General features: G+C 61.5%; 58 protein-coding genes and 1 tRNA gene (2 of these 59 running past the window's edge). 37 read left to right on the forward strand and 22 right to left on the reverse strand.

The window, feature by feature from the left end:
- The 5 genes in view from lolA to cysG are tightly spaced (at most 27 nt apart) and all read left to right on the forward strand, a layout consistent with a single transcriptional unit that may run on beyond the window.
- Positions 1-563, forward strand: the 3' portion of a protein-coding gene (gene lolA, locus BM017_RS13710; RefSeq protein ID WP_071491890.1) for an outer membrane lipoprotein periplasmic chaperone LolA. The gene continues 61 nt to the left of window position 1, outside the view; only the last 563 of its 624 coding nucleotides appear in the window; its start codon lies off the left edge, out of view; the stop codon is at positions 561-563.
- A gap of 27 nt (positions 564-590) precedes the next feature.
- Positions 591-1,913 carry a replication-associated recombination protein A gene (locus BM017_RS13715; protein ID WP_071491889.1) on the forward strand — a complete coding sequence of 441 codons (1,323 nt, stop codon included), beginning with the start codon at positions 591-593 and terminating at the stop codon, positions 1,911-1,913.
- Entirely contained in the window at positions 1,913-2,287 is a 375-nt protein-coding gene (crcB, locus tag BM017_RS13720) for a fluoride efflux transporter CrcB (protein WP_071491888.1), read from the forward strand. Before BM017_RS13715 ends, crcB begins: the two co-directional genes overlap by 1 nt.
- A 16-nt stretch (positions 2,288-2,303) precedes the next feature.
- Complete coding sequence (gene serS / locus BM017_RS13725) at positions 2,304-3,584, forward strand: serine--tRNA ligase (protein WP_092245098.1); 1,281 nt, start codon at positions 2,304-2,306, stop codon at positions 3,582-3,584.
- Positions 3,585-4,979, forward strand: a complete 1,395-nt coding sequence (gene cysG, locus BM017_RS13730; protein WP_092245101.1) for a siroheme synthase CysG — start codon at positions 3,585-3,587, stop codon at positions 4,977-4,979.
- A 105-nt stretch (positions 4,980-5,084) separates the two neighbouring features.
- Here cysG and BM017_RS13735 read toward each other — a convergent pair whose 3' ends face one another.
- From BM017_RS13735 to tusD, 6 genes are all read right to left on the reverse strand, one after another.
- Positions 5,085-6,080: a glutathione S-transferase family protein gene (locus BM017_RS13735; RefSeq protein ID WP_092245104.1), complete on the reverse strand. Its 996-nt coding sequence runs from the start codon at positions 6,078-6,080 to the stop codon at positions 5,085-5,087.
- Positions 6,081-6,168: 88 nt separating this feature from the next.
- Positions 6,169-7,170 (reverse strand): glycosyl transferase family protein, encoded by a 1,002-nt coding sequence (locus BM017_RS13740; protein WP_092245107.1) that lies wholly within the window; start codon positions 7,168-7,170, stop codon positions 6,169-6,171.
- A complete protein-coding gene (locus BM017_RS13745) occupies positions 7,167-7,502 on the reverse strand; it encodes a TusE/DsrC/DsvC family sulfur relay protein (protein ID WP_071491883.1) in 336 nt (111 codons plus the stop codon). The genes BM017_RS13740 and BM017_RS13745 overlap by 4 nt, the downstream gene beginning before the upstream one ends.
- A complete protein-coding gene (gene tusB / locus BM017_RS13750; RefSeq protein WP_071491882.1) occupies positions 7,499-7,777 on the reverse strand; it encodes a sulfurtransferase complex subunit TusB in 279 nt (92 codons plus the stop codon). Before tusB ends, BM017_RS13745 begins: the two co-directional genes overlap by 4 nt.
- Positions 7,777-8,127 carry a sulfurtransferase complex subunit TusC gene (gene tusC, locus BM017_RS13755; protein ID WP_071491881.1) on the reverse strand — a complete coding sequence of 117 codons (351 nt, stop codon included), beginning with the start codon at positions 8,125-8,127 and terminating at the stop codon, positions 7,777-7,779. The genes tusB and tusC overlap by 1 nt, the downstream gene beginning before the upstream one ends.
- 1 nt (position 8,128) lies before the next feature.
- Positions 8,129-8,521, reverse strand: a complete 393-nt coding sequence (tusD, locus tag BM017_RS13760) for a sulfurtransferase complex subunit TusD (protein ID WP_092245110.1) — start codon at positions 8,519-8,521, stop codon at positions 8,129-8,131.
- Between the two features lie 157 nt (positions 8,522-8,678).
- On the opposite strand from tusD, the gene BM017_RS13765 reads away from it, so the two are divergent.
- Positions 8,679-9,842, forward strand: a complete 1,164-nt coding sequence (locus BM017_RS13765) for a CaiB/BaiF CoA transferase family protein (protein WP_071491879.1) — start codon at positions 8,679-8,681, stop codon at positions 9,840-9,842.
- A gap of 91 nt (positions 9,843-9,933) precedes the next feature.
- Here BM017_RS13765 and BM017_RS13770 read toward each other — a convergent pair whose 3' ends face one another.
- The gene (locus tag BM017_RS13770; RefSeq protein ID WP_071492040.1) at positions 9,934-10,428 is read right to left on the reverse strand and encodes a SprT family zinc-dependent metalloprotease; all 495 of its coding nucleotides are present in this window, start codon (positions 10,426-10,428) and stop codon (positions 9,934-9,936) included.
- Between the two features lie 127 nt (positions 10,429-10,555).
- Positions 10,556-11,158, reverse strand: coding sequence for a Yip1 family protein (locus BM017_RS13775; protein ID WP_092245113.1), 603 nt, complete (start codon positions 11,156-11,158; stop codon positions 10,556-10,558).
- Between the two features lie 270 nt (positions 11,159-11,428).
- On the opposite strand from BM017_RS13775, the gene ttcA reads away from it, so the two are divergent.
- Positions 11,429-12,253: a tRNA 2-thiocytidine(32) synthetase TtcA gene (gene ttcA / locus BM017_RS13780; protein WP_058425451.1), complete on the forward strand. Its 825-nt coding sequence runs from the start codon at positions 11,429-11,431 to the stop codon at positions 12,251-12,253.
- Between the two features lie 67 nt (positions 12,254-12,320).
- Positions 12,321-12,992, forward strand: a complete 672-nt coding sequence (locus BM017_RS13785; RefSeq protein ID WP_071491878.1) for a DNA-3-methyladenine glycosylase I — start codon at positions 12,321-12,323, stop codon at positions 12,990-12,992.
- A 94-nt stretch (positions 12,993-13,086) separates the two neighbouring features.
- Here the strand turns inward: BM017_RS13785 and BM017_RS13790 are convergent, their stop codons facing one another.
- The 3 genes from BM017_RS13790 to arsC are packed head-to-tail and all read right to left on the reverse strand — an operon-like array spanning position 13,087 to position 14,442.
- Positions 13,087-13,494 (reverse strand): DUF2069 domain-containing protein, encoded by a 408-nt coding sequence (locus BM017_RS13790; RefSeq protein ID WP_092245117.1) that lies wholly within the window; start codon positions 13,492-13,494, stop codon positions 13,087-13,089.
- The gene (wrbA, locus tag BM017_RS13795) at positions 13,478-14,092 is read right to left on the reverse strand and encodes an NAD(P)H:quinone oxidoreductase (protein WP_071491876.1); all 615 of its coding nucleotides are present in this window, start codon (positions 14,090-14,092) and stop codon (positions 13,478-13,480) included. The genes BM017_RS13790 and wrbA overlap by 17 nt, the downstream gene beginning before the upstream one ends.
- Positions 14,089-14,442 carry an arsenate reductase (glutaredoxin) gene (gene arsC, locus BM017_RS13800; RefSeq protein WP_092245120.1) on the reverse strand — a complete coding sequence of 118 codons (354 nt, stop codon included), beginning with the start codon at positions 14,440-14,442 and terminating at the stop codon, positions 14,089-14,091. The genes wrbA and arsC overlap by 4 nt, the downstream gene beginning before the upstream one ends.
- Positions 14,443-14,557: 115 nt before the next feature.
- Here arsC and BM017_RS13805 point away from each other — a divergent pair, with 115 nt between their 5' ends.
- Positions 14,558-15,019, forward strand: a complete 462-nt coding sequence (locus BM017_RS13805) for a TlpA disulfide reductase family protein (RefSeq protein WP_071491874.1) — start codon at positions 14,558-14,560, stop codon at positions 15,017-15,019.
- A 140-nt stretch (positions 15,020-15,159) separates the two neighbouring features.
- On the opposite strand, the gene BM017_RS13810 is transcribed toward BM017_RS13805, so the two are convergent.
- From BM017_RS13810 to BM017_RS13825, 4 genes are all read right to left on the reverse strand, one after another.
- A complete protein-coding gene (locus BM017_RS13810; protein WP_071491873.1) occupies positions 15,160-15,564 on the reverse strand; it encodes an META domain-containing protein in 405 nt (134 codons plus the stop codon).
- Complete coding sequence (locus BM017_RS13815) at positions 15,561-16,001, reverse strand: hypothetical protein (RefSeq protein ID WP_071491872.1); 441 nt, start codon at positions 15,999-16,001, stop codon at positions 15,561-15,563. The genes BM017_RS13810 and BM017_RS13815 overlap by 4 nt, the downstream gene beginning before the upstream one ends.
- A gap of 71 nt (positions 16,002-16,072) precedes the next feature.
- Positions 16,073-17,062, reverse strand: coding sequence for a 2-hydroxyacid dehydrogenase (locus BM017_RS13820; protein ID WP_092245123.1), 990 nt, complete (start codon positions 17,060-17,062; stop codon positions 16,073-16,075).
- 153 nt (positions 17,063-17,215) lie between these two features.
- Positions 17,216-19,969, reverse strand: a complete 2,754-nt coding sequence (locus tag BM017_RS13825; protein WP_092245126.1) for a response regulator — start codon at positions 19,967-19,969, stop codon at positions 17,216-17,218.
- Between the two features lie 205 nt (positions 19,970-20,174).
- Here BM017_RS13825 and BM017_RS13830 point away from each other — a divergent pair, with 205 nt between their 5' ends.
- Entirely contained in the window at positions 20,175-20,903 is a 729-nt protein-coding gene (locus BM017_RS13830) for a response regulator transcription factor (RefSeq protein ID WP_092245129.1), read from the forward strand.
- Positions 20,890-22,260, forward strand: coding sequence for a sensor histidine kinase (locus tag BM017_RS13835; RefSeq protein ID WP_092245132.1), 1,371 nt, complete (start codon positions 20,890-20,892; stop codon positions 22,258-22,260). The genes BM017_RS13830 and BM017_RS13835 overlap by 14 nt, the downstream gene beginning before the upstream one ends.
- Here BM017_RS13835 and BM017_RS13840 read toward each other — a convergent pair.
- On the reverse strand, positions 22,257-22,772 hold the full coding sequence (locus BM017_RS13840; RefSeq protein WP_092245135.1) for a DUF2062 domain-containing protein: 516 nt from the start codon (positions 22,770-22,772) through the stop codon (positions 22,257-22,259). The two genes, BM017_RS13835 and BM017_RS13840, sit on opposite strands and share 4 nt — an antisense overlap.
- A 135-nt stretch (positions 22,773-22,907) precedes the next feature.
- Here BM017_RS13840 and BM017_RS13845 point away from each other — a divergent pair, with 135 nt between their 5' ends.
- The 8 genes from BM017_RS13845 to murB all read left to right on the forward strand — a co-directional run bounded on the left by BM017_RS13845 (position 22,908) and on the right by murB (position 29,738).
- Positions 22,908-25,133 (forward strand): DNA internalization-related competence protein ComEC/Rec2, encoded by a 2,226-nt coding sequence (locus BM017_RS13845; RefSeq protein WP_092245138.1) that lies wholly within the window; start codon positions 22,908-22,910, stop codon positions 25,131-25,133.
- Positions 25,134-25,216: 83 nt separating this feature from the next.
- Positions 25,217-25,852: a MotA/TolQ/ExbB proton channel family protein gene (locus tag BM017_RS13850; RefSeq protein ID WP_058425437.1), complete on the forward strand. Its 636-nt coding sequence runs from the start codon at positions 25,217-25,219 to the stop codon at positions 25,850-25,852.
- Positions 25,849-26,277 carry an ExbD/TolR family protein gene (locus tag BM017_RS13855; RefSeq protein ID WP_058425436.1) on the forward strand — a complete coding sequence of 143 codons (429 nt, stop codon included), beginning with the start codon at positions 25,849-25,851 and terminating at the stop codon, positions 26,275-26,277. The genes BM017_RS13850 and BM017_RS13855 overlap by 4 nt, the downstream gene beginning before the upstream one ends.
- On the forward strand, positions 26,277-27,287 hold the full coding sequence (gene lpxK / locus BM017_RS13860; protein WP_092245141.1) for a tetraacyldisaccharide 4'-kinase: 1,011 nt from the start codon (positions 26,277-26,279) through the stop codon (positions 27,285-27,287). Before BM017_RS13855 ends, lpxK begins: the two co-directional genes overlap by 1 nt.
- A gap of 24 nt (positions 27,288-27,311) precedes the next feature.
- Positions 27,312-27,497 carry a Trm112 family protein gene (locus BM017_RS13865; RefSeq protein ID WP_003174668.1) on the forward strand — a complete coding sequence of 62 codons (186 nt, stop codon included), beginning with the start codon at positions 27,312-27,314 and terminating at the stop codon, positions 27,495-27,497.
- Complete coding sequence (gene kdsB, locus BM017_RS13870; protein ID WP_092245144.1) at positions 27,494-28,258, forward strand: 3-deoxy-manno-octulosonate cytidylyltransferase; 765 nt, start codon at positions 27,494-27,496, stop codon at positions 28,256-28,258. The genes BM017_RS13865 and kdsB overlap by 4 nt, the downstream gene beginning before the upstream one ends.
- Entirely contained in the window at positions 28,258-28,722 is a 465-nt protein-coding gene (locus BM017_RS13875; RefSeq protein WP_071491863.1) for a low molecular weight protein-tyrosine-phosphatase, read from the forward strand. The genes kdsB and BM017_RS13875 overlap by 1 nt, the downstream gene beginning before the upstream one ends.
- Positions 28,719-29,738 carry a UDP-N-acetylmuramate dehydrogenase gene (gene murB / locus BM017_RS13880; protein ID WP_092245147.1) on the forward strand — a complete coding sequence of 340 codons (1,020 nt, stop codon included), beginning with the start codon at positions 28,719-28,721 and terminating at the stop codon, positions 29,736-29,738. The genes BM017_RS13875 and murB overlap by 4 nt, the downstream gene beginning before the upstream one ends.
- Positions 29,739-29,800: 62 nt before the next feature.
- Here the strand turns inward: murB and BM017_RS13885 are convergent, their stop codons facing one another.
- The gene (locus tag BM017_RS13885) at positions 29,801-30,472 is read right to left on the reverse strand and encodes a Bax inhibitor-1/YccA family protein (RefSeq protein WP_071491861.1); all 672 of its coding nucleotides are present in this window, start codon (positions 30,470-30,472) and stop codon (positions 29,801-29,803) included.
- Between the two features lie 152 nt (positions 30,473-30,624).
- On the opposite strand from BM017_RS13885, the gene BM017_RS13890 reads away from it, so the two are divergent.
- From BM017_RS13890 to BM017_RS13925, 8 genes are all read left to right on the forward strand, one after another.
- Positions 30,625-30,715, forward strand: a tRNA-Ser gene (locus BM017_RS13890).
- 1,068 nt (positions 30,716-31,783) lie between these two features.
- Entirely contained in the window at positions 31,784-32,350 is a 567-nt protein-coding gene (locus BM017_RS29345; protein ID WP_256575358.1) for a hypothetical protein, read from the forward strand.
- 510 nt (positions 32,351-32,860) lie between these two features.
- Entirely contained in the window at positions 32,861-33,178 is a 318-nt protein-coding gene (locus tag BM017_RS13900) for a hypothetical protein (RefSeq protein WP_170856081.1), read from the forward strand.
- A gap of 421 nt (positions 33,179-33,599) precedes the next feature.
- The gene (locus tag BM017_RS13905; protein WP_071491796.1) at positions 33,600-34,349 is read left to right on the forward strand and encodes a hypothetical protein; all 750 of its coding nucleotides are present in this window, start codon (positions 33,600-33,602) and stop codon (positions 34,347-34,349) included.
- A 136-nt stretch (positions 34,350-34,485) separates the two neighbouring features.
- The gene (locus BM017_RS13910; RefSeq protein ID WP_092245155.1) at positions 34,486-34,755 is read left to right on the forward strand and encodes a hypothetical protein; all 270 of its coding nucleotides are present in this window, start codon (positions 34,486-34,488) and stop codon (positions 34,753-34,755) included.
- 190 nt (positions 34,756-34,945) lie between these two features.
- Complete coding sequence (locus BM017_RS13915; RefSeq protein ID WP_092245158.1) at positions 34,946-37,057, forward strand: TonB-dependent receptor family protein; 2,112 nt, start codon at positions 34,946-34,948, stop codon at positions 37,055-37,057.
- A gap of 81 nt (positions 37,058-37,138) precedes the next feature.
- Positions 37,139-37,681 (forward strand): sigma-70 family RNA polymerase sigma factor, encoded by a 543-nt coding sequence (locus BM017_RS13920; protein WP_071491793.1) that lies wholly within the window; start codon positions 37,139-37,141, stop codon positions 37,679-37,681.
- Entirely contained in the window at positions 37,678-38,610 is a 933-nt protein-coding gene (locus BM017_RS13925) for a FecR family protein (RefSeq protein WP_092245161.1), read from the forward strand. Before BM017_RS13920 ends, BM017_RS13925 begins: the two co-directional genes overlap by 4 nt.
- Here the strand turns inward: BM017_RS13925 and BM017_RS13930 are convergent.
- Positions 38,607-40,424 carry a sigma-54-dependent Fis family transcriptional regulator gene (locus BM017_RS13930; RefSeq protein ID WP_092245164.1) on the reverse strand — a complete coding sequence of 606 codons (1,818 nt, stop codon included), beginning with the start codon at positions 40,422-40,424 and terminating at the stop codon, positions 38,607-38,609. The two genes, BM017_RS13925 and BM017_RS13930, sit on opposite strands and share 4 nt — an antisense overlap.
- A 255-nt stretch (positions 40,425-40,679) precedes the next feature.
- Between BM017_RS13930 and BM017_RS13935 the strand changes: the two genes are divergently transcribed.
- Genes BM017_RS13935 through BM017_RS13960 form a run of 6 tightly spaced genes read left to right on the forward strand, consistent with a single transcriptional unit; the run spans position 40,680 to position 46,603 of the window.
- Positions 40,680-41,774, forward strand: coding sequence for an ABC transporter ATP-binding protein (locus BM017_RS13935; RefSeq protein WP_071491790.1), 1,095 nt, complete (start codon positions 40,680-40,682; stop codon positions 41,772-41,774).
- Complete coding sequence (locus BM017_RS13940; protein ID WP_071491789.1) at positions 41,774-42,871, forward strand: ABC transporter ATP-binding protein; 1,098 nt, start codon at positions 41,774-41,776, stop codon at positions 42,869-42,871. Before BM017_RS13935 ends, BM017_RS13940 begins: the two co-directional genes overlap by 1 nt.
- Positions 42,868-43,734 (forward strand): carbohydrate ABC transporter permease, encoded by an 867-nt coding sequence (locus BM017_RS13945; protein WP_010209674.1) that lies wholly within the window; start codon positions 42,868-42,870, stop codon positions 43,732-43,734. The genes BM017_RS13940 and BM017_RS13945 overlap by 4 nt, the downstream gene beginning before the upstream one ends.
- A 10-nt stretch (positions 43,735-43,744) precedes the next feature.
- Entirely contained in the window at positions 43,745-44,545 is an 801-nt protein-coding gene (locus BM017_RS13950) for a carbohydrate ABC transporter permease (RefSeq protein ID WP_071491788.1), read from the forward strand.
- Between the two features lie 10 nt (positions 44,546-44,555).
- Complete coding sequence (locus BM017_RS13955) at positions 44,556-44,828, forward strand: DUF2160 domain-containing protein (protein ID WP_003232363.1); 273 nt, start codon at positions 44,556-44,558, stop codon at positions 44,826-44,828.
- A 32-nt stretch (positions 44,829-44,860) separates the two neighbouring features.
- Positions 44,861-46,603: an ABC transporter substrate-binding protein gene (locus BM017_RS13960; protein ID WP_092245167.1), complete on the forward strand. Its 1,743-nt coding sequence runs from the start codon at positions 44,861-44,863 to the stop codon at positions 46,601-46,603.
- A 45-nt stretch (positions 46,604-46,648) separates the two neighbouring features.
- Here the strand turns inward: BM017_RS13960 and BM017_RS13965 are convergent, their stop codons facing one another.
- Genes BM017_RS13965 through BM017_RS13975 form a run of 3 tightly spaced genes read right to left on the reverse strand, consistent with a single transcriptional unit; the run spans position 46,649 to position 49,631 of the window.
- Entirely contained in the window at positions 46,649-47,515 is an 867-nt protein-coding gene (locus tag BM017_RS13965) for an alpha/beta fold hydrolase (protein ID WP_092245170.1), read from the reverse strand.
- Positions 47,512-48,393 (reverse strand): class I SAM-dependent methyltransferase, encoded by an 882-nt coding sequence (locus tag BM017_RS13970; protein ID WP_092245173.1) that lies wholly within the window; start codon positions 48,391-48,393, stop codon positions 47,512-47,514. Before BM017_RS13970 ends, BM017_RS13965 begins: the two co-directional genes overlap by 4 nt.
- Positions 48,390-49,631: a YcaO-like family protein gene (locus BM017_RS13975; protein WP_092245176.1), complete on the reverse strand. Its 1,242-nt coding sequence runs from the start codon at positions 49,629-49,631 to the stop codon at positions 48,390-48,392. The genes BM017_RS13970 and BM017_RS13975 overlap by 4 nt, the downstream gene beginning before the upstream one ends.
- A gap of 902 nt (positions 49,632-50,533) precedes the next feature.
- Between BM017_RS13975 and BM017_RS13980 the strand changes: the two genes are divergently transcribed.
- Genes BM017_RS13980 through BM017_RS13990 form a run of 3 tightly spaced genes read left to right on the forward strand, consistent with a single transcriptional unit; the run spans position 50,534 to position 53,992 of the window.
- Positions 50,534-51,913, forward strand: coding sequence for an iron-containing redox enzyme family protein (locus BM017_RS13980; RefSeq protein WP_092245179.1), 1,380 nt, complete (start codon positions 50,534-50,536; stop codon positions 51,911-51,913).
- 10 nt (positions 51,914-51,923) lie between these two features.
- Complete coding sequence (locus BM017_RS13985) at positions 51,924-52,868, forward strand: methyltransferase (protein ID WP_092245182.1); 945 nt, start codon at positions 51,924-51,926, stop codon at positions 52,866-52,868.
- 5 nt (positions 52,869-52,873) lie between these two features.
- Positions 52,874-53,992: a carboxylate-amine ligase gene (locus BM017_RS13990; protein ID WP_092245185.1), complete on the forward strand. Its 1,119-nt coding sequence runs from the start codon at positions 52,874-52,876 to the stop codon at positions 53,990-53,992.
- A 16-nt stretch (positions 53,993-54,008) separates the two neighbouring features.
- On the opposite strand, the gene BM017_RS13995 is transcribed toward BM017_RS13990, so the two are convergent.
- The gene (locus BM017_RS13995; protein WP_092245188.1) at positions 54,009-54,437 is read right to left on the reverse strand and encodes a hypothetical protein; all 429 of its coding nucleotides are present in this window, start codon (positions 54,435-54,437) and stop codon (positions 54,009-54,011) included.
- Positions 54,438-54,600: 163 nt separating this feature from the next.
- Between BM017_RS13995 and BM017_RS14000 the strand changes: the two genes are divergently transcribed.
- On the forward strand, positions 54,601-55,112 hold the 5' portion of the coding sequence (locus BM017_RS14000) for an ABC transporter substrate-binding protein (protein WP_092245191.1). Its footprint extends 490 nt past the window's final position; 512 of the gene's 1,002 nt are visible here — the first part of the coding sequence; its start codon is at positions 54,601-54,603; the stop codon falls past the right edge of the window.

Here is a 55,112-nt window from a genome sequence, read left to right on the forward strand (position 1 = left end):
CTGACCCGGCCTCCGTCGCCAGCCTGAAGAATCTGCTCGACAAATCCCAGACCCTGACCGCGCGCTTCTCCCAGTTGACCCTGGATGCCGGCGGCACCCAGTTGCAGGAAACCGCCGGCGAAATGGCCGTGCAGCGTCCTGGCCTGTTCTACTGGCACACCGAGGGCAAGGCCGAGCAGACCATCGTGTCCGATGGCCAGAAGGTCACCCTGTGGGACCCGGACCTGGAACAGGCGACCATCAAGAAGCTCGACCCGCGCCTGAACCAGACCCCGGCGCTGTTGCTCTCAGGTGACGTGTCGAAGATCAACGACAGCTTCGACATCACCTCCAAGCAGACCAGCAACGTGATTGAATTCACCCTCAAGCCGAAATCCAAGGACACGCTGTTTGACACCCTGTCCTTGTCGTTCGGTAACGGCGTGATCAACAACATGCGCCTGATCGACAGCGTCGGCCAGCGCACCGATATCCTGTTCTCCGGGGTCAAGGCCAACCAGCCGGTACCGGCGTCCAAGTTCAAGTTCGACATCCCCAAGGGTGCCGACGTGATCCAGGAATAAATTCCCCAGAGGTTTCAAACGCTGCCCATGGACCTGTTTCGAAGTGACCCGATTGCCCAGCCACTGGCCGCACGTCTGCGTTCGACCAACCTGGATGAGTACGTCGGTCAGGAACACCTGCTCGCTCGCGGCAAGCCCCTGCGTGAAGCCCTGGAGCAGGGTGCGCTGCACTCGATGATTTTCTGGGGGCCGCCGGGGGTGGGCAAGACCACCCTGGCGCGGCTCTTGGCAAAAGTCTCCGATGCACACTTCGAAACGGTCTCGGCGGTACTCGCCGGGGTCAAGGAGATCCGCCAGGCGGTGGAAGTCGCCAAGCAGCAGGCCGGGCAGTACGGCAAGCGCACCATCCTGTTCGTCGACGAAGTGCACCGTTTCAACAAGTCGCAGCAGGATGCGTTCCTGCCCTATGTGGAAGACGGCACGCTGATCTTCATCGGCGCCACCACCGAAAACCCTTCGTTCGAGCTCAACAACGCCTTGCTGTCGCGGGCGCGGGTCTATGTGCTCAAAAGCCTGGACGAGGCGGCGATGCAGAAGCTGCTGCAGCGCGCCTTGAACGAAGACAAGGGCTTGGGCAAGCGCCAACTGAGCGTGAGCGAAGAGGGCTTCAAGATCCTGCTGACGGCTGCCGATGGCGATGGTCGTCGTTTCCTCAACCTGTTGGAAAACGCCTCCGACCTGGCCGAAGACGGCGGTGAGATTGGCGTCGACCTCCTGCAAAGCCTGCTCGGCGACACGCGCCGCCGCTTCGACAAGGGCGGCGAGGCCTTCTACGACCAGATCTCGGCACTGCACAAATCCGTGCGCGGCTCCAACCCCGACGGTGCGCTGTACTGGTTTGCACGCATGATCGATGGCGGTTGCGACCCGCTGTACCTCGCTCGCCGTGTGGTGCGCATGGCCAGCGAAGACATCGGCAACGCCGACCCGCGTGCACTGAGCCTGTGCCTGGCGGCATGGGACGTACAGGAACGCCTCGGCAGCCCGGAAGGCGAGTTGGCGGTGGCCCAGGCCATCACCTACCTGGCCTGCGCGCCAAAAAGCAACGCGGTGTACATGGGCTTCAAGTCCGCACTGCGCGCCGCCGCCGAATATGGCTCGCTCGAAGTGCCGATGCACCTGCGCAACGCGCCGACCAAGCTGATGAAGCAGCTGGGTTATGGCGATGAATACCGTTACGCCCACGATGAGCCGGATGCCTACGCGGCCGGTGAAGACTATTTTCCCGATGAGCTTGAACCGTTGCCGCTCTATCAACCGGTGCCCCGTGGCCTGGAGCTGAAGATCGGCGAAAAGCTCAATCACCTCGCGCAACTTGATCGACTCAGCCCCAGACAGCGGAGAAAGTAGTGTTCAAGACGATTCTTGCCGTGTCCGCAGCCGGCATCGCTGGTACATTATTGCGTTTCGCCACCGGCACCTGGGTCAGCGCCAATTGGCCCAGGCATTTTTACGCGGCGACCCTGGCGGTCAACCTGGTGGGCTGCCTGATCATCGGGCTGTTGTACGGCTGGTTCCTGTTGCGCCCGGAAGTACCGATTGAAATTCGCGCCGGCTTGATTGTCGGCTTTGTAGGCGGTCTGACGACCTTTTCATCCTTTTCACTGGATACGCTGCGCCTGCTGGAAAGCGGGCAGGCCCTGATAGCCTTCGGGTACCTGGGCATCAGCGTATTCGGCGGGCTGCTCGCTACCTGGGCCGGCCTGTCCTTGACCAAACTTTGATAAACGAGAGACCGACATGCTCGATTCCAAACTGTTACGTAGCAACCTTCAGGACGTAGCGGACCGCCTGGCATCCCGTGGCTTTGCCTTGGATGTTGCGCGCATCGAAGCGCTGGAAGAACAGCGCAAGACCGTCCAGACCCGCACCGAAGCACTGCAGGCTGAGCGTAATGCGCGTTCCAAATCCATCGGTCAGGCCAAGCAGCGCGGCGAAGACATCGCACCGTTGATGGCGGATGTCGAGCGCATGGGCACCGAGCTGTCCGAGGGTAAAGTCGAGCTGGAAAAAATCCAGTCCGAGCTGGATTCGATCCTGCTGGGCATCCCCAACATCCCCCACGAATCGGTGCCGATCGGCGCAGACGAAGACGGCAACGTCGAAGTGCGTCGCTGGGGCACGCCGAAGGCCTTTGATTTCGAGATCAAGGACCACGTCGCCCTGGGCGAACTGAGTGGTGGCCTGGATTTCGAAACTGCCGCCAAGATGTCCGGCGCGCGCTTTTCGCTGTTGCGCGGCCCGGTTGCGCGCCTGCACCGCGCACTGGCGCAGTTCATGATCAACCTGCACACCGGCGAGCACGGTTACGAAGAGGCCTACACCCCGTACCTGGTGCAGGCGCCGGCGCTGATGGGCACCAGCCAGTTGCCGAAATTCGAAGAAGACCTGTTCAAGATCAGCCGCGACGGCGAAGCCGACCTGTACCTGATTCCGACCGCCGAAGTGTCGCTGACCAATATCGTCTCCGGCGAGATCCTCGACGCCAGGCAACTGCCGATCAAGTTCGTCGCCCACAGCCCGTGCTTTCGCAGTGAAGCCGGCGCATCGGGCCGCGACACCCGCGGCATGATCCGCCAGCACCAGTTCGACAAGGTCGAGATGGTGCAGATCGTCGAGCCGTCGACCTCGATGGACGCCCTGGAAGGCCTGACCGCCAATGCTGAGCGCGTCCTGCAACTGCTGGAGCTGCCGTACCGCGTGCTGGCCCTGTGCACCGGTGACATGGGTTTCAGCGCCGTGAAGACCTACGACCTCGAAGTGTGGGTGCCGAGCCAGGACAAGTACCGCGAGATTTCGTCTTGCTCCAACTGCGGTGATTTCCAGGCCCGTCGCATGCAGGCGCGTTTCCGCAACCCGGAAACCGGCAAGCCGGAGCTGGTACACACCCTCAACGGTTCCGGCCTGGCCGTAGGCCGTACCCTGGTGGCGGTGCTGGAAAACTACCAGCAGGCTGACGGTTCGATCCGCGTACCGGAAGTGCTCAAGCCTTACATGGCGGGCGTTGAGGTCATTCGCTAAATGGAATTTCTGCCGCTGTTTCATAACCTGCGCGGCAGCCGTGTGCTGGTCGTCGGTGGCGGGGAGATTGCCTTGCGCAAATCCCGGCTGCTGGCCGACGCCGGGGCGTTGCTGCGGGTGGTTGCTCCCCAGATCGAAAACCAGTTGCGTGAACTGGTACTGGGCAGTGGCGGGGAACTGATTCTGCGCGGTTATCAGGAGGCTGACCTCGACGGTTGCACCCTGATCATTGCGGCAACCGACGACGAGCCGCTGAACGCGCAAGTGTCCAGCGATGCCAAGCGCCGTTGCGTACCGGTCAACGTGGTCGACGCGCCGGCCTTGTGCAGTGTGATCTTCCCGGCGATCGTCGACCGTTCGCCCTTGGTGATCGCCGTGTCCAGCGGTGGCGATGCGCCGGTGCTGGCGCGCTTGATCCGCGCCAAGCTGGAAACCTGGATTCCGTCCACTTACGGGCAACTGGCCGGGCTGGCGGCGCGTTTTCGTGCCCAGGTCAAAGGCTTGTATCCGGATGTGCAGCAGCGTCGTGCGTTCTGGGAAGAAGTGTTCCAGGGCCCGATTGCCGACCGCCAGTTGGCTGGGCAGGGCGATGAGGCCGAGCGCTTGCTGATCGAGAAGGTCAACGGCGCGCCGCCTTATGCGCCGGGCGAGGTTTATCTGGTGGGTGCGGGTCCGGGTGATCCCGACCTGCTGACCTTCCGTGCCCTGCGCCTGATGCAGCAAGCCGATGTGGTGTTGTACGACCGTCTGGTGGCGCCCGCGATCCTCGAACTGTGCCGCCGGGATGCCGAGCGTATCTACGTCGGCAAGCGTCGCGCCGACCACGCCGTGCCACAAGACCAGATCAACCAGCAACTGGTGGACCTGGCCAAGCAGGGCAAGCGGGTGTTGCGCCTCAAGGGGGGCGATCCGTTCATCTTTGGTCGTGGTGGCGAAGAGATCGAGGAACTGGCCGCCCATGGCATTCCGTTCCAGGTGGTGCCGGGAATCACGGCAGCCAGCGGTTGCGCGGCATATGCCGGAATTCCGCTGACCCATCGCGACTATGCGCAGTCGGTGCGCTTTATCACCGGGCATTTGAAGGACGGAACCTCGGACCTGCCCTGGCATGACCTGGTGGGCCCCTCGCAGACCCTGGTGTTCTACATGGGCTTGATCGGCTTGCCGATCATCTGTGATCAGTTGATCAAGCACGGGCGTGCGGCGGATACCCCGGCGGCCTTGATCCAGCAGGGCACCACGTCCAACCAGCGCGTGTTCACCGGCACCCTGGCCGACTTGCCACGGATGGTGGCGGAGCATGAAGTGCATGCGCCGACACTGGTGATCGTCGGCGAAGTGGTGGTGTTGCGCGAGAAGCTGAAGTGGTTTGAAGGCGCACAGTCGCAGGTCTGAGCCTTGAAAGCATCGGGGGCAAGCCCCCTCCCACATTGGACTGCATTCCTGTGTGGGAGGGGGCTTGCCCCCGATGAGGCCCTAAAAGCCAGCCAATACGTCGGATCAGTTCCACACGCCTTTGCCAATCAATTGCTTCCGATCGTGCGGTTCATCAAACCCCTGCGACGGCCCCTTCGGCACAATCCCCGTCGGGTTGATCGTGCGATGGCTGGCATAGTAATGCCCCTTGATGTGTTCGAAATCGACCGTCTCGGCCACCCCCGGCCACTGGTACATCTCCCTCAACCAATTCGACAGGTTCGGGTAATCCGCAATCCTGCGCAAATTGCATTTGAAATGGCTGTAGTACACCGCATCAAAGCGAATCAGCGTGGTGAACAGCCGCACATCTGCCTCGGTCAGGTATTCACCGGCCAGGTAGCGATGATCGCTCAAGTGTTGTTCCAGATGACCCAGCTCGGCGAACACATCATCAAACGCACTTTCATACGCTTGCTGTGAGGTGGCGAAGCCTGCGCGGTACACGCCGTTGTTCACCGCCGGGTAAATGCGTTCGTTCAACGCGTCAATGGTCGTGCGCAGCGGCTGGGGGTAGAAGTCCAGGGTGTTGCCGGTCAATTCATTGAAGGCGTCGTTGAACATGCGGATGATCTCCGCCGATTCATTGCTGACGATGCGCTTGAGCTTTTTGTCCCACAGCACCGGCACGGTGACGCGTCCGGTGTAATCGGCGGTATCGGCGGTATAGCGCTGGTGCATGAAGTCGAAATCATCCAGCTTGTCGCCGGTGGAGCCGTGGGCCTTGTCGAAGGTCCAGCCGTTTTCCAGCATCAACCAGCTGACCACGGACACGTCGATCAGGCTTTCCAGGCCCTTGAGCTTGCGCAGGATCAGCGTGCGGTGAGCCCAGGGGCAGGCCAGGGAGACATAGAGGTGGTAGCGGCCGGCCTCGGCTGTGAAGCCGCCTTCGCCACTCGGGCCTGGCGCGCCGTCGGCGGTGACCCAGTGGCGGCGTTGCGCCTGTTCGCGCTGGAACGCGCCGTCCGCGCTACTTTCGTACCACTGGTCTTTCCAGTGCCCTTCGATCAGCAAACCCATGACTGGCTCCTTGGCTAATAAGCGTTGGAGCCCAGTCTAAAGGGATGAGTTCGAACTAAAAGCGCAAAGACCGGGGGTTAATCATCGATTAAATCGATTTGTCCCGTGCGATCCAGTATTGCCGGGCCAGTTCAAAGGCCTGCTCCCGTGGGTGACCCAGGCCACGCAAGGCCAGGGCCATGGTGGCGATCAGTGCCAATTGCGGGTAGCTGTCCTCGATGTCGCCGCGCCACACGGCTTTCAAGTGCTCGGGGTCGAGGGTGGCCGGCTTGACGTGGCGTTGGGCGGAGAGGGCGGGCCATTCTTCGTCCCAGCTTTCGCCGCCGGTGGTGCCGTACAGATGGCTGAGGGTGTCGGGGTTGATCTCGACCTCGCCGCCATCGCCCTTGACCACAATCACATTGTCGCCGAGCAGGCCGCTGGCATCGCGGTGCACGCCTTGGTAACCGGGATGGAAAATGCTTTGCAGCCCCAATCGCGCATTCAGCGGATTGAGCAGGCGCGCCAGGGAATGGATCGGCGAGCGCAAGCCCAGGGTGTTGCGCAGGTCGATCATGCGTTGCAACTGCGGCGCCCAGTCACCCAGCGGGATAAAGGCCAGGTTGCCTTTTGCATAGGCAGCCTCGACCTGCTGCCAGTTGCGGCACAAGGGAATCTGCAAACCCCCCAGCAATTGCTCGGTATACAGCCGTCCCGCCGTGTGGGCGCCGCCGCCGTGCATGAGGATGCGCACGCCGTTTTGCGCCAGGCACTTGGCCGCCAGCAGGTACCACGGCAGGTGGCGTTTCTTGCCGGCGTAGGTCGGCCAGTCGACATCCACGTTCAGTGCCGGGGCATCCAGGCGTTCGCGCACGGCTTCGGTGAAACCGGCCAGTTCTTCCGGGCTTTCTTCCTTGTGGCGCAGCAGCATCAGGAAGGCGCCGAGCTGGGTGTCCTCGACTTTTTCGTCGAGCAGCATGCCCATGGCTTCGCGGGCCTCCTCACGGGTGAGGTTGCGCGCACCGCGCTTGCCTTTGCCCAGGATGCGCACGAATGGTGCAAACGGGTGCTCGGCAGGGGTTTGAAGAGTCAGCGGGGCAAAGTCGGTCATAAGCAATTCGTCGGCCTGGGCAGGCCCGCCAGCTTGGCGGCGAGTTTGGCGGGAGTGCCGTTGAACAGTTTGTTGAGGTGCAGGCTGTTGCCTTTTTCCGGGCCCAGCTTCAAGGCGGTGTACTTGATCAGCGGGCGCGTGGCCGGGGACAGCTGGAATTCGCTGTAGAACTGGCGCAAGAGCGTGAGGATTTCCCAATGGTCCGCGGTCAACGCCAGGGGTTCGGCGGCGGCCAGGGCGCTGGCGACTTCCTCGGACCAGGCGTTCAGGTCGACCAGGTAGCCGTCCTTGTCCAGTTCCAGGGTGCGTGTGCCTACGGTCAGGGTGTTCATAGCCAGCTGTTGACCTTGTCGTAGTCGAGCGACAACTGCACGAAACCCGGGTAATCGACGCTGTCGGCCCAGTCCGGCAAGGGCAGGTTGCGCGCCTGCATGTCTTCGGCCAGCACAAACACCTTCACGCCTTTGGTTTGCAGCGCCGCGTTGTGCAGCCCATAGGCGCCGTCGCCGCAGAGCAGGATGGCGTCATTAACGCCACAGATACGCAGGCAGCTGTCCAGGCGGCTATCGGTAAACGGGGAGTGGGAAACCACATGTAGAGTCGACATCAGAGGGTTATCACCTGGTCGTAACGGTCAATCAACTGGGAGATCGCAGCGCTGTCCAGCGGCTGTGCGCTGGCGGGCGTCGTGAGGCCGCGTTCGGCCAGGCTATGGTGGCAGGCGAATACCTCGTCGATACCGAACAGGCCCAGCGCCTGCAGGTTGGCGCCGAGGTCCTTCTGCTGCACGGCCTTGGCGTCCTGATGTGGTGCCAGTTGGAACACGCCGTCGTCGAGGAACAGCAGGCCGATGGGCAGATCGAAGGCACCGCCAGCCAGCACGATGTCCAGTGCTTCGCGTGCGCCCGGGCCAGACCAAGGTGCCTGGCGGCTGATCACCAATAGGGATTTGGACATGTCACGGCCCTCCAAAACAGATCAGGCGATCGGCGGCCTGGGCGGCGTCGTGCAATTGCCCCAGGCCCGACAGCTCCCACGGCGCATCGAGGTTGACCGCACTGCGTTGATAACGGGTGGCTTCCTCCTCGTTGAGCACGCCACGACGCAAGGCGGCGGCGATGCACACCACGCTGTCGAGTTGGTGCGCGCTGACAAACTCACGCCATTGGCGAGCGATGTCCTGCTCATCCTGGGGCACAACAACCGAATTGGACGCGCTGTACACGCCGTCCTGGTAGAAAAACAGCCGCACAATCTCATGCCCGCCGGCCAGTGCCGCCCGGGCAAACAGCAGGGCGCGGCGCGAGGAGGGCGCGTGGGCGGCACAAAACACTGCAATCGCAAACTTCATGGAACACTCTGCAAGCAAACGTGGGCCAATGATAAAGCCGCCGCCGCGAAAAAGCCCGCCGTGATCAAAACGGTCACTGTCGGTGACCGTTCCGGCGATTGCCGACCGGCGCAAGGCTGCCTAGTCTGTGGGCATTCAAAACCGAAATGGAGTGCCCATGTCAGGTCCCTTGGCGTCCCTCAAAGTGCTGGATTTTTCCACCTTGCTGCCTGGCCCGTTTGCGTCGCTGATGCTGGCAGACATGGGCGCCGAGGTGCTGCGTATCGAGTCACCCACGCGCATGGACCTGTTGCGCGTACTGCCACCCCACGACCAGGGCACGTCGGCCAGCCACGCCTACCTCAACCGCAACAAGCGCAGCCTGGCGCTGGACCTCAAGCAGGCCGAGGCGCTGGAGATCGTACGGGCGCTGGTCAAGGAATACGACATCCTGCTTGAACAATTCCGCCCTGGGGTGATGGAGCGACTGGGGTTGGGGTATGAGGCATTGAAGGCGATCAACCCCCGGCTGATATATGTATCGATCACCGGTTATGGCCAGACTGGCCCGTATAGGGACCGCGCCGGGCACGACATCAATTACCTGGCGCTGGCCGGGGTGGCCAGCTACACCGGGCGCCGGGACAGCGGCCCGTTGCCACTGGGCGTACAACTGGCGGATGTGGGCGGCGGGTCGCTGCATGCGGTAGTGGGGCTGCTCGCGGCGGTCATCGCCCGGCAGCAGAGCGGGGTAGGCCAGTACCTGGATGTGAGCATGACCGACTGCTCGTTCAGCCTGAACGCCATGGCGGGTGCGGGCTTCCTGGCGTGCGATGTCGAGCCTGAACGCGAAAGCCATGTGCTGAACGGTGGCAGTTTTTACGATTATTACCGCTCGCGGGATGGGCGTTGGATGTCGGTCGGCAGTCTGGAGCCTGGGTTTATGCAGCAACTCTGTGACGCGCTGGGACGGCCGGAGTTGGCGGCGCTGGGCCTGTCGCCCACACTCAAGCAGGCGCTGCAGGTTGAATTCGAGAAACGTAGCTTTGATGAGTTGTGTGAGTTGTTTGCCGGGGTGGATGCGTGTGTGGAGCCGGTGTTGAGCCTGAGTGAAGCGGTGCAACATCCGCAGTTAAGGGCGCGGGCGTTGGTCAGTCAGGTGCCCAGGGGGGATGGCTCGAGCCAGGCGCAGATTGCCTGCCCGTTGAAGTTCTCGGAGGGGTTGCCAGCGCCCAGGCATATAGGCGCTGCTGTGGGGGCGCACAGTGATGAGGTGCTGGCGGAGTTGGGGTTCAGTGTTCAGCGCATACAGGATCTGCGGCGGACCAAGGTAGTAGGGTGACTGGACCGACGCAATCGGGAGCAAGCTCCCTCCCACACTCGATAGGCGGCGTGGTCAACAGGTGGGAGGGGGCTTGCCCCCGATGAGGCCCTCATTCCACCCGGGTTTCACCGGTAAACACCAGCGTCTGCCGGCACCGCCTGCACAAATACCTTCGGCCCTGAGCCACCATGCCATGGCGCTGGGGCGAGAACGGAAAGTCACTGTCCGCGCACGGGCACTTGTAGATATAGCGGGTCACCTGGCGGCGCTTCACGGCATAGGTGTGGCAACGGTCCGGCGGCAGTTCGTAGACCCCGCGCATGATCAATTGCCATTCCTCGCCATGGGGCTGGATGCGTTCACCAAACAACTGGTGGGCAATCAGGTGCGCCACTTCATGGGCTACGGTCTGCTTGAGGAAATGTTGGCTGTTTTCTCGGTACAACTGTGGGTTGAAGCGCAGCAGGTTCTCGTGCAAATGCGCGACACCGGCCTTCTGGCCCCGCAGCTTGAGGCTGACCTGGGGACGTTTGAAGCTTCGTTTGAAAAAGGATTCGGCTAGCAGGAAACAATCTTCGACGCGGGTATTGAGTTGCTCGGGCATGCTGTACATATCTCCAGAGACGCCCAGTATGCCGCAAAGCTGGGTGTTTCCGAATCTGTCAGGCGCCGAATGGTCATGCATGATGCACAAAGCCACCTTGCGGTGGCTTTGCCCACGGTTCATCTGCTCAGTTGGTATAGATCGGGCCTACGCCCAAGCCCCAGACAATCACGGTAAAGGCCATGATCGCCACCAGCACCACCAGCCCCACGGCCAGTATGGAACTGGAAAACAGGAAGCCTTCATCCGGATCAATGTTCATAAAGGTCGGCACACCTACATAAAGCAGGTACACCGTGTAGCAGATGGCCGCCGTGCCTACCACCATGCCCAGCCACATATGTGGATAGAGCGCCGCCAGCCCGCCGATGAACAGTGGCGTGGCGGTGTAGGTGGCAAACGCCACGCAGCGGGCCATGCTCGGGTTGGCGTCATAGGTACGCGCCATCCAGTGAATGAATGCACCCATCACCGCCACGCCGGCGAGCATCGCGGCGTAGGACATGATGGTCATCCACAGTGCGCTTTCCAGGGTCAGCATCACCGGCGCGCGGTTGCCGATGACCCAGCCGACCTGGGTGGTACCGATAAACGCGGAAACGGCGGGAATCGCCGCGAGAATCAGGGTGTGAGTGAGGTACATGTGGCCGATGCTTTCTTCTTTATCGCCACGGATTTCCCGCCATTCCTGGTCGGGATGGGTAAAAAGCCCCACGACGTGATGGATCATGCCAGTCACTCCTGTCGTTATTGCCATCGCCCCCCATCGGAGCGCCCACGGGCCAAATGGCCTCAAAGGTCCTGGATAGCTGTGCGACCTCTTGTCGCAGTATAGGAAGGGATGACCGGAATAACTGTAGGGCCTTTAGAGCGAATTGCGCTGTAAACGTTGGGGTTAATCGCAGATTGGAATGCAGCCCCCTCCCACATTGGAACTCGGTGATTCTTACCGGTAAAATGCTGGGCTTTTCGTCACACACCTCCAGCGGATCCAAGCGCCATGGGCACTCTTACGGTCAACCAGAACAAACTGCAAAAACGCCTGCGTCGCCTGGCCGGTGAAGCGGTCGCCGATTTCAATATGATCGAGGACGGCGACAAGGTCATGGTCTGCCTCTCCGGCGGCAAAGACAGCTACACCATGCTCGACGTGCTGTTGCACCTGCAAAAGGTCGCGCCGATCAAGTTCGAGATCGTGGCCGTCAATATGGACCAGAAACAACCGGGCTTCCCTGAGCATGTGCTGCCGGCCTACCTCAAGGAACTGGGCATCGAGTACCACATCGTCGAGAAAGACACCTACTCGGTGGTCAAGGAACTGATTCCGGAAGGCAAGACCACCTGCTCGCTGTGTTCGCGCCTGCGCCGTGGCACGCTGTACACCTTCGCCGATGAGATTGGCGCGACCAAGATGGCCCTGGGGCACCATCGCGACGATATCGTCGAGACCTTCTTCCTGAATATGTTCTTCAATGGCTCGCTCAAGGCCATGCCGCCCAAGCTGCGTGCCGATGACGGGCGCAACGTGGTGATCCGCCCGCTGGCGTATTGCAACGAGAAAGACATCCAGGCTTACTCCGACTTCAAGCAATTCCCGATCATCCCGTGCAACCTGTGTGGCTCCCAGGAGAACCTGCAGCGCCAGGTGGTCAAGGAAATGCTGCTGGACTGGGAGCGCAAGACCCCGGGCCGCACCGAAAGCATCTTCCGCAGCCTGCAGAACGTGATCCCCTCACAGTTGGCCGACCGCAACCTGTTCGACTTCACCAGCCTGAAAATCGATGAGACCGCCGCGTCGCGCTTCGTCAATGTTGTGAACCTCTGAGCCCATTCAAGGCTCTGACACACGGCGCTCGCGGGCGCCGTTTTCCATTCAATTGCCAGGAGAGGGCATGCGCGATTACAAGTGGCTGCACGAATATTGTCTGAACCGCTTCGGTTCGGCAGCCGAGCTGGAAGCCCACCTGCCTGTGCCCAAGACTGCGGCGCAATTACGCAAGATCAGTGATGATCGCTACCTGTCGACCCTGGCGTTGCGCGTGTTTCGTGCAGGCTTGAAGCACAGCGTGGTGGACGCCAAGTGGCCGGCGTTCGAAAAGGTGTTTTTCGGCTTCGACCCGGAAAAAGTCGTACTGATGGGCGCCGAGCACCTGGAGCGGCTGATGCAGGACACCAGCATCATCCGCCACCTGGGCAAGCTCAAGAGCGTGCCGCGCAATGCGCAGATGATCCTGGATATCGAGCAGGAGAAGGGCAGCTTCGGCGCGTTCATCGCCGATTGGCCGGTGACCGACATTGTCGGCCTGTGGAAGTACCTGAGCAAACACGGCCACCAGCTCGGCGGGTTGTCAGCGCCGCGCTTTTTACGCATGGTCGGCAAGGATACCTTTGTGCCGAGTTATGACGTGGTGGCGGCGTTGAACGCGCAGAAGATCGTCGACAAGGCGCCGACCAGCCTGCGCGACCTGGCGACGGTGCAGGGCGCGTTCAACCAGTGGCACGCCGAGAGTGGACGGCCGATGTGCCAGTTGTCGATGATGTTGGCGTACACCGTCAACCATTGAGGCCGGGATGATGCCATCGGGGGCAAGCCCCCTCCCACATTGGATAGGCGGCGCGGTAAAAGTGTGGGAGGGGGCTTGCCCCCGATGAGGGGCTTCAGGCCGCTGCCAGCTGCCGGTTCAACTGATGCCGCCAGCGCACATACAACAGTGCCGTGCAAAACACCGCCAGGCTCGCCAGCATCTCCAGCACCCCGAACCACTGCCGGTTCGGGTCATACGCCGCCAGCGCGCCCTTGATGAAATACAGGTTCACCACAAAGCACATCCATGAGTGCCCGCGCGCGCTGCCCAGCAGCATGCCTGGCGCCAGCACCAGCAAGGGCACCAGTTCGATCAGCAGGATCACCCACGGCCGTGCGCCGTGCAGATCAGCAACGAACAGGTAGTACACGCACAGCAACCCCACCAGGCCAAAAAACGCCAGCAGGCTCAGCGCGCGAGCAATTCTGACCCGTGGCTCCAACCACGCCTGGGGCGGCAGGACCTTAGGCTTCCTGGCCACGACCGCCCTCCAGCAGCGTGGCGGTGTTCGCCAGGCGTAGCCCCAGCGCGCGGCACAGGGCGATCTCATGCTGGTCGAGCATGCGCTTGCCGTCCGGCCCGGCGTGATGGCTGGCACCATAGGGCGTGCCGCCGCCCTGGGTATCGAGCAAGGCCTGTTCGCTGTAGGGCAGGCCGGTGATCAGCATGCCGTGGTGCAGCAACGGCAGCAGCATCGACATCAGCGTGGTTTCCTGGCCGCCGTGCAGGCTGGCCGTGGAGGTAAACACCCCGGCCGGCTTGCCGACGAGGGCGCCGGTGAGCCACAGGTTGCTGGTGCCGTCGATGAAGTACTTGAGCGGTGCGGCCATGTTGCCGAAGCGGGTCGGGCTGCCCAGGGCCAGGCCGGAGCAGTGTTTCAGGTCGTCGAGGCTGGCATACAGCGCGCCTTCCTCCGGAATGCTCGGTGCCACGGCTTCGCACTCGGTGGAGATCGCCGGCACGGTGCGCAAGCGTGCCTCCATCCCGCCTTGCTCGATGCCCCGGGCAATCTGCCGGGCCATTTCGCTGACCGAGCCATTGCGGCTGTAATACAGCACCAGCACATACGGCGACGTCACGGCAGGATCTCCAGTACGTTTTCCGGCGGCCGGCCGATGACGGCTTTGTCGGCGGTTTCCAGGATCGGGCGTTCCATCAATTTCGGGTGATCGGCAATGGCGGCGATCAACTGGGCTTCGCTGAGGCTGGCGTCGGCCAGGTTCAGGGTTTTGTATTCATCTTCGCCGGTGCGCAGCAGTTGGCGCGCGCTGATACCCAGCTTGCCGAGCAGCGCCTTGAGTTGCGCGGCGTCCAGCGGGGTTTCCAGGTAGCGTACGACGGTGGGGGTGAGGCCACGGGCCTCCAGCAGCTCCAGCGCACCGCGGGATTTCGAGCAGCGCGGGTTGTGATAAAGCGTCAGATCGGTCATGTGCGGGTCGCATCTTGCGTAAGGTGGCGGGTATTCTACCCGTGCAGCGACCTGTCCTTAAACCGTAAGAGGCGATAGGCCGCAGCCAACGTTCATTTTTGCGAAGGATTACCCCATGACAAGGCGACTGATCGGTGCATTGGCGATCATCACAACCCTGCTGCTCAGCGGCTGCGGTAACGATTACGGCGTTGACCAATTTGGCAAGAAGGTGGCGTCCGAACGCTTGGACAAGCAGTGGCTGGTGGTCAATTACTGGGCCGAATGGTGTGGTCCGTGCCGCACGGAAATCCCCGAGCTCAATGCCTTGGCCGAACAGTTGAAGGCGCAGAACGTGGGCGTGTTCGGGGTCAACTTCGACAATGTCCAGGGCGAAGAGCTGAAAGCCGCCAGCGACAAGCTGGGCATCAAGTTCACGGTGCTGGCGCAGAACCCGGAAGAGATTTTCGATATTCCACGCAGCGAAGCGTTGCCGGTGACCTACATCATCGATGACAAGGGCAAGGTGCGCGAGACGTTGATGGGCGAGCAGACGGCGGAAGGCGTGCTGGCCAGGCTCAAGGCCTTGCGCGGCTAGGGGCTACCCGGAATCAAATGTGGGAGGGGGCTTGCCCCCGATAGCTGTGTGTCAGTCACTCCATCAGTTGACTGTTACACCGCCATCGGGGGCAAGCCCCCTCCCACATTTAGCTTCCATCAATCCATGGATTGGGAAAATCAGCCTTCTTCGAGCCACAGGCGGATCGGTTTGCCCTCGGCCGGCCAGAACCGGGTCTGCTCGATCGGCGAGATATCCCAGCGCTGCACGCCTTGCAGGGCCTGGAAGAAGCGGTGTTCCTGTTCCATCAACGCTTCGGCGCAGAGTTTGCGGGTGCTGCCGATCTGGCCGAAGCTGAGCTTTTCACCGTCGACGGTGTAGGGCGCGAACCAATGGTTGCAGCCGCCGTTGCCATAGGCGCGACCATCGGCGCCGAGGGTGACGGTCAGGTGCGCGTAATCCATCAGCGGCCGCTCGCCAATCCATTCCACCACGTAGCTGTGATCCTGTTTGAGCTTGACCGCGTCGCCGGCACAGCCGGTCAGGCCCGCCCCGAGGGCGGCGAGCAGAAACAGGCCTCTCATTGCGCAGCCTTCTGGCATTTCGGGCAGCGGTGCTTGTCGCCCTCGCTGGTCCAGCCCAACTCGGCGATCCGCGCATTGGCGGCCGGTTGCAGCGGTTCTTTGGTCAGCTTGGTTTCCACCGCAAACTCGAAGTCCAACACGGCGTCGCAGCTGTCGCAGTTGACCTTCCAGGTGTGAATCTCCAACTCCCCGAACTTCGGCCCCTGGGCCATGGCGACCCACTGGCCCGCCGGGCGGATGGAGTAGCGTGCGTCACCTTCGACGGTGAGGCGCATCGACAGGGTTTTACTGCCGCGCAGGGAGACGATCAGAACGTCGCCATGCTTGATCGAGCCACCGTTGCCGGTGACCTGGTAACGGCCCGGCACCAGGGCGCGGCATTCGATCAGGGTGTGTTGCGGGCTCAGCAAACTGAAGCGGAAATCGTGTTCGGCCATGGATCCTCCAAATAGGCGCGGCATCCTATCACGGGTGCTGGCTCATCATGAGCCTGGTATGTAACCGCTGATCATCCTTCGACGAGGTTCTGTGCCCGGCCATCGGCCCAGGCGGCAATGTTGGCCAACGTCGTGCCGGCGATGGCGGCCAGGGCCTCGCGGGTCAGAAACGCCTGGTGGGCAGTGATGATCACGTTAGGGAAGGTCAGCAGGCGTGCGAGCACGTCGTCCTGCAAGGGCAGATCAGAGCGGTCCTCGAAAAACAACTGCGCTTCTTCCTCATAGACATCCAGACCGAGGTAGCCGAGCTGGCCGTCCTTGAGCGCCTTGATCAGCGCCGGGGTGTCGACCAGCCCACCGCGACCGGTGTTGATCAGCATCGCACCCGGTTGCATCTGCGCCAGGGACCGGGCGTTGATCAGGTGTTTGCTGTCGGCGGTGAGCGGGCAGTGCAGGCTGATGATCTGCGCCTGGGCCAGCAGTTCGGGCAGGCTCACGTACTGCGCGCCCAGGGCCTGGACCTGCGGGTTGGGGAAGGGGTCGTAGGCCAGCAGCCGGCAACCGAAGCCGGCCATGATATTGGCGAAGGTGGCGCCGATCTGTCCGGTGCCGACCACGCCGACGGTCTTGCCCACCAGGTCGAAACCGGTGAGGCCATGCAGGCTGAAATCGCCGTCGCGGGTACGGTTGCAGGCGCGGGGCAGGCGGCGGTTGAGGGCGAGGATCAGCGCGACGGCGTGTTCGGCCACCGCATGGGGCGAGTAGGCCGGTACGCGCACGATGGTCAGGCCCAGGCGCTTGGCGGCGGCCAGGTCCACATGGTTGTAGCCCGCCGAGCGCAGGGCGATCAACCGCGTGCCGCCCTTGGCCAACTGCTCCAGCACCGGGGCGCTGAGGTCATCGTTGATAAAGGCGCAGACTACCTCGTGATGTTCGGCCAGGGCCACGGTGTCGAGGTTGAGCCGGGCGGGTTGGAATTGCAGCTCCAGGCCTACGGGCAACGGTTCGCCGAGAAAGCTGTCGCGGTCGTAGGTTTGGCTGCTGAATAGAATCACGCGCATCAAAAGGCTCCCCGCAATTAATCAGTTGGAAACGCTGGACAACTGTGGGAGGGGGCTTGCCCCCGATTAGGGTGTGTCAGCTACAGATGCTTCGACTGATACGACGCTATCGGGGCAAGCCCCCTCCCACAGCTGATCGGCGTCAAAGTCTCTTCAGGCGCTGACCCGCGCCTCGCTGGCCAGCCGTGCAATCGCCATGTCCAGTTCGTCCAGCGCATGCATGGCCTTGGCGTCATCCTGCTTGAGCAGGGTTTCGGCACGGTGGCAGGCGGCGCGCAGTTGCGGTACGCCACAGTAACGGGTGGCGCCGTGCAGACGATGCACCCGTTCAATGAGGGCGTTGTTGTCGTTGGCGTCACGGGCAATGGTGATGGCGAGTCGGTCGGCTTCCAGGGAGGCAAGCAACATGGCGAGCATGTCTGCTGCCAAATCAGCCTTGCCGGCCGCCAGGCGCAGGCCTTCCTCGTGATCGAGCACCGGAAATTGCACGCCAGGGCCGAGGTTGTCGGTCGCGCGTTCCGGCCCCTGATTGCGCAGGGCCAGGCCGGTCCATTTCAACACCACCTGGGCCAGTTGGCGTTCGCTGATGGGTTTGGTCAGGTAGTCGTCCATGCCGCTTTGCAGCAAGGCGCGTTTTTCGTTGGCCATGGCGTGGGCGGTGAGGGCGACTACCGGCAATGGCGTGCCGCTGCGTTCGCTTTCCCACTGACGGATCGCCTCGGTGCTTTGGCGGCCGTCCATGCCGGGCATTTGCACATCCATCAGCACCAGGTCGAAGGTGTCCTGCTTCACCGCATCGATGGCCGCATAACCGCTTTCCACGGCGCGTACCCGGGCGCCCATGTCTTCCAGCAGAGTCTGGACCAGCAACAGGTTCGCCGGGTTGTCATCCACACACAGTACACGCGGTGCCCGGCTGGACAAGGGTTCGCCGGGCTCGCTGCGCGTGGGGCGCGGGCTGATCAGGTCGGACAAGGCACGCCGCAATTTGCGTGTACAGGCCGGCTTGGCCTGCAATTGGCTGTTGGGATTGGGTACGGACTGATTGAACAGCATCTGTTCGGTGGTGGGGCACAGCACCAGCACTTTGCAGCCCAGGTGTTCGAGGTCCCACAGGTGCTGGTTGAGGCGCTCGGGCGGGATGTCGTTGGCAGTAACCCCAAGGACCGCAAGGTCAATGGCTTGCTCGGTCTGGTGGGCACTGGTAATGCCGTTGGTCAGGCTTTCCAGGCTGGTGAACGGCGTGACGTCCAGGCCGCAGTCTTCCAGTTGGTGTTGCAGCGCCTGGCGTGCCAGTTCGTGGTTTTCCAGCAAGGCGACACGATGGCCCAGCAGGGGCGCCGACGGCAGGTCTTCCACGTCGTCGCGGGTCTTGGGCAGGTTGAGGCTGATCCAGAACTCCGAGCCTTCGCCCGGTGTGCTGTCGACGCCGATTTCGCCGCCCATCTGTTCGATCAGGCGCTTGGAAATCACCAGGCCCAAGCCCGTGCCGCCGGGTTGGCGCGAGAGTGAGTTGTCGGCCTGGCTGAAGGCCTGGAACAGGGCACGCACGTCCTGGTTGGACAGGCCGATGCCGGTGTCCTGCACGCTGATGCGCAATTGCACGCTGTCTTCCTGCTCGTCCTCGATCATCGCTCGCGCCACGATGGTGCCTTCGCGGGTGAACTTGATCGCGTTGCTGATCAGGTTGGTGAGGATCTGCTTGAGGCGCAGCGGGTCGCCGACCAATGCCAGCGGCGTGTCGCGGTAGACCAGGCTGACCAGTTCGAGCTGTTTGGCATGGGCGGCGGGGGCGAGGATGGTCAGGGTGTCTTGCAGCAAGTCCCGCAGGTTGAACGGAATGCTGTCGAGGACCAGCTTGCCGGCTTCGATTTTCGAGAAGTCGAGGATCTCGTTGATGATGCCCAGCAGGTTGTCGGCGGATTTTTCGATGGTGCCCAGGTAGTCGAGTTGACGCGGGGTCAGCTCGCTCTTTTGCAGCAAGTGGGTAAACCCCAGGATGCCGTTGAGCGGCGTGCGGATCTCATGGCTCATGTTGGCCAGGAACTCCGACTTGATGCGACTGGCCTCCAGCGCCTCCTTGCGCGCCAGGTCCAGCTCGATGTTCTGGATCTCGATGGTTTCCAGATTCTGGCGTACGTCTTCGGTGGCCTGGTCGATGCTGTGTTGCAGTTCTTCCTGGGCGTTCTGCAGGGTCTCGGCCATGCGGTTGATGCCAGAGGCGAGCTGGTCCAGTTCCTGGCTGCCCAGGGGCGGCAGGCGGGTTTCCAGGTTGCCGTCCTTGAGCTGGGCCACGGCTTGCTTGATCTGGCCGATCGGCGCGTTGATGGTGCGGCTGATGCGCAGGGCCAGTGCCGCGGTGCAGATCAGGCCGATGGCGATCAGCAGCAGGCTGGCGAACAGGCTGCGGTAGCCACGCAGCAACATGCCATTGTGGGACAGTTCCACCTCGACCCAGCCCAGCAGGCGGTCGGCTTCATCCGGGATCAGGTCGCCGGCGAGGTTGCGATGGCGGCCAAACACCGGCAGCAGGTAGCGCGTGGCGTCATTGCCGGTGCGTTGCAACAGGTGTGAGCTGTTGCCGATGGGTGCCTGGTTGAGCATGGTCGGGCCGGCGTGGGCGAGGGTCGCACGGTCCGGGCTGAGGAACGACACGGTGCGCACGTCCGGCTGCTCCAGGGACTGGGTGGCGATGCGCTCCAGCAGGTCGGTGTTGCGTGCACTCAAGGCGGGCGCCACCAGTGGCGCCAACTGCTCGGCGATCATTTCGCCACGTTGCAGCAACTGGGTCTGCAGTTCCGACAACTGCATCCAGGTGAAATAGCCGCCCAGCAACGAAGCCATCAGGCTGGTCGGTAGTAAGGTCAGCAACAGTACGCGGCCTTTTATCCCCATTCTTGTCAGCACGCCACTCTCCTGCTACCACATTGATATCGATGATTCACACGGGCATCCGGCCCGCGCCACCTGCGCAGTGTAGCCATTTGCGCAGCGCGGAATCTTGCAAATTAATGACATACGGCAATCTTCGCGCCATTCGGCGCCCGGTGGCGATTGCCTGTGGCGGGGTAATCTTGAATAATCAGCCATTGAGAATGACTTGCAGATACTAATGAATCCCGCAGCAATTGGCCTACCCAGTATCCTGACTATTGAAGATGACCCCGTGCTGGGCGCTTATGTCCATGAGCACCTGGGCCGCTGTGGTTTCCACGTGACCTGGTGCCAGAATGGCCAGCAGGGCCTGCAGATGGCGCGCGAGCAGGCCTTTGACGTGGTGCTGATGGATATCCTGTTGCCGGGGATGGACGGCCTGTCGATCCTCACTCATCTGCGCCAGAGCCATTCGATCCCGGTGATCCTGATGTCTGCACTGGGCGCCGAAGCCGATCGCATCAGTGGTTTTCGCCTGGGGGCCGATGACTATCTGCCCAAGCCGTTCAGCATGATCGAGCTGCGCGTACGCATCGAAGCCATCCTGCGCCGGGTGGCCCTCGACCGCCGTCCGCTGCCGATCTCGGCGCCGGTGCACGACGATGCCCGCACCCTGCGTTTCGATGATGAACGGTGTGATGTCTTCCATCTTGACCACTGGGCCGGCTTGACCCGCAGCGAATTCCGCCTGCTGGAAACCCTGCATCGCAGCAGCGAAGAAGTCCTCAGCAAACCTTTCCTGTACCAGCATGTGCTGCAACGCGGTTATGCGCCCCATGACCGCAGCCTCGACATGCATATCAGCCAGATCCGCCGCAAGCTCAAGGCGATCAACTACACCGAGCGCGAAGTGCGCACGGTGTGGGGCAAGGGCTATGTGCTGAGCGGTCACGATGACGGGCTTTGAACGCCCCTTGAAACGGCTGCCAGGCCGGCACTCGTTATTCTGGAAGCTGGCCTGCCTGCTGATCGCCTTTTGCTTGCTGATGATCTGGCTCAGTTGGTCCTGGGGCCGCTACATGGAGCAGAAGAACGCCTACCTGTCCGATGAGGCGCGAGTCACCTTGAGTGGTTATGCGGTCGCGGCTGAGCAGGCGTGGAGTCGCGATGGCAGTGCCGGCGTCGACGCTTGGCTGCAGGCGATGGGCAAGCGTGAAAGTACCTGGATAGGCGTGATCGGCAATGACCTGCAATCGTTGAGCAGCATCCCGCTGAGCGACAACGAAAGCCAGCGACTGACCTTTCTGCGTGGGTTGGATTGGCCGGTGAGCCGGCATGTCAAAGGCCTGCCATGGCTGAAGATCCCGTTTCCGACCGACCCCCATGCGGGGTCGCTGGTGATCGAGTTACCCCAGCGCTTTATGCCGGGGCGCTACCAACTGTTCTGGCGAGTGGTGACCAACGGGGTGATTCCCGGCCTGTTTACCCTGTTGCTGTGCATCGGCCTGTATCGGCTGCTGATCATGCCCCTCAATCAACTGCGCGAGCAGGCCAATGCCTGGCGCGCCGATCAGTTGAATACGCGGTTGTCCCACGACGCCACCAGTCGCCAGGATGAGTTGGGCGAACTGGGGCGAGCGTTCGACCATATGTCCGAGCGTTTGCAGGGCACCGTGGTGTTGCAGCAACAGTTGCTGCGAGACATGTCCCATGAGCTGCGCACCCCGCTGAGTCGACTGCGAGTGGCCTGTGACAGTGAGCAAGACCTGACGCAGCTGCGCGAGCGGCTCGGCCGTGAAATCGACGCGATGCAACGCCTGGTGGAAGACAGCCTGCAACTGGCCTGGCTCGACACCGAACGGGCGCCGCTGCCCCAGGAAGCTATCCAGCTTCAAGCGCTGTGGGACATGTTGCGCGAAAACGCCTGCTATGAGAGCGACTGGCCAGCGTCGCGGCTGCCATGCCTGCTGGGGGTGGACTGCTGGGTGCGAGGCAACCTGAATGCGTTGGCCCAGGCTTTGGAAAACATCTTGCGCAACGCTATCCGCCATTCACCGTCGGGCGGTGTGGTCAGCCTGGACGGGCGTCGCGAAGGTGATTGTTGGCATGTCTGGCTGGAGGATCAGGGCGGCGGGATCGATGAAGGGGATCTGGAACGGATCTTCGCGCCTTTTACTCGCCTGGACGGTTCACGCCCCGGCGATGGCGGCTTCGGACTGGGCCTGAGCATCGCCCGCAACGCCGTGCAGCGCCAGGACGGCAACCTGTGGGCGGAAAATACCGGGCAAGGCCTGCGCGTGCACCTGCGCTTGCGGGCCTGCTAAGCGCGACGCTGTTTGCGCTTTTTCCACTGGTGGCCCACCCACCAGCGCCAGTAGCCCATGGTCAGGCAATAGGCGAGGGCGCCCAGCACCAGCCCCAACACTACTGAACCCAGCAGGAACGGCTGCCACAAGGTGCTCAGTTGGCCACTGATCCATTCCCAGGTCAGATCGTCGGGCAGGCTGCGCGGTGGCACGTTCATCAGCCAGGCGCCGGTCATGTAGGTGCAGATAAAGACCACCGGCATGGTGATCGGGTTGGTCAGCCACACCAGGCTGACGGCGATGGGCATGTTGCCGCGCACGGTGATCGCCAGGACCGCAGCCAACAGCATCTGAAGCGGGATTGGGATAAACGCGGCGAACAAACCCACGGCCATTGCGCGTGCGACCGAGTGTCGGTTCAGGTGCCAGAGGTTCGGGTCATGCAGCAACGTGCCGAGAAACTGTAATGACTTATGTTCCCTGATACTCGTGGGATCGGGCATGTACCGTTTGAATAAGCGCCGGGGCATAAGGGATCCAGGTCAGTTCGAGGGGCAAGTATGCCCGCATTCTATAAACAGAAAATTCAGACTTTGTGACAAAACATCATAGGCCGCCCTGGGCATCCGGCTAAGACTGAGTGGATCACTTGAAAAGGATGATTCATGAAGACAGGGATGTGCGCGTTTGCGCTGGGGCTACTGGCCCTGCGTTTTTTGCCGGCGTTGCCGCCTATGGGATGGCTGGTTGCCTGGCCGGTGCTGGCGTTGATGTTGTTGCCGTTTCGTACCTACCCAGTGGCCTTTTTCCTGCTGGGGCTGAGTTGGGCATGCCTCAGCGCACAGTGGGCGCTGGATGATCGTCTGATGCCTGCCCTGGATGGCCAGACGCGCTGGCTGGAGGGCCGGGTGATCGGGTTGCCGCGACAGACGGGCGAAGGTGTGCGCTTCGAACTGGCCGATAGCCGGTCGCGCAATGCCCGCTTACCCAAACGCATCCGCGTGTCCTGGCGTGGCGGGCCGCCGGTGCGCAGCGGTGAACGTTGGCGCCTGGCGGTTACCCTCAAGCGTCCGACCGGGTTGCTGAATTTCCACGGGTTTGATCAGGAAGCCTGGCTGTTGGCCCAACGCATCGGCGCCACGGGCTCGGTCAAGGATGGCGAGCGCCTGGCGCCAGCCCGCAATGCCTGGCGCGACAGCGTGCGTCAGCGCCTGCTGGCCGTGGATGCCCAAGGCCGGGAAGCAGGCCTGGTTGCCCTGGTACTGGGCGACGGCTCAGGGTTGGCCGCTGCCGACTGGCACGTGTTGCAGGACACGGGCACCGTGCATCTGCTGGTCATTTCCGGCCAGCACATCGGTTTGCTGGCGGGTTTGATCTATGGGCTGATCGCCGGGTTGGCCCGCTACGGTTGCTGGCCGCGAACCTGGCCGTGGTTGCCCTGGGCGTGTGGCCTGGCGTTCAGCGCTGCGTTGGGCTACGGCTGGCTCGCAGGGTTTGGCGTGCCGGTGCAACGGGCTTGTGTGATGGTCGGGTTGGTGTTGGTGTGGCGGCTGCGCTTCCGGCATCTGGGGCTGTGGTGGCCGTTGCTGCTGGCGCTCAACGGGGTGCTGGTGCTGGAGCCGTTGGCCAGTTTGCAGCCCGGGTTCTGGTTGTCGTTTGCGGCGGTGGCGGTGCTGATTCTGGCGTTTGGTGGGCGGTTGGGGCCGTGGAGCCTGTGGCAGGCATGGACCCGACCGCAGTGGCTGATTGCCATTGGGCTGTTTCCGGTGTTGTTGGTGTTGGGACTGCCCATCAGCCTGAGCGCACCGCTGGCCAACCTCGTGGCTGTGCCGTGGATCAGCCTGGTGGTGTTGCCGCTGGCGCTATCGGGGACCGCATTGCTGCCATTGCCATTTATTGGCGAAGGTCTTCTGTGGCTGGCGGGCGGCGCTCTGGATGGTTTGTTCAGGGGGCTGGCGTGGCTCGCCGGACACATGCCGGCGTGGATTCCGGCGCAAGTACCATTGGGTTACTGGCTGGTGAGTCTGCTGGGTGTCGTGTTGCTACTGCTGCCCAAGGGCGTGCCGTTTCGCGTATTAGGCTGGCCGATGCTGTTGCTGGCGGTGTTCCCTCCGCGGGCGATGGTGCCCCACGGGCAGATGGAGGTGGTGCAGTTGGACGTGGGGCAGGGGCAGTCGCTGATTCTGCGCACGCGCCACCATGCATTGCTTTACGACGCCGGACCGCGTACCGGAACCTTTGATCTGGGCGCGCGCGTGGTGCTGCCGTCGTTACGAAAACTCGGGGTGAGGGCATTGGACCTGATGCTGCTCAGCCACGCCGATGCGGATCATGCCGGCGGCGCGGCGGCGATTGCCACGGGCATACCGATCAAGCGCGTGGTGGGCGGGGAAACCGATGGGCTGCCGGCATTTATCGGTACGCAAACTTGCGTCAGCGGTGAGCGATGGACCTGGGACGGGGTAACGTTCGAACTCTGGCAGTGGCCTGGAGCTATCAGTGGTAACGCAAAGTCCTGCGTGTTGCAGGTGCAGGCCAATGGCGAGCGCCTGTTGCTGACCGGCGACATCGACCGCGAAGCCGAACAGGCCATGCTCGCGTCGCCTCTGGCGGTGCCCACCGAGTGGCTGCAAGCGCCCCACCATGGCAGTCGCAGCTCTTCGTCCTGGGCGTTTGTCGAGCAGCTCTCCCCCCGTAATGTGCTTATCTCGCGGGGGCGCGGCAATGCGTTCGGCCATCCCCATCCGCAGGTGCTGGAACGTTACCAGCGGCTGGGCAGCCAGGTGTATGACAGCGCCGAGCAGGGGGCCGTGCGTGTGCAGCTGGGAGCATTCGCGCCACCGGTCGTTGCGCGCAGTCAACGCAGGTTCTGGCGCGAGCGCTTACCCTAGGGGTTCAAGACCTCGGCGGATGGGGTCTGTGGCCGACGCACCTATATGGTAAAGTGGCGCACTTTTTCGAGGGGACATTCACTGTGTGGGAATTGGTCAAATCCGGCGGCTGGATGATGTTGCCGATCATCATGAGCTCTATCGCCGCACTCGGCATCGTCGCCGAACGCCTGTGGACCCTGCGCGCCAGCCGCGTGACCCCCGAGCATCTGCTGGGGCAGGTCTGGGGCTGGATCAAGAACAAGCAACTGGACAAGGAAAAGCTCAAGGAACTGCGCGCCAACTCCCCGTTGGGTGAGATCCTTGCCGCAGGCCTGGCCAATTCCAAGCATGGTCGCGAGATCATGAAGGAGTGCATCGAAGAGGCCGCCGCCCGTGTCATTCATGAACTGGAGCGCTACATCAACGCCCTCGGCACCATCGCCGCCATGGCGCCATTGCTCGGCTTGCTCGGCACGGTGTTGGGCATGATCGACATTTTCAGTTCGTTCATGGGCTCCGGCATGACCACCAACGCGGCCGTGCTGGCCGGTGGTATCTCCAAGGCACTGATCACTACGGCGGCCGGCCTGATGGTGGGTATTCCTTCGGTGTTCTTCCACCGTTTCCTGCAACGCCGCATCGATGAGCTGGTGGTGGGCATGGAGCAGGAAGCCATCAAGTTGGTGGAAGTGGTGCAGGGCGACCGCGACGTGGATCTGGTTGGGGGCAAAGCGTGAAATTTCGCCGCAAGCAACGGGAAAATGTCGATATCAACCTCGCGTCGCTGATCGACGTGGTGTTTATCCTGCTGCTGTTTTTTGTCGTCACCACTACTTTCACCCGGCAAACCGAGCTGCGCGTCGACCTGCCGGAAGCCGTGAGCGGTTCGCCGGCCGAAGACCAGCAAGTCAAGCAACTGGACATCGCCATCAGCGCCGACGGGGTGTTTTCGGTGAACAACCAGTTGCTGGAGAAAAACGACCTTGCCAGCTTGATGGAAGCCTTGCAGAAAGAGTCCGGCGGCGACACGCAGTTGCCACTGTCCATCAGTGCCGATGGCAAGACCCAGCACCAGGCTGTGATCACCGCGATGGACGCTGCCGGCAAGCTCGGTTTCAGCCACTTGCGCATGAGTACCGTCGAGGCGGCGAGCCAACCCTGATGGCCATGTCCGATCGTTTGCTCAAGGCCTGGTACGAGGGCCACCCGGCACTTTCGCTACTGCGGCCGCTGGAGTCCCTGTATCGCCGGGTGGTGCAGCGCAAGCGCGCACGGTTCCTGGCGGGAGAGGGTGATATTTACCAATCGCCGGTGCCGGTGGTGGTGGTCGGTAATATTACCGTGGGCGGCACCGGCAAGACGCCGTTGATCCTGTGGTTGATCGAACACTGTCGGCGCAGCGGCTTGCGTGTGGGTGTGGTCAGTCGCGGTTATGGCGCCAAGCCACCACAGTTGCCGTGGCGGGTCGAAGCCAGCCACAGCGCCGAGGTGGCGGGTGACGAACCGTTATTGATCGTGCAGCGCTGCGGCGTACCTTTGATGATCGATCCCGATCGCAGCCGTGCGGTCAAGGCGCTGCTGGCCAGCGACACTCTGGACCTGATCCTCTCCGACGACGGCCTGCAGCATTACCGCCTGGCCCGCGACCTTGAACTGGTGCTGATCGATGCCGCCCGTGGCCTGGGCAACCGTCGCTGCCTGCCGGCGGGGCCGTTGCGCGAACCGGTGGAGCGGCTGCAGAGTGTCGATGCGTTGCTGTACAACGGCGCCGCTGGTGACCGCGAGGACGGCTTTGCCTTTCGTTTGCAGCCTACTGCACTGGTCAACCTGCAAACCGGCGAGCGCCGGCCAGTGGATCATTTTGCGGCGGGCCAGCAGGTGCATGCGGTCGCCGGCATCGGCAACCCGCAACGTTTCTTCAATACCCTTGAAACGCTACACTGGCAGCCGATACCCCATGGGTTTGCCGACCACGCGACTTACAGTGCCGAGGTCCTGAATTTTACGCCGTCATTGCCGCTGGTCATGACCGAGAAGGACGCGGTGAAGTGCCGCGCCTTCGCCCAGCCCGACTGGTGGTACCTTGCGGTGGATGCGCTGCCGTCGCCGGCGTTCGTCGCCTGGTTCGACACGCAGCTGATGCGTCTGTTGCCTGCCCGTCTTTTGCCTTAAACCGCTTTTTTCCAGGAAACACTCATGGACACCAAACTGCTCGACATCCTCGCTTGCCCGATCTGCAAAGGCCCGCTCAAACTCAGCGCCGACAAAACCGAGCTGATCAGCAAAGGCGCCGGCCTGGCGTACCCGATCCGTGATGGCATCCCGGTGATGCTGGAAAGCGAAGCCCGTACCCTGACCACCGATGAGCGCCTGGATAAATGACCACCGCCTTTACCGTTGTCATTCCCTCCCGCTATGCGTCGACCCGCCTGCCGGGCAAGCCGCTGCAACTGATCGGCAACAAGCCGATGATCCAACTGGTGTGGGAGCAGGCCTGCAAAAGCAGCGCCGAGCGCGTAGTGGTGGCCACCGATGACCCACGCATCATCGAGGCCTGCAAAGGCTTCGGCGCCGAGGCGGTGCTGACGCGTGAAGACCATAACTCCGGCACCGACCGCCTGGCTGAAGTGGCCACAAAGCTCGGCCTGGCGCCCGACGCCATCGTGGTCAACGTGCAAGGTGACGAACCGTTGATCCCGCCCGGCGTTATCGACCAGGTGGCCGCCAACCTGGCCGCCCATGGCGAAGCGCGCATGGCGACCCTGGCTGAGCCGATCGAAGACGTCGAGACCCTGTTCAATCCGAATGTGGTCAAGGTGGTCAGCGATATCAACGGCCTGGCGCTGACGTTCAGCCGTTCGACCCTGCCGTGGGCACGCGATGCGTTTGCCAAGCAACCGGATGTACTGCCGGAAGGCGTGCCGTATCGCCGTCACATCGGCATTTATGCCTACCGCGCCGGTTTCCTGCATGACTTCGTCAGTTGGGGCCCGTGCTGGCTGGAAAACACCGAATCCCTGGAGCAACTGCGGGCGCTGTGGCACGGCGTGCGCATCCACGTGGGCGATGCACTGGAAGCGCCGCCGGCTGGTGTCGACACTCCCGAAGACCTTGAGCGCGTCCGTCGCCTGCTGGGGGCCTGATGGAGGTTTTGTTTGTCTGCCTGGGCAATATCTGCCGCTCGCCCACCGCAGAAGGCGTGCTGCGCCACAAACTGCGCGAAGCGGGGCTGACTGGGCAGGTCGATGTCGCGTCCGCCGGCACCGGTGAGTGGCATGTCGGCAACCCGCCGGACCAGCGCAGCCAGCGTGCGGCGTTGGCCCGCGGCTACGATCTGTCGGCCCAGCGTGCCCGGCAGGTCTCCCGCGCAGACTTTGCGCGCTATGACCTGATCCTGGCCATGGATCACAGCAACCTGCGCAACCTCAAGGCGATGCAGCCGGGGCAGGGCAAGGCGGAGCTGGACCTGTTCCTGCGCCGTTACGATGCCGAAGTGGACGAAGTGCCAGATCCGTACTACGAAGGTGAACAGGGCTTCGAACGGGTCCTGGACCTGATCGAGCAGGCCTGTGATTTATTGGTGATCGAATTGAAGGGGCGGTTATGACCTTGCAGGTGCTTGCGCAGGTATCGCTCAAGCCATTCAACAGTTTTGGCATTGATGTGCATGCCCAGCTGTTCGCCGAGGCCCACAGCGACAGCGATGTGCGTGAGGCCCTCACCTATTCCACCGCACACAATGTGCCGTTGCTGGTGATCGGCGGCGGTAGCAACCTGTTGCTGACCCAGGACATTCCGGCGCTGGTGCTGCGCATGGCCACCCAGGGCATTCGTGTGCTGCACGACGACGGCCTGCACGTGGTGGTCGAGGCCGAGGCGGGCGAAGCCTGGCACCCCTTCGTGCTGTGGACCCTGGACCAAGGTTTCTGTGGCCTGGAAAACCTCAGCCTGATCCCCGGCACCGTCGGCGCCGCGCCCATGCAGAACATCGGTGCCTACGGTGTCGAGATCAAGGATGTATTCGCTGGCCTGACCGCCCTGGACCGCCGCACCGGCGAACTGCGCGACTTCAGCCTTGAGGAGTGCAACTTTGCCTACCGTGACAGCCTGTTCAAGCACGAGACCGGGCGCTGGCTGATCCTGCGCGTGCGCTTCGCCCTCAGCCGCGCCAGCCACCTGAAACTCGACTACGGCCCGGTGCAGCAGCGCCTGGCGGCGCAGGGGATCACCGAGGCGACGCCGAGCGACGTCAGCCGCGCCATTTGCAGCATCCGCCGCGAAAAACTGCCGGATCCGGCGGAGCTTGGCAATGCCGGCAGCTTCTTCAAGAACCCGTTGGTCTCCCAGGTGCTGGCGGCTGAGCTGCAGGCGCTGTATCCGGACCTGGTGGCCTACCCGCAACCTGACGGGCAGATGAAGCTCGCCGCCGGCTGGCTGATCGACAAGGCCGGCTGGAAGGGCTTCCGTGAGGGGGACGCCGGCGTGCACAAACTGCAGGCGCTGGTGCTGGTCAACTATGGCGCCGCCTCGGGGCATGACATTGCCAACCTGGCCCGCCGCATTCAGCGAGACATTCTGGAGCGCTTCAAGGTCGATCTGGAAATGGAACCCAACCAGTACTGATCTTCTGAAAACAAAAATGCCCCGCATCTTTCGATGCGGGGCATTTTTATTGAGGCAAGTAATCAGTCATCGCGGCTCATGATGCCGAAGATCTGCAACAGGCTGATGAACAGGTTGTAGATCGATACATACAGGCTGATGGTCGCCATGATGTAGTTACGTTCACCGCCGTGGATGATCGCGCTGGTCTGGAACAGGATGCACACCGAGGAGAACAGCACGAAACCTGCGCTGATCGCCAGTTGCAGTCCGCTGATCTGGAAGAACATGCCCGCAACCACTGCCGCCAGCAACACGAAGAAACCAACGGTGATGAAACCACCCAGGAAGCTCATGTCCTTGCGGGTGATCAGCACATAGGCCGACAGACCACCAAACACCAGCGCCGTCATGGCAAACGCCGAGCTGACCACTTCCGCGCCGCCGGCCATGCCGAGGTAACGGTTGAGGATCGGGCCGAGGATAAAGCCCATGAAGCCGGTCAGGGCAAATGCCGACACTAGGCCCCACGCAGAGTCGCGCAGTTTGTTGGTGAGGAAGAACAGGCCATAGAAGCCGATCAGCACCACAAAGATATTCGGGTAGCCAACGCGCATCTGCTGGGCCACGAACGCCATCACGCCGCTGAATGCGAGGGTCAGGGCGAGCAAGCCATAGGTGTTGCGCAACACGCGGCTGACTTCAAGCTGCTCAGCCTGCGCGTTACCATTCACTGCGTAATTCTGTTCGCGCATGGCGACACTCCTTCAGTTTTGAAACGTTCAGTCGCAAAGATCATAACAGACGCTCTGTAACAAGCTATGGCGAGAGTTTGACAGTGTGTTTCATTCGGGTATTATGGCGCCCGCTGAGACGGGATAGGCTACTATAATCCTGTGATGCACAAGGGAAATTGGCAGAGTGGTTGAATGCACCGGTCTTGAAAACCGGCGGACGTTAATAGCGTCTCCAGGGTTCGAATCCCTGGTTTCCCGCCAAGATTCAAACGAAAGCCCCGCGAATGCGGGGCTTTTGTGTTTCTGGGGTTTGGGGCGGCTACCCCGCTTCAAGCCTGATCGTTTCCGCATCATTTCAAGCTGTTTGCGATTGGGGCAGGTGCAGTAGTCACGACCTCCTTCTTGTGCTCGTATCGCTGACGCTAGCGCGCTCGCGAACGTTTTTTCGACGAGTGACGTGTCTAGATCAATGGTTCCGTGAGTATTGGGGTTGTCACTTCCATCTTCGGCGTCTACCCTGAAAATGTATGGATTGTTACGAATAATTTCGGAGGCGCCAGTTTTTGAGGCGCGATACTTCAGGACGAGGAACGAAACATGTTTTCACACGAGGGTCCCGCAATAGAGCTGTTGCTGTTCGTTTTTGGTCTGGCTGGCGTACTGCTCGTCGCTTGGTTTATTCATCATCAATACGAACGTAAAAACGGGAAGGGCGTTAAAAAACAACAAAATCGTAGCGAGGGTCGCTCAACCTAAGGTCCTTTCGGCTATATCCATTCGAGCCAGTCGTTTCCGGCTGGCTTTCAATGACTGCTACTCTACAGAACAGATCCAGCGATGATTTTGCCGATATGGCGCACGGATGAAATGGACGTCTGAAACCATCTTCATCCCGCGTCCCTGAAGCGCTTGGGTCAGTTGTACGAGTGTCTCTGCTTGGATAGTCATTGCTGTCACCTCATCAGATTTACTGCGTTCATAATTCCTGACCGGACGGACAACTGACTAATTCAAATTTTCTACAGCGCTGATTGATGTATGAATCGCATTGGGGGTGAACTGCGTGACGTTTGCCCGGCTTTGCTCTCGCGCTGGGTGGTGGTATCCAGTTCACACTCCGATGCAGCCTTTTTGAAGGCGACCCATCCTCATGGGGAACTCGACTGCGCAGCTTGATCCCACAGTCATTAGCCCATTGGATTTGTGCCATTCCTGCCAAGCTTTTCCTCGTCATCTCTTTGATTTTTTACTACTATTGTTCACCTGCGCACTCAAGGAAGAGCGGCTGAGCGCCTTGAGTCTGGTAGAAAATGTACGCTCGATCATGGATTGAGTGATGACTTTTACCCAGAACCTAACGACTCAGCCAACCCCAAATACCTCTTGGTGAAACCGATGAATAAAATGTGTGGCATCGTTGTAGTGGTAGGTCTTGCTCTCTCGGGATGCGCTACGAAAACCCCAGAAAAACCTAAAGAGACTCCCCCTCCAGCCGTCGTCCATGAAGCACCCGCTGAAGCCGCGCCTTCGACACCACCAGAAAATTTCACTGTGCGATATGAGGCTGCACCTGCGAACCCACGTCCTGTAGCCCCAATCAATGTCTCCCAGGAGGCTGCTCAGGAAGAATCTGAAACAAACTTGAACCAGAATCGCGCCGAGCAATGCCGTAAAGAGCTCGATGTTCTAAGGGTGTACAACAAGGCGTCTTACGATAAATACGAGGCGCAATACCAGGCCATTGCTGCCAAGACGGCCAAGTACATGGAAGTCAAAGACTCGTTGGGTGCTGATTTGAACTACATGGTGATGCCGGCCTATCAATTTCAAATTCGTGAGTTCTGCTTCCGGGTCAAGACCCGTTTGACGGAGCTTGTGCTTCGCCAAGCCAAATAATCGTTCCACGTCAGGGTGAGTCTTTTGCCAGTTGAAACGCTGAAAAAGATGTTCATTTCTGGTTGATTTGCCCAGGACTACAAAAGCCAATGCCCCGACACGTCGGGGCATTGGCTTTTAATCGGCGCGCGCGGTGTTGATCAGTCGCAAACCGCTGCCTCCTCACCCGGTACATCTCCCCACCCGCATGGCTCAACAGGGCATCGGCATCCAGCTCATCCTCCCCGGAAAAAAGACCACGCCGATACTGCAGCCGGTTGTCCAAGACACCTGCCCAAACGTATGATCAGGCCGGGCGTCCTCTACGGTCGCCGGGACTCACCCCCTTTTCAAGGACACGAGCATGCAAAAGCACTTCGGCAATTCAGGCCTGTTCAAGGCTGCTTCGTATCGTTGCAACAAAACCCTCGGCAATGGCATCGCCCGCTGGGAGTTGAACAACAGTGCGTTGAATACGAAGGAGTTTTTGATATGTCCAAAGAACTACTCGGAGTTTCTGCTCTAGGGTTGATGGTCCTTGGTGAATTTTGTGCAATCTACAGCGAGGTAATCACCGCCCGGCTGGCTCAGGCGGGCGACGGTTCATGGCAGGCGTTCGTCATGCCGGTGGTGGTGATGTGTTTTGCCGGGCTTTGCCTGCTGGGAGCTTACTGGCTGGGGTATCGGGCGGTCGGTGATATCTGGGTGGTGACAGTCGTTTCCATCACCTCGTTATTGCTGCTGGAGCCTGTGGTGATCTGGGCGCTGTTCCAGGAAATGCCCGGGCGAGGTGCCCTGATCGGGTTTTGCTTGGGGGCTCTGGGCATGCTGGCCACGGTCTTGCTGTAGTTGCACGTTCTGGCCCGGCCAATGGGTGTCGGGCCAGATGCTGAGGGTGTTGCAGGCAATACCTTCCTGCGCCGCAGCCGCGGCTGAATTTGAAGTCGGTGACACGTTGTTCAGCAAAAAAGCTGAGCTACCGAAAGCAGGCAAATCATTTGAACAACCATTTGCGCCCGAATTGGATGTTTCATTGCCGTCACCTCCTATACAGCTGCTTATGAGCAAATGCGCAAAAAACACACGCAGCTATTGCTCTCAGTATAGGCCCTGAAACGAATCCTTCACGATTGCGCCGACTCACCTGCCCGGTGGTCTCTGCTTACAACTATGTGCCTGGATCCACTGCACTTTTTTGGATTTCTCCGCTCTATCCTTGTCCCAGCCCTGCCGATTTCCCGCATGGGCAGATGAATCAGATCGGGTGCCGATGGATCGCACATTTCCTCGTTTCAACCTTCAACGCGGTTGCCAGCCCTTGCTGCTCGCCGCTGTGTTGATGCTCTGCGCCAGCGGTTGCAGCCAGCAACAGGGGCGGGATATCGCCAAGCAGTTCAGCAACGGCAAACCCGATGAGTTTTTCCAGACCAGTGTCGACCGCATGGCCACGCTGGGCATGCGCGACAACCTGCAAAGCCTGTATCTGCTGATGAACAAGCTCTATTTGCGCAACCCCAGCCAGTGGCGTCAGTCGGGTTATCCAGATGCGGTCAGCGCTGCGCGAGAGATCCGCCAGGCCATCGAGCAACGTCGATCGCTGCCGGCCCTGGATGATCGCCGCGACTTGGCGGCGCTGAGTTATTCCCTGAGTCCGGAGTTCAAAGGCGATCGTGTCGGCGCGTTTATCTACGCCATCGGCAGCATGATCGTGACCGCCCACGGTGGGCGTACTGAGTTCTACATCACCGATTCGATCAACCCGCAGTTTGTCAGCAACGCCGCGCGCAATATCGAGAAGGCCACCTGGCTGCTGAGCAAGCGCCAGGATGCCAATGGCGTGCTGCTGTTGTTCTCCAACGAGATATCGGAGGAGGGCAGCAACCTCAGCTTCGCGGTGGAGTTCGGCAAGATCGTTGCGCGCCTCGACCTGCTGACCCAGATGCTCGACGAGCGCTACCGGCGCATCGGTCTCAATTACGCGCAGAGCTTGTTGCTGATGAATTTTCTGCCGGTGCAATAAAGCTCGGCTTCCTCGGGTGATTGGTACGGTGTTTCGTTTTCCCTTGTAGGAAGAGGCCTATCTTGTACCTCGATGGTTGAAACACCCTGTACTCATCAATAGCCTCGGATTTTTCCGAAAGCTTGAGGCCTCTACCATGGGTAAGCAAAAGACGGTTTGGCCCACTGATCGCGAAATACGTTTGCGTTTTATCCTTTTTGCCGTGATCGATGCGGCGAGTGTCCAAGGCGTTTCTGCCGAGGTGTTGCTGCCAGCGCACAAGTTATTGCGGGACTCGCCGACCGAGGCGCAATTATTGGAAGCGCTGGACAAAATCCTCAGTGCGGATGAAATGTATGGATTCCGGTTTGCTCCGGGATCAGAAGCAGATGAACTGATGCAAACCTGGCTGATACCCTCCCATTGAGGATTGACACTGCAACTGTGGCGAGCGGGACAAGCCCGCTCGCCACTTCCAGCTGCTCTGCCACCCTCGTGCAGCGAATAGTCTTGGTCCGACGTTGGTGTGGGAAGGGTCTGGTCCGTTAATAAGGAGTGACCTGGCGGGCGCCCCTGTCTTCCCACCAGGTGCCCCCCGAATTCCAAGGACCTGCCCGATGCTGCTGCGCCAACCTCCGCTCTTGTTTGCCGCCCTGACCTTAAGCTCACTGGTGCACGCCGAAGACCTGCAATTGGCCCCGGTCGAAGTCACCGGCAGCCAAGCCAGCGACGGTGAAGTGGCCCAGGCGCAACTCAAGAGCGTGCCCGGCGGCACCAACTATATCGACATGAACAGCGTGCAGCAGGGAAGGGTGAGCACCAACGAAGACGTGTTCAAGTATCAGGCCGGAGTGTATGCCAAGGCGGCCAACAACGAAGGGGTGAAACTCTCGATTCGTGGTTCGGGCCTGAACCGCAGCCCCGGTGCCCATGCCTCCGGCTTGTATGAAATGTTCGATGCCCTGCCACTCACCGGCCCCGGCGGCACGCCTTATGAGCTGAAAGATCCCTTGTGGCAAAGCCGGGTCGAAGTGCTGCGCGGCGCCAACGGTTTTGATCAGGGCGCGTTGGCCTTGGGCGGCGCGGTCAACTATGTGACCCGCACGGGCTACGATGCACCCAAGCTGCAACTACGTTACGAAGCGGGCAGCAAAGGCTACGCCCAGCGCGAGATCAGCTCGGGCCAGGTATTGGGGGATGCCGACTACTACATCAGCCTCACCGATTCCGAATCCGACGGCTACCAGCGCCAGAGCGCTGCCACCGGCAAAGGCGTGGCCGCTAACTTCGGCTACCGCTTCAACCCGGACCTGGAAACCCGCTTCTACTTCCGTTACCGCGAAACCACCAACGACACCCCAGGCAAACTCACGCGCAGCCAGATCAGCCACGACCCGCGTGCGGCCAACAGCCTCAACGCCGCCCGGGATTCCAAGCGCCTGCAACCGGGCTCCACCTGGATCGCCAACAAGACCTCCCTGCAATTGGACGACAACGCGCGGGTCGAAGTCGGGCTGGCTTACCACGACTACCCGATGGACTTGCGCGAAGGCACCAACCGCCTGAAAGTCGCCTACACCGATATCAGCAGCACCCTCAATTACATCCGCCAGGACACGCTGTTCGGCCATGACAGTAAAACCACTGTCGGCCTGCGCACCACCCAGGCGATGCCCAATAACGGCGCTTCGGAGTACGTGCGCACGCCCGCCGGCAATACCGCAACCTACGCACCCGGCACCAAGACCCGCGACTACAGCTACCTGGGCTCCGACACCGTGTTGCATATCGGCAACGACCTGGAACTGGTGCCTGACCTGTGGCTGACCACTGGCCTGGCGGCGATCTATACCCGCCGCGAAACCCAGGTCACCTACCCTGAAGGCCAGGCGCCGCTCAGCCAGCACGACTGGGACTACGCACCACGCATCGGCCTGCGCTACGACTTCACCCCACAATTGCAGGTGTACGGCAACCTGAGCCGCTCGGTCGAGCCGCCGCATGCGTGGTCGATGATCTGGGGTTCCAACAAATACTTTACCGGTGGTCCGGCCAAAGGCCTGGCACGGGAGGGCGTGAGCCTGAAAAACCAGACCGCCACCACCCTGGAGATCGGCGGGCGTGGTGAGGCCTGGCTCGGCCAGTGGGACCTGGCCCTGTACCGCTCCGAAGTGCGCCACGAATTGCTCAACGTGGAAACCCAGGCGCAAACCTCTACCAGCAATGCCATCGTCGCCGAGTCCAACGCCAGCCCCACCGTACACCAGGGTGTGGAACTGAGTCTGCTCAGCCCGTTGTGGGACGGCGGTCGCAACGGCCGGATTGCGCTGCGCCAGGCCTACACCTTCAGCGACTTCCATTACCGCGACGATGACCGCTTCGGCGACAACACCTTGCCCGGCATCCCCAGGCACTACTATCAGGCGCAATTGCGCTACAGCCATCCGACGGGTTTCTACACCAGCCTCAACACCGAGTATTCCTCACGGGTGGCGGTGGACTACGCCAATTCCTACTACGCCGCGTCCTACACCCTGCTCGGCGCCACGTTCGGCTACGACGCGCCCAAGCAGGACTGGCAAGCCTGGGTCGACCTGCGCAACCTGACCAACCGTCGTTACGCCAATACCGTGACGCCGGGTTATGACGACAAGGGGTTGGATGTAGCACGTTCTACGCCGGCGGATGGCCGTGGCATCTACACCGGCGTGTCCTGGAGCTGGCGTTAAAGACAGGCCCTTGCCCCAAGCGGGTTTTACTGGCATTGTTCGCGCAATTGGTAACTCTTCCCATTTGAGATCTTTTTGCGCATGCATGACATTCCGGCCGCGCTGGGCGACTCCGTTCGCCAGCAGACCCTCACGGCGATGTACAGCGAGCACCACGGCTGGTTGCACGGCTGGCTGCGCAAGAAACTCGGGTGTTCCCAGCAGGCCGCCGACCTGGCCCATGACGCGTTTATCCGCGTCCTGATGCTGGCCGAGCCGCAGAGTATCAAGGAGCCTCGTGCTTTCCTGGCCACCACGGCTGGTCGGTTGTTGATCGACAGTGCCCGTCGCCGTCGTATCGAAAAAGCCTACATGGAAGCCCTGGTGATCCAGTGCGAAGACGCCGACATGCCCGACCCGGCTGCGATTCATGTGGCCTTGCAAGCCCTGGAGCGTATCGCAGAGATGCTCGCCGGCTTGCCTTTCAAAGCCCGCGAAGCATTCCTGTTGAGCCGCCTCGACGGGCTGACCTACAGCGAAATCGCCCTGCGCCTGGACGTTTCCTCCAGCACCGTCAAAAACTACATTTCCAGCGCCCTGGTGCATTGCTACCACAGCCTGCACCCGGCAGACCCGCTGGCATGAGTTCCGAGCAGATCATCCAGCAAGCCGCACAGTGGCTGACTCGCCTGCACGACGAAGGCGTGACCGACGCCGACCGCCAGGCGTTCAACACCTGGCGCCAGGCCGACCCGCGCCACGCCGTGGCCATCGAGCGCATGAGTGCGTTATGGGGCAGCCTCGATGCCTTGCCCGCCAAGCCAGCGCGCATTGCCCTGAACCGCGCCTTCACCCCGCGACGCCCACGTGGCGCACAGGTGGTGGGTGTGCTCGGCCTGGTTTTGTGCGGCTGGCTGGGCCTGCAACACTTGCCGGTGTGGATGGCCGACCAACGTACCGGTGTCGGTGAGCGTCGGCAGATCGCCCTCGAAGATGGCAGCCAGTTGCAGCTCAACAGCAACTCGGCGGTGGATGTGCAGTTCGACGGTCATCAACGGGTGATCGAACTGCTGCAAGGCGAGCTCTGGGTCGAGGTGGCGAAGGATGCGCAACGGCCGTTCGTGGTCCGCACCGACCAGGGCACGGCCACTGCGCTGGGCACGCGTTATCTGGTCAAGCGCGCGGCAGACGGCACCACGGTGGTCACGGTGATCGAGTCCACGGTCGCGATCAAAGGCGATGCCGGCGATGGGGTCAAGGTCACGGCCGGCCAGCGTTCGGTGCTCGACCACGGCCGCGCCCAGCCGCCGCAAGCCATCGGTGACAGCGATCCCGACGCCTGGACCCGCGGCCTGCTCAAGGTCAACGACCAACCCTTGAGCGAGGTCTTGCAAACCCTCGCCAGCTACCGCCACGGCTTGCTGCGTTTCGACCCCCAGGCCCTGCAAAACCTGCGGGTGTCCGGGGTGTTCAAGCTGGACGACACGTCGGCGGCGTTGTCGTCACTGGCCGATAACCTGCCGATCCAGGTGGAGTACTTCACCGACCTGCTGGTGGTGGTCAAGCCACGCTAGCCCTCGTTCTGGCGCAGGCGTTTGTACAGGGTATTGCGGCTCACCCCCAGCTCTCGTGCCAGATGGGAGATATTGCCGCCGGCAGCTTTCAAGCGCTGGTTCAGGTCGATGCTGTCATCCAGGTACTCACTGGCGGGCGGCGGCGCCGCGACGTTCAAATCCACGAAGAAATCGTCCGGCAGGTGCTCTGCACGGATCGGCTGTTCCTCGGCCATGGCCAGCGCCACCTGCAACACACTGCTCACCTGGCGCAAATTCCCCGGCCACGGGTGCCGCTCGAACAGCGCCAGTACTTCGGCGCTCAGGCCCGCCCATTGTGTCGGCTCGCGGTGTTGCTGCCACAGTTGCTGGAACAGCGCCCGCTTGTCGGTGCGCTCGCGTAACGGCGGCAGTTCCAGGGTCAGGCCACCGATGCGGTAGTACAAATCCTCACGGAAACGCCCAGCCTGTACCAGATCCCGCAGTGCACGGTTGGTGGCCGAGATGATGCGCAAATCCACCGGGAACAACTCGCTGCTGCCTACCGGTTGCACGCAACGCTCCTGCAACACCCGTAGCAAGCGGGCCTGGGTGGGCAGCGGCATATCACCGATCTCGTCGAGAAACAGCGTGCCCTTGTCGGCCTTGCGGATCAGGCCGATGCTGCCTTTCTGGTTGGCGCCGGTGAACGCGCCCTTTTCATAGCCGAACAGCTCCGATTCCACCAATTCGGCGGGAATCGCCGCGCAGTTCACCGCGATAAATGCCTTCTGGCTGCGCGAGCTGGCGTGGTGCAGGGCTTTGACGAACACCTCCTTGCCCACGCCGGTTTCGCCGTGAATCAGCAGCGGGATGTCTTTCTCCAGCAGGCGCTCGGCCTGGCGCACGGCTTTCTCGACGCGCGCGTCGCCGAAATGCAAAGTCTTGAGGCCAATCGGCGCAGGCTTCGATGGCGCCGGCTCGGTGAACACGCGCGCCTGCACCGGCATCTGCCTGGGACGCTTCAACAAGCACTGGAAGCGATTGCGTCCCGCCGCTTGCAGGGAGAAGGGCAGGCCTTCCGGTTGGTTCAACAGTTCCAGCAACGATACCTTGAACAGGCTGTCGATCATCACCCGCGACAGGCTGATGCCCAGCAGGTTGTCGGCACGTCGATTGGCCGACAGCACCTGGCCGCTTTCATCAAAGATCAGCAGGCCGGCCCACTGGCTGTCGAGGTTGCTCAGCCCGGTGTTGAAGGTCAGCTGGAAATGTTCGCCGCGAAACAGGTTGAGGATCAGCCGGTTCTCCACGGTCTGGCTCATCATCTTGACCATGCCCAGGGTGTGGGAGGGCGGCAGGTAGCTGTCGCTGGACACATCCAGCACCGCGATGATCTCGCGCTGGGCGTCGAAGATCGGCGCCGCCGAGCCGGTCATGAAGCGGTTGGCCTTGAGAAAGTGTTCATCGTGTTCGATATGCACCGCCTGGGCGCAGGCCAACGCGGTGCCGATGGCATTGGTGCCGCTGGAACGCTCCATCCAGCTGGCGCCGGGGTTGAAACCACGGGCCAGCTTGGGCTCGATAAAGCGCTGGGTGCCCCAACTGGTCAGCACCTGGCCCTGGTTGTCGGCCAGCATGATCAGGCAGTTGGAATTGCTCAGGATGTTCTCGTAGTAGGGCAGCACTTCCTGGTGGGTGGTCTGCACCAGCGAATGCTGGCTCTCCAGCAATTGGCTGATGCCCTCAGCGGGGAGCTGGTCGAAGCTGGGCGTGCTCTGATGGTCCAGGCCAAAGGCGCGGCAACGGCGCCAGGATTCCTGGATAAGGGTGTCGTGAGCCAGTGGTTCGGCCATGGGGTGACCTTCGTTTTTATTGTTATGGGGTCTTGCGCAACGGACTGCTGGAAATCATTCCACTGTATTGGTCGTCAGAGTGTTGTTCAGAACTGTTCATTGTCAAGGCCCTGACTGTTCAGTTGTTCAGCCAAATTGTTCACTCCTGAACATCGCTTTCAGCTGATTTCCTTGCACATCAACCACTTGTCGTTTTGGCACGAAACTCGCTCTGTCACCTGGCCAGATTCATTCCAATAATAAAAAGGTCGTGTCATGTCATTGACCCTGGAACATGTCTCCCGCGTTGTCGAAGGCCAGACCTGGATCGACGACGCCAACCTGCGTTTCGAAGCCGGTTCCTTCAACGTCTTGCTCGGTCGCACGCTGTCCGGCAAGACCAGCCTGATGCGCCTGATGGCCGGCCTGGACAAGCCGGACAGCGGCCGCATCCTGATGAACGGCGTGGATGTCACGCAAAAACCGGTGCGGCTGCGCAACGTGTCGATGGTGTATCAGCAGTTCATCAATTACCCGACCATGACCGTGTTCGAAAACATCGCCTCGCCGTTGCGCCAGGCGGGTGTGTCCAGCGAGCTGATCCAGAGCAAGGTGCTGGAAACCGCCAGGATGCTGCGCATCGAAAAATTCCTCCAGCGTCACCCCCTGGAACTCTCCGGCGGCCAGCAGCAGCGCACGGCCATGGCCCGCGCACTGGTCAAGGATGCCGAACTGATCCTGTTCGATGAGCCGCTGGTGAACCTGGACTACAAACTTCGCGAAGAGCTGCGTCAGGAAATGCGCGAACTGTTCGCCGCACGCCATACCATCGCGATCTACGCCACCACCGAGCCCAACGAAGCCCTGGCCCTGGGCGGCACCACGACCATCCTCCACGAAGGCCGGGTGATCCAGAGCGGCAAGGCGGCCGAGGTGTATCACCAGCCGCAGACTGTGCTGGCCGCGGAGTTGTTTTCCGAGCCGCCGATCAACCTGATGCCGGGGCGCATCAGTGGCAATGAAGTGAGCTTCGCCAATTTCGTGCACTTCCCACTCAACGTCGACCTGCGTCCCATCGGCGAAGGCGAGTTCCGGTTCGGCGTACGCCCCAGCCATATCAGCCTGGTGCCGAGCAACGATGACGACCTGGAGTTGGCGGTCACCGTGGAAGTCGCCGAGATCAGCGGTTCGGAAACTTTCCTGCACGTGCGCAGCGAACATTTCCTGCTGGTGCTGCACCTGCCGGGGGTGCACGAGTACGACGTCGATGCGCCGATTCGCGTGTATATCCCCACCCATAAACTGTTTGTGTTCGATGGCCAGGGCCGTTTGGTCCAGGCTCCCGGACGCCGTGTCGCGAGGGTTGCCTGATGGCCGAGATCCATTTGCAGAACCTGGCGCACAGCTACAGCCCTGCGCCGAAAGGGCCTGAAGACTACGCTATCCGAGCAATGAACCACGTGTGGGAGCAGGGCGGGGCCTACGCCTTGCTCGGGCCGTCGGGCTGCGGCAAGTCGACGTTGCTCAACATCATCTCCGGCCTGCTCAGCCCGTCCGAAGGCCAGGTGCTGTTCGACACTCAAGTGGTCAACGACCTCACCCCGGAAAAACGCAACATCGCCCAGGTGTTCCAGTTCCCGGTGGTGTACGACACCATGACGGTGTTCGACAACCTGGCGTTCCCGCTGCGCAACCAGGGCATGGCCGAGGCGAAAATTCACAGCAAGGTGCAGGAAATTGCCGAAGTCCTCGACCTGCAAAACCTGCTGACCAAAAAGGCGCGCAACCTCACCGCCGACGAAAAACAGAAAGTCTCCATGGGCCGTGGCCTGGTGCGTGACGACGTATCGGCGATCCTGTTCGATGAGCCGCTGACGGTGATCGACCCGCACCTCAAGTGGAAACTGCGGCGCAAGCTCAAGCAGATCCACGAGCAATTCAACATCACCATGGTCTATGTGACCCACGATCAGCTGGAGGCCTCGACCTTCGCCGACAAGATCGCAGTGATGTACGGCGGGCAGATCGTGCAGTTCGGCACGCCGCGTGACCTGTTCGAACGGCCGAGCCACACCTTTGTCGGCTATTTCATCGGCAGCCCCGGGATGAATCTGATCGAGGTGCAGGCCCAGGCGGGCGGGGTGCGCTTTGCCGAGACTCATTTGCCCTTGTCCGAGGCGTTGCAGCAACGTATTGCCAACACCGACTACAAGAAGCTGCAGGTCGGCATCCGCCCGGAATTCATCCACGTATGGGACGAGTACAACCCTGACGCCCTGCAGGCCGATGTCACTCATCTCGAAGACCTTGGCACCTACAAGATCGTCACCCTCAACCTCGATGGCGCGCTGCTCAAGGTGCGCCTGGCCGAAGACAAGCCCGTGCCGGAAGGCAAGGCGTCCATCAGCTTTCCGGCGCAATGGCTGATGGTGTATGCCGACGACTACCTGCTGGAGGTGCAGCCATGAACAAGGTGCAGAACAACAAGGCCTGGTGGCTGGTGTTGCCGGTGTTCCTGCTGGTGGCGTTCAGTGCGGTGATCCCGATGATGACCGTGGTCAATTACTCGGTGCAGGACATCTTCGACCAGTCCAGCCGCTACTTCGTCGGTGCCGACTGGTACAAGCAGGTGCTGCTCGACCCGCGCCTGCATGACTCGTTGCTGCGTCAGTTCATCTACTCGGCCTGTGTGCTGCTGATCGAAATCCCGCTGGGCATCGCCATTGCCCTGACCATGCCGACCAAGGGCCGCTGGTCGTCGCTGGTGCTGATCATCCTGGCCATTCCGTTGCTGATCCCGTGGAACGTGGTGGGCACCATCTGGCAGATTTTCGGTCGCGCCGACATCGGCCTGTTGGGTTACAGCCTCAATGCCCTGGGCATTAGTTACAACTACGCCGCCAACACCATGGACGCCTGGGTCACGGTGTTGGTCATGGACGTATGGCACTGGACCTCACTGGTGGCGCTGCTCTGCTATTCGGGGTTGCGGGCGATTCCGGACGTGTACTACCAGGCTGCACGGATTGATCGTGCATCGCCCTGGGCGGTATTCCGACATATCCAGTTGCCGAAGATGAAAAGCGTGCTGCTGATCGCGGTGATGCTGCGGTTCATGGACAGTTTTATGATCTACACCGAGCCGTTCGTGCTTACGGGCGGTGGGCCGGGGAACGCCACTACCTTCTTGAGTCAGACGCTGACCCAGATGGCCGTAGGCCAATTCGACCTGGGCCCGGCTGCGGCGTTTTCCCTGGTGTACTTCCTGATCATCCTGTTGGTGTCCTGGCTGTTCTACACCGCCATGACCCACTCCGACGCCAACCGCTGAGGCCGCCAACATGAACAAGAGAAAGCTGATACCGCTACTGATCTACATCCTGTTCCTGCTGGTGCCGATCTACTGGCTGCTGAACATGTCCTTCAAGAGCAACACCGAAATCCTCGGCGGGCTGACGCTGTTTCCGCAGGACTTCACCCTGGCCAACTACAAGGTGATCTTCACTGACCCGAGCTGGTACACCGGTTACCTCAACTCGCTGTACTACGTGAGCCTGAATACGGTGATCTCCCTGAGTGTGGCGCTGCCGGCGGCCTACGCGTTTTCGCGCTACCGCTTCCTCGGTGACAAGCACCTGTTTTTCTGGCTGCTGACCAACCGCATGGCGCCACCGGCGGTGTTTCTGCTGCCGTTTTTCCAGTTGTACTCGTCCATTGGGCTGTTCGACACGCACATCGCAGTGGCCCTGGCCCACTGCCTGTTCAACGTGCCGTTGGCGGTGTGGATCCTGGAGGGTTTCATGTCCGGCGTGCCCAAGGAAATCGACGAAACCGCCTACATCGATGGCTACTCGTTTCCGAAGTTTTTCGTGAAGATTTTTATCCCATTGATTGGCTCCGGCATCGGTGTGACGGCATTTTTCTGCTTCATGTTTTCCTGGGTCGAACTGCTGCTGGCGCGCACCTTGACCTCGGTCAACGCCAAGCCGATTGCGGCAGTGATGACGCGCACGGTGTCGGCATCGGGTATCGATTGGGGCGTGCTGGCGGCGGCGGGGGTGTTGACTATCCTGCCCGGCATGCTGGTGATCTGGTTTGTTCGCAACCACGTGGCCAAGGGCTTTGCCCTGGGCCGGGTCTGAGGAGTCGATGATGGAATGGATGGCCTGGACCACCCCCACCGCGCTGTTCTTTGGCGGCATAGCCCTGATCCTCGCGGGCATGACCACCTGGGAGCTGCGTTCGCCGAGTATCCCCCGGCGGGGCTTTTTGCCGATCAGCACCACCCGTGGTGATCGTTTGTTTATCGGTCTTCTCGGCAGCGCCTACCTGCATTTGCTGGTGATCGGCGTTACCGACTGGAGCATCTGGGTAGCGTCCGCGCTCTCCCTGGTATGGCTGTTGAGTGTGATGCGTTGGGGCTGATGCCCTTATGAATAAACAACCAGGAGGTCTCTATGTTGAATAAGAACAATAAGCTGCGACATAGCATTTCATTGGCCGCCGTACTGGCTATGAGCGGTTTGAGCGCTTCGGCCTGGGCCGATGCGTACGAAGATGCCGCGAAAAAATGGATCGGCAGCGAGTTCAAACCGTCCACCCTCACGGCCGACCAGCAGTTGGCGGAATTGAAGTGGTTTATCAAGGCCGCCGAACCGTTCCGTGGGATGAAGATCAACGTGGTGTCGGAAACCCTCACCACCCACGAGTACGAGTCCAAGGTGCTGGCCAAGGCCTTCACTGAAATCACCGGGATCAAGCTGACCCACGACCTGTTGCAGGAAGGCGACGTGGTGGAGAAGCTGCAGACCCAGATGCAGTCCGACAAGAACATCTACGACGGCTGGGTCAATGACTCTGACCTGATCGGTACGCACTTTCGCTACGGCAAGACCGAATCCATCACCGACCTGATGGCCAACGAAGGCAAGGACTTCACCTCGCCGACCCTGGATATCAAGGACTTTATCGGCATCTCCTTCACCACCGCGCCGGACGGCAAGATCTACCAGTTGCCTGACCAGCAGTTCGCCAACCTCTACTGGTTCCGCGCCGACTGGTTCGAGCGCCCGGAGCTGAAAGCCAAGTTCAAGGAAAAATACGGCTACGACCTCGGCGTACCGGTGAACTGGTCGGCCTATGAAGACATCGCCAAGTTCTTCAGCGAAGACGTCAAGGAAATCGACGGCAAGCGCGTGTATGGGCACATGGACTACGGCAAGAAAGATCCGTCCCTGGGCTGGCGCTTCACCGATGCCTGGTTCTCCATGGCCGGTGGCGGCGACAAGGGCCTGCCCAACGGCCTGCCGGTGGACGAGTGGGGCATTCGCGTGGAGGACTGCCACCCGGTGGGCTCCAGCGTCACCCGTGGCGGCGACACCAACGGCCCGGCCGCAGTGTTTGCCACGCAGAAATACGTGGACTGGATGAAAGCCTACGCGCCGCCGGAAGCGGCGGGCATGACGTTCTCCGAATCCGGCCCGGTGCCGTCCCAGGGCAACATCGCCCAGCAGATCTTCTGGTACACCGCGTTTACCGCCGACATGACCAAACCGGGCTTGCCAGTGGTGAATGCCGACGGCACGCCGAAATGGCGTATGGCGCCGTCGCCGGTGGGACCTTACTGGGAAAAGGGCATGAAGAAGGGCTATCAGGACGTAGGCTCCTGGACCTTCCTCAAGTCGACGCCTGAGAAACAGAAACTCGCGGCCTGGCTTTACGCGCAGTTCGTGACCTCGAAAACCGTTTCGCTGAAGAAAACCATCGTCGGCCTGACGCCGATCCGTGAGTCCGACATCAACTCCCAGGCCATGACCGACATGGCGCCGAAACTCGGTGGCCTGGTGGAGTTCTACCGCAGCCCGGCCCGCGTCGAGTGGACCCCGACCGGCACCAACGTGCCGGACTACCCACGCCTGGCGCAACTGTGGTGGGGCAACATCGCCAGGGCTGCCAGCGGCGAGCAAACCCCGCAACAAGCGCTGGACAACCTGGCCAAGGAACAGGACGCGATCATGACGCGCCTGGAACGCTCCAAGGTGCAACCGGTGTGTGGCCCGAAAATGAACCCCGAGCGTGACGCGCAATACTGGTTCGACCAGCCGGGCGCGCCGAAGCCGAAGCTGGCCGACGAGAAACCGAAAGGTGAGACCGTGGCCTACGGCGACCTGCTCAAGCAGTGGGAGGCGGCGCGCAAGTAATAGCGGTCAGTGGAGGAGGGCATTACGGCACGCTTGCGTGCCGTTTTACTGTCCCCTGTTTGTCGCCATCAGGCTTTGCTCAATCCCACTCACCAGTACGGGATCGAAGGCGTCATGCCCGGCGCGAAACAGCCGGCATTTCAACAATGCCCGCTGACGCAACCAACGCAGGCTCGACAACCCGACAGGGTCATGGATGCCCTGTATCACTTGGCAGCTACAGCGCAGCATCAGCCCCTGATCCTGTTCGTGAAAAAAATAGCCGGCACGATGGTAGTGCACTTCCAGGCGAATCGCGCGCACGGCGACATCGTCGATAAAGTGCTCCAGGGCGGCCTTGTCCATGCGTTGGCGATTCAGGTGCAGCGCCGCGCCGACCCACGCCAGCGCCGCCTGGCGCTGCAGCTGCCGGCAAGGTTGGTCGAGGTCCTCGCACACCTGCTCGAACGACGTGAACGCCTTGGCGCTCAAGTACCGAGTCAAGGCGTGGTGGTAGATCACCAGATTCTCCGGGCTGGGGACGAACAGCGATGCCAGTACCAACCGGTGTACGTGCGATGGACGCTGCCAGGCATACTTCAACGCCAGCCAACTGCCCCAGGAAACCCCGAGCACAGTGATTTGGGCAAAACCGAAATGCTCGCGTAGCGTCTCAATGTCGTCGATGATCCGTTCCGTTTCGTTGCCTAGCCGCTCACCGTGAGGGGTTGAGCGCCCGCCACCGCGCTGGTCGAACAGCACGATATCGAAGTGCTCCAGGTTGAAAAACGCCAGGTGATCACGGCTGGAGCAGCCGCCTGGTCCACCGTGCAGGAAGAACACCGGCTCGGCGCCTTCCCGACCGTGTCGCTCCCAGTACAACTGGTGGTTATCGGATACCGGCAAGTAACCGCTGCTTTGAAGGTGCGTCATGCAGAAGGACGGGTGAGCTGGTAGAACTGGAACAATTCAAGCTGGCCCGGCCGGGCCGCGATACAGGCTTCCAGGGTGATGCCCAGTGTTTGTGCAACCCAGCGAACTGCCGGCAGCACGGGCGTATGGCCAAATACCAGGGCCACGCCGCCTGGCTTGAGGCTTCCGAGCAACGTGCGCAGCAAGGTGTCGGCATCATGCCGGGTGACCACTTCGGCATTGAGGAAGCGCAGGATCAATGCATCACAGGCAGGGCTTTCGCGTGCGGCGTCCGCTTGCCTGAAACGTACGGGCAAGCCGGCGTGGCGCTGCGCTGCATAGCGGACCATCGAAACCGAAAGGTCCGAGCCCAGGCACAGGCAGCGGGGGAGTGCCTGGGCCAGATGAGCGATCAACTCGCCGGTTGAGCACGCCGGGTCATGGATCAGCGCTCCCGGCTTGAGGCGTTCGCGCAGTACGGCGACACAGCGTTCGCGAAAGTGCGCTTCATCAATGTTCAACTGCGCGGCACGCGCATCGTCGCACTCCCAGAAGTCTGGCGGGCAGATGAACTCCTCGGCGTGCGGCCCCAGTGGTGGGTAGGGAAAGCACACTTCGCTGTGGGCATTGCGTCGGGCTTCGATAAATGCATGATGCTTGGCCGCGGCTGTCGTGGCTTGATAAAACAACGCAACACCTTCATTGCTCCAGTGTTGCTCGGTGAGCGGGCCCAGCAGCATGGCCGGGTGCAAGATGCTGCTCAGGCGGCGTTGCCCCTGGTGGGCGGGCAACGGTCTGTTGCGGCCAGCCCAGCGAACGCTTCCGGTATCCAGTACAAACAGCCGAGCCAGCCCGAACCCCAGCGGCTCCAGATGGCGTTGCAAGGACGCGGCGCTCATCGCGAGACACCCAGCGGCTCACCTCGCAGGCGCCGGCCGCGTTGTTGCGGCACAACGATATTGCCGGTAGAGACCAGGAAAAACCGTTCCAGCCCAGGGATCACTACCTGCACGAGCGTAGTACCGAGCCGGCTTTGAAACAGGTTGCATACACCGGGTGTCAGGTTGTGGCGGGCCATGTCGTCCACCAGACGGGTGATCTGCTCGCCGAGATCCGATAGGGGCTCGTGCTCGTGCAGTAGCACCCACTCGACAGGTTGCGCCATCAGGTGTTCCGGGGAGAATTGCAGGCAGCGTTGCAGGCGCGCGAATGGGGCAAGATGCCGCTGGGCATTGAGCAAGTGGCGGCTCAAGAGCGGTTCGGCCGCCAGCGCCTGCAGTTGTGCAAGTTCTGCCAGCGCACGCCAGGCCGCATGAGTGGGCGTCAGGGAGGTGCCGCTGCCGTACACCACGGGCGTTGTCGAAGGCGTATTGATGAACGCCAGGCAGGTGGTCGTACAGAACTCACGGCTGATGTCCAGCACAACCACTTCGGCGTTGAACTGCTGACGCAGTGCATCCAGCACGCTCCTGGACTCGGGATCGAGGCTGTGTGGCTCGACCCGGCGCAGGCCGGATGGGTGCTGATAGTAAAAGTGTTCCAGCAGAAACAGAGACAGGGCATCCCGTTCAATATTTTCATTCAAGGCATGGAGCAATGCCTCGTCGCGGGTGGCGCCGATGGCGGTTCCGCTGTTGCTCGAATAACGGCGCAGCGCGCGCAGGTCAGTCGGATCGTCGTGCAGCGGTTGTTCGCAGTAGCGCGGGCAGGTCAACGCCAGTGGGTAGGAAAACCACTGATCATCCACCAGGCTGCGGTAGGTGCGGCAGACGATGGCGTCTTCTTGCTGTGCCGTCAGCATTGCCAGCGCGCTGTCATCGTCAAACCGTGAGTCAGCGGCAAAGTAACTGGACGCCTGGCGATGAAGAGGCGACGCGTGCAGGTCGTCGCTCAAATAATGCTCCAATGCTTCATAGAGTGCGCCGACACGTGCCGCTGCCAGATGGCCCTTGCCGGCGCCGCGTGCGACTTCGGTGGATTGCGCGTTATACAGGTGGGCCTGTACGCACAGCGCCTCATCACCCACGGTGCGCAGGCGCGCGCGCAACTTGAGTGCACTCAATTGGGCGAGTATCTGTTGGTGCGCATGGGTCAGGGACTGGCTGCGTTCAGGGACGATGGCATGGTGGGTATGCATGGCGATGACTCCCGGGGAGGAGGAGAGGCATGGCCTCTCCCGGACTCACTTACTCGGCTTCCAGCTCGGCTTTTTCCGTGTCAGTGAGTTGCAGCGCCTCGATGAAGTCGTCCGTATGCTCCTGCTCCAGTTGTTCCATCTCGGCGATTTTGTTTGCGTTCAAGCTAGCCATGTATCCCATATCTGAACCTCTTTTGTTGTTTGATTGGGTGGAGTCGCGTGCTCTCGATGAGCACGGCTAGAACCTATAAAAAATGGGGACTGTCAGGCAAATGTGAGCAACTGTTGCGAAGACCACGGCGCGGGGCGGTGGAAACAAATCCATTCACTCCAATTGTTGACCATTGCCGAAAGGGGGGGATGCCCGAAAACCACGGGCTGCGCCTGCGGTGATAGCCATCGTCCAACGATGCGCCCATTAGGGCGTTGCTGTGGGGAGCTGCTGGATATTCTTTCGGGCGCGTTGGGCTTTTCGCGATGTTGAAACGGTGGTGAGCGCCCAGGCAGGTGATCGTCGTCGGGGTACTACAGAACCTGTCGACATCGTTTACAAAAAAACCGATGCGGCATGCCCGGTTCCTGCATACAGCCTTTACTGGCTGTTACGCCGCTGGCGTTTGTAATCGCCTGGAGTCCGCGCCGTATCCCGCGCCGGTGGTAGCCTTTGCGCCCGGCTGAACGCTCTGGTGGAGGCGCAGCATGTGCCGCAAAGTGACCCCACCGTGGCGGGAGGCATTCAAGACCGTACCGCTCCTGACCGTCGATCCGCCCCTCTTCAACCCCGATTGAATTTTCCGCACACCACGATGCTCTTCACTTTAGAAGCGTGTGGTACTGAGCGCTCTTGCGGGGCCTCCTTGTCGGGAGGCCTGGTTGTATCGGACTTTGCGGAAACTGCCATCATGACGCTTCTTACAGCGCTGTCGGGCCAACCGGCCTCTATCACCCACTCGGCGCCCGGCCAATACCAGCGGCTGTACCAACAGCTCTACGGTGAAGCCCAGGGGGCCGAAGAGATCGCGCGGGATTTCCTGCTGGCGCAGTTGACGCAAATGCGAGACGCCGCCAGCGATCTGCCCGAGATGGCCGAGCAACTGCCTGCCTGGGTCGAGCAGCGTTGCGCGCAGGTGGCCCAGGCCTATGCCGATTACCTTGAACAACGCCAACAAGGTCGGCCACGTCGCTATTTCCAGAACAAGGCCCATGCGCTGTATTTCCTGCAACACGTAGCCCCGACCAAACAGGTCGACGGCGCTTGGCTCAATGGCCTGCTGCGCCACTGGCTGGACCCCCGCTTTGACGGTCTGCTCACCACGTATCTTGAGGAACTGGGCGATGGTATAGCTGCACAGAACCATGTGGTGATCTACCGCAAACTGCTCAGCGAGCACGATGCCGACAGCGAAGCCGGCCTTGAAGACGCGCATTACCTGCAGGGCGCCCTGCAAATGGCCTTGGGCCTGTGCGCGCAGGACTTTCTGCCCGAGATCATCGGCTTCAACCTGGGCTACGAACAGTTGCCCCTGCACCTGTTGATCACCGCCTACGAGTTGAGCGAACTGGGCATCGATCCGTATTACTTCACCCTGCACGTGACCATCGACAACGCCAGCAGCGGCCACGCCTGCAAGGCAGCGCAGTCGGTACTGAGCCTGCTGCCGCTGGGCGAGGGCAGGGCGGATTTCTACCGCCGGGTGGCCGAGGGGTACCGCCTCAACGACCTGGGCCCGGGAACCACCGCGATTATCAGCGTTTTCAACCTGCAGGACGAAGTGGTCGCGATGCTCGAGCGCAAGCGCAGCTTCGGCCAACACATGCACTCGGACTATTGCCGCTTCGAAGGCAAGACCGTCAACCAGTGGCTGGGTCAGCCGGGGCAGATCGGCGCCTTTCTCCAGGCACTGGAAGACAAGGGCTGGATCAAGCGCAACCAGGACCCGGCCGAAAGTCGATTCTGGCAACTGATCGAGGGCGCAGGCGCGGCGATGTTCGGCGTGTTCAGCGGCTATGAAAAACAGATGCTGCACGATTGGATCGCCGGCGACTGGATCAGTGACAAACGTGTGCCGCCCGTGCGGCCCGGGCGCGGCAGCCGGTTTTCCCGCGAGCAGCAACGCCCGACGGACCCGGACACCCAGGCGCTGGTTGATTCATTGTGCAACCTGTCCGATCAACAGCAGCTCAACGCACTGATCCCGTGGATGTCGGCGCGACGCCATTGCACGCCCGCCGGGTTGTACGCGACCCGCCGCTTTATTCAATTGCGCGCGCGATTGCGCTAAGGAACTTCCCATGTTTGCACAACACCTGGCCGATCGCGCCCTGTTGAACCTGGGCCGCGGGTTGAAGCAGCGCGGCTACCGTTTCATCACCCCGACTCCCTTGACCCACGAACGCGTCTATCAACGTCGGGCTGCCTCCCAGGCATCGGACCTTCGCGACGTATTCGGCTGGTCGATGCCGTTTGACCGCGACCTGGTGCCCGACACCTTCCGCGAGGACCTGCAACAAGCCGATCTCGTCGAACCGCATGGCGCGCTGTGGCGCAGCGCGGTGCGTTGGTCCAGCCTGGACGATCTTCTGTTTGCGCATTCCGCATACCCCACCACTGAACCGGATGCCGTGTTCTTCGGCCCCGACAGCTACCGCTTCGCCCAGGTGATCGAAGCCCATCTGCAACAGCGCTTCGAACCGCTCAAGCGCGCCGTGGATATCGGCTGCGGCGCGGGTGTAGGGGCACTGGTGATCGGCCGCGCTCGACATGACGCGCAGGTGTTGGCGGTGGATATCAACCCGCGCGCCCTGCGCATGACCGCCGTGAATGCCGAGCTGGCCGGGCTGAGCAATGTCAGCGCCTACCACAGCGATGTGCTGGCAAGCGTGGAGGGCGAGTTCGATTTGATCGTGGCCAACCCGCCGTACATGAATGATGACCGTCAACGCGCCTATCGCCACGGTGGCGGTGCATTGGGTGAGCAGTTGTCGGTGCGCATCGCCGGCGAATCCCTGGGTCGCCTGGCCCTTGGCGGCAGCCTGGTGCTGTATACCGGTGTGGCGATAGTCGCGGGCGAGGACCCGTTCCTGGCGGCGGTCAAGCCATTGCTCGGCAGCGATGCGTTCGGCTGGACCTACCGTGAACTGGACCCTGACGTATTTGGCGAAGAGTTGGATAAGCCGGGCTACGAGCGGGTAGAGCGGATTGCGGTGGTCGCGCTCACCGTCACCCGTCTGCGCTGAAGGTCATGCTCACTTTCGGTATCGAAGAGGAATATTTCATCACCGACCTGCACACGCGGCACATGGTCGGCGAACCGTCGGCGGCGGTGCTGGCGGCCTGCCGGCAGGCGATTGGCCCGGGCTTCGCCCTCGAGATGTTCCAGGGCCAGATTGAGGTGGCATCCCCGGTGTTCAAGGCCAGCAGTGAGGCGGCGGATTACCTGGCCACCGTGCGCCACAACCTCGCCCGCTCCTTGGGCGCATTCGGTCTCGGTGTGGTCTGTGCCGGCAGCCATCCCTTGGCGGCATGGCGCGAGCAAACGGCCACCGACCGCGTGCATTTCCAGCAATTGTTCGAAGACATCCAGTACGTCGCGAGTCGCAGTGTGCTCTGTGGGTTGCACGTGCATGTCGAGGTGCCGGCCGGAATCGACCGCATCGCGGTGATGAATCAGGTCTCGCCCTGGTTGCCGTTATTGCTGCTCCTCAGTTGCTCGTCACCGTTCTGGGAGGGCGCACCCACAGGGTTCATGAGCTATCGCCAGGCCGCGTGCGATGAGTGGCCACGCATGGGCGTTCCCGAGCACTTCACCGATTGGTCGGCGTACTTGCGCTATTTGGCATTGCTGCAGCGCGTCGGTGCGATCAAGGCCGATGGCAACGGGTGGTGGGGCATTCGGCCTGCGGCGCGTTATCCCACCCTGGAACTGCGCATGACCGATGCCTGCCCCAGGCTGGCGGATGCGTTGGTGCTCGCCACCTTGTTTCGGGTAATGGTCACTCATGCCTGTGCCCTGGAACATCCCGGCGCCGGGTTCACCGCCGAGGCGCGCTGGCTTCTCAAGGAGAATCGCTGGCAGGCCAAGCGCTACGGTGCTGCGGGCAGCTTTGCGCTGGATGACCAGGGGACGATGGGCACTGCTGAACAGTGGCTGCTAGAGGCGCAACGCATCTTCGCGGCCACCGCCGGGGCCATGGGCGAGCCTCAGGTGTTTGATGACCTGCATAGGTTGCTGGCGTCAGGCAACAGCGCCGTCGATCAATTGCGCTGCCATGCCGACGCCCGGGCCTCGGGCGCCGATGAGCACGTGTGTCTGCAGCAAGTGGTCGACCGCCTGCTGGCCCAGAGTCGCGCAGCCCATTGACCTACTGCGCGAGCAATCAGGCCGCTTGTGGCTGCAGATGCAGTGCACCGTCGACATCCTTGACCAACCCACTGGCCAAAAACAGCGGTACCAACCGCTTGTGCAACTGCGGCTCGACAAACTCCTTCACCGTATCCAGCGCCAGCACACCGCTCAGCGGCAATTCGGCCTTGGTGTACGACAACCAGGCTTTCTTCAACACCTGCAACACATCGCTGCCCGCCGTGGTGGCGAAACGGCGCTGGGTGGGTTTGCCGTCGAAGGTGAAGCTGTGCTGGAACGCATAGCCGTTTTCATCGCCGTTACCATCGGTGCAGCGGATGCAGCTGCACGGGTCGTCGCCGAACGCGCTGCGCAGGTAGGCGTTGAAGTCCACCACGGGTTTGAGTGACAGGCGCTTATCCACCTCGAACAGGTCCCCGGTCATTTTTTCGTCAGTGTTCAACGTCCATTTCCTCGCTGGTTCGGCAGTTTTTCAAAGCGCGGCACAATAGCAGCCGGGGGCTGGTTTGTGGGCCATTTGCATAACAATAGATCCCGATATTCTTTTCCACTCTTAAAAATCGTCGCTAGGCTCCATCACCTTCTTAAAAACGCGGCAGACTCCCATGACTTTCAAGCGCTCCTCCCTGACCCTCTTGGCGGCTGCGACAGCCATGATCAGTATCGGCGCCCAGGCCGAAGGCAAGATCAGCATCGCCCAGCAATTCGGCATCGGCTACCTGATCCTCGACGTGGTGCGCGACCAGCATCTGATCGAAAAACACGGCAAGGAACAGGGCCTGGATATCCAGGTGGACTGGAACAGCATTTCCGGCGCCACCGCGATGAACGAATCGCTGCTGGCCGGTGCGCTCGACGTGGTCTCCGCTGGCGTGCCGCCGATGCTGACCCTGTGGGACCGCACCAAGGGCAAGCAGAACGTCAAGGCCATCGCCTCCCTGGGCTCGATGCCCAACTACCTGCTGACCAACAACCCCAACGTGAAGACCCTCAAGGACTTCAGCGAAAAAGACCGCATCGCCGTGCCCGCCGCCGGTGTGGGTTTCCAGTCGCGCACCTTGCAGATCGAAACCGCCAAGCAGTTCGGCGATGCCAACTTCAAGAAGTTCGACGACAT

It is taken from the genome of Pseudomonas sp. NFPP04 (genome assembly GCF_900113815.1).
GTDB classification, from domain to species: Bacteria; Pseudomonadota; Gammaproteobacteria; order Pseudomonadales; family Pseudomonadaceae; genus Aquipseudomonas; species Aquipseudomonas extremorientalis.

Excerpts from the sequence above, each read along its gene's own strand:
- BM017_RS13715 (WP_071491889.1), top strand. The coding sequence starts at position 591 with ATGGACCTGTTTCGAAGTGACCCGATTGCCCAGCCACTGGCCGCACGT.
- serS (WP_092245098.1), top strand. The coding sequence starts at position 2,304 with ATGCTCGATTCCAAACTGTTACGTAGCAACCTTCAGGACGTAGCGGAC.
- cysG (WP_092245101.1), top strand. The coding sequence starts at position 3,585 with ATGGAATTTCTGCCGCTGTTTCATAACCTGCGCGGCAGCCGTGTGCTG.
- BM017_RS13735 (WP_092245104.1), bottom strand. The coding sequence starts at position 6,080 with ATGGGTTTGCTGATCGAAGGGCACTGGAAAGACCAGTGGTACGAAAGT.
- BM017_RS13740 (WP_092245107.1), bottom strand. The coding sequence starts at position 7,170 with ATGACCGACTTTGCCCCGCTGACTCTTCAAACCCCTGCCGAGCACCCG.
- BM017_RS13745 (WP_071491883.1), bottom strand. The coding sequence starts at position 7,502 with ATGAACACCCTGACCGTAGGCACACGCACCCTGGAACTGGACAAGGAC.
- tusB (WP_071491882.1), bottom strand. The coding sequence starts at position 7,777 with ATGTCGACTCTACATGTGGTTTCCCACTCCCCGTTTACCGATAGCCGC.
- tusC (WP_071491881.1), bottom strand. The coding sequence starts at position 8,127 with ATGTCCAAATCCCTATTGGTGATCAGCCGCCAGGCACCTTGGTCTGGC.
- tusD (WP_092245110.1), bottom strand. The coding sequence starts at position 8,521 with ATGAAGTTTGCGATTGCAGTGTTTTGTGCCGCCCACGCGCCCTCCTCG.
- BM017_RS13765 (WP_071491879.1), top strand. The coding sequence starts at position 8,679 with ATGTCAGGTCCCTTGGCGTCCCTCAAAGTGCTGGATTTTTCCACCTTG.
- BM017_RS13770 (WP_071492040.1), bottom strand. The coding sequence starts at position 10,428 with ATGCCCGAGCAACTCAATACCCGCGTCGAAGATTGTTTCCTGCTAGCC.
- BM017_RS13775 (WP_092245113.1), bottom strand. The coding sequence starts at position 11,158 with ATGATCCATCACGTCGTGGGGCTTTTTACCCATCCCGACCAGGAATGG.
- ttcA (WP_058425451.1), top strand. The coding sequence starts at position 11,429 with ATGGGCACTCTTACGGTCAACCAGAACAAACTGCAAAAACGCCTGCGT.
- BM017_RS13785 (WP_071491878.1), top strand. The coding sequence starts at position 12,321 with ATGCGCGATTACAAGTGGCTGCACGAATATTGTCTGAACCGCTTCGGT.
- arsC (WP_092245120.1), bottom strand. The coding sequence starts at position 14,442 with ATGACCGATCTGACGCTTTATCACAACCCGCGCTGCTCGAAATCCCGC.
- BM017_RS13805 (WP_071491874.1), top strand. The coding sequence starts at position 14,558 with ATGACAAGGCGACTGATCGGTGCATTGGCGATCATCACAACCCTGCTG.
- BM017_RS13810 (WP_071491873.1), bottom strand. The coding sequence starts at position 15,564 with ATGAGAGGCCTGTTTCTGCTCGCCGCCCTCGGGGCGGGCCTGACCGGC.
- BM017_RS13815 (WP_071491872.1), bottom strand. The coding sequence starts at position 16,001 with ATGGCCGAACACGATTTCCGCTTCAGTTTGCTGAGCCCGCAACACACC.
- BM017_RS13820 (WP_092245123.1), bottom strand. The coding sequence starts at position 17,062 with ATGCGCGTGATTCTATTCAGCAGCCAAACCTACGACCGCGACAGCTTT.
- BM017_RS13830 (WP_092245129.1), top strand. The coding sequence starts at position 20,175 with ATGAATCCCGCAGCAATTGGCCTACCCAGTATCCTGACTATTGAAGAT.
- BM017_RS13835 (WP_092245132.1), top strand. The coding sequence starts at position 20,890 with ATGACGGGCTTTGAACGCCCCTTGAAACGGCTGCCAGGCCGGCACTCG.
- BM017_RS13840 (WP_092245135.1), bottom strand. The coding sequence starts at position 22,772 with ATGCCCCGGCGCTTATTCAAACGGTACATGCCCGATCCCACGAGTATC.
- BM017_RS13845 (WP_092245138.1), top strand. The coding sequence starts at position 22,908 with ATGAAGACAGGGATGTGCGCGTTTGCGCTGGGGCTACTGGCCCTGCGT.
- lpxK (WP_092245141.1), top strand. The coding sequence starts at position 26,277 with ATGGCCATGTCCGATCGTTTGCTCAAGGCCTGGTACGAGGGCCACCCG.
- BM017_RS13865 (WP_003174668.1), top strand. The coding sequence starts at position 27,312 with ATGGACACCAAACTGCTCGACATCCTCGCTTGCCCGATCTGCAAAGGC.
- kdsB (WP_092245144.1), top strand. The coding sequence starts at position 27,494 with ATGACCACCGCCTTTACCGTTGTCATTCCCTCCCGCTATGCGTCGACC.
- BM017_RS13875 (WP_071491863.1), top strand. The coding sequence starts at position 28,258 with ATGGAGGTTTTGTTTGTCTGCCTGGGCAATATCTGCCGCTCGCCCACC.
- murB (WP_092245147.1), top strand. The coding sequence starts at position 28,719 with ATGACCTTGCAGGTGCTTGCGCAGGTATCGCTCAAGCCATTCAACAGT.
- BM017_RS13885 (WP_071491861.1), bottom strand. The coding sequence starts at position 30,472 with ATGCGCGAACAGAATTACGCAGTGAATGGTAACGCGCAGGCTGAGCAG.
- BM017_RS13900 (WP_170856081.1), top strand. The coding sequence starts at position 32,861 with ATGGTCCTTGGTGAATTTTGTGCAATCTACAGCGAGGTAATCACCGCC.
- BM017_RS13905 (WP_071491796.1), top strand. The coding sequence starts at position 33,600 with ATGGATCGCACATTTCCTCGTTTCAACCTTCAACGCGGTTGCCAGCCC.
- BM017_RS13910 (WP_092245155.1), top strand. The coding sequence starts at position 34,486 with ATGGGTAAGCAAAAGACGGTTTGGCCCACTGATCGCGAAATACGTTTG.
- BM017_RS13915 (WP_092245158.1), top strand. The coding sequence starts at position 34,946 with ATGCTGCTGCGCCAACCTCCGCTCTTGTTTGCCGCCCTGACCTTAAGC.
- BM017_RS13920 (WP_071491793.1), top strand. The coding sequence starts at position 37,139 with ATGCATGACATTCCGGCCGCGCTGGGCGACTCCGTTCGCCAGCAGACC.
- BM017_RS13925 (WP_092245161.1), top strand. The coding sequence starts at position 37,678 with ATGAGTTCCGAGCAGATCATCCAGCAAGCCGCACAGTGGCTGACTCGC.
- BM017_RS13930 (WP_092245164.1), bottom strand. The coding sequence starts at position 40,424 with ATGGCCGAACCACTGGCTCACGACACCCTTATCCAGGAATCCTGGCGC.
- BM017_RS13935 (WP_071491790.1), top strand. The coding sequence starts at position 40,680 with ATGTCATTGACCCTGGAACATGTCTCCCGCGTTGTCGAAGGCCAGACC.
- BM017_RS13940 (WP_071491789.1), top strand. The coding sequence starts at position 41,774 with ATGGCCGAGATCCATTTGCAGAACCTGGCGCACAGCTACAGCCCTGCG.
- BM017_RS13945 (WP_010209674.1), top strand. The coding sequence starts at position 42,868 with ATGAACAAGGTGCAGAACAACAAGGCCTGGTGGCTGGTGTTGCCGGTG.
- BM017_RS13950 (WP_071491788.1), top strand. The coding sequence starts at position 43,745 with ATGAACAAGAGAAAGCTGATACCGCTACTGATCTACATCCTGTTCCTG.
- BM017_RS13955 (WP_003232363.1), top strand. The coding sequence starts at position 44,556 with ATGGAATGGATGGCCTGGACCACCCCCACCGCGCTGTTCTTTGGCGGC.
- BM017_RS13960 (WP_092245167.1), top strand. The coding sequence starts at position 44,861 with ATGTTGAATAAGAACAATAAGCTGCGACATAGCATTTCATTGGCCGCC.
- BM017_RS13965 (WP_092245170.1), bottom strand. The coding sequence starts at position 47,515 with ATGACGCACCTTCAAAGCAGCGGTTACTTGCCGGTATCCGATAACCAC.
- BM017_RS13970 (WP_092245173.1), bottom strand. The coding sequence starts at position 48,393 with ATGAGCGCCGCGTCCTTGCAACGCCATCTGGAGCCGCTGGGGTTCGGG.
- BM017_RS13975 (WP_092245176.1), bottom strand. The coding sequence starts at position 49,631 with ATGCATACCCACCATGCCATCGTCCCTGAACGCAGCCAGTCCCTGACC.
- BM017_RS13980 (WP_092245179.1), top strand. The coding sequence starts at position 50,534 with ATGACGCTTCTTACAGCGCTGTCGGGCCAACCGGCCTCTATCACCCAC.
- BM017_RS13985 (WP_092245182.1), top strand. The coding sequence starts at position 51,924 with ATGTTTGCACAACACCTGGCCGATCGCGCCCTGTTGAACCTGGGCCGC.
- BM017_RS13990 (WP_092245185.1), top strand. The coding sequence starts at position 52,874 with ATGCTCACTTTCGGTATCGAAGAGGAATATTTCATCACCGACCTGCAC.